The sequence below is a fragment of the Clostridium sp. OM05-5BH genome (assembly GCF_003481505.1).
GTDB classification, from domain to species: domain Bacteria; phylum Bacillota; class Clostridia; order Lachnospirales; family Lachnospiraceae; genus Otoolea; species Otoolea fessa.
This window is the reverse complement of sequence record NZ_QULJ01000003.1, coordinates 170,290-227,029: the sequence shown is the minus strand read 5'-3', so window position 1 is coordinate 227,029 and position 56,740 is coordinate 170,290. Positions and strand designations below refer to the sequence as shown.

At 46.0% G+C, this 56,740-nt stretch carries 60 protein-coding genes and 1 pseudogene (2 of these 61 running past the window's edge); 40 read left to right on the top strand and 21 right to left on the bottom strand.

The window, feature by feature from the left end; genetic code table 11:
• The 25 genes from DXB70_RS05805 to rsfS all read left to right on the top strand — a co-directional run.
• On the top strand, positions 1-1,757 hold the 3' portion of the coding sequence (locus DXB70_RS05805; protein WP_118672860.1) for a YgiQ family radical SAM protein. 286 nt of this gene lie to the left of the window's left edge; the window shows 1,757 of its 2,043 coding nt (coding positions 287-2,043); its start codon lies off the left edge, out of view; it ends in the stop codon at positions 1,755-1,757.
• Positions 1,758-1,824: 67 nt separating this feature from the next.
• Entirely contained in the window at positions 1,825-2,589 is a 765-nt protein-coding gene (locus DXB70_RS05800) for an SDR family NAD(P)-dependent oxidoreductase (protein WP_106999908.1), read from the top strand.
• 57 nt (positions 2,590-2,646) lie between these two features.
• Positions 2,647-3,216, top strand: coding sequence for an O-linked GlcNAc transferase-like protein (locus DXB70_RS05795; RefSeq protein ID WP_118672859.1), 570 nt, complete (start codon positions 2,647-2,649; stop codon positions 3,214-3,216).
• Positions 3,217-3,234: 18 nt separating this feature from the next.
• Entirely contained in the window at positions 3,235-4,233 is a 999-nt protein-coding gene (locus DXB70_RS05790) for an RluA family pseudouridine synthase (RefSeq protein ID WP_118523354.1), read from the top strand.
• 48 nt (positions 4,234-4,281) lie between these two features.
• Complete coding sequence (locus DXB70_RS05785; protein ID WP_022358599.1) at positions 4,282-4,827, top strand: Holliday junction resolvase RecU; 546 nt, start codon at positions 4,282-4,284, stop codon at positions 4,825-4,827.
• The gene (gene pepT / locus DXB70_RS05780) at positions 4,824-6,143 is read left to right on the top strand and encodes a peptidase T (protein ID WP_118672858.1); all 1,320 of its coding nucleotides are present in this window, start codon (positions 4,824-4,826) and stop codon (positions 6,141-6,143) included. The genes DXB70_RS05785 and pepT overlap by 4 nt, the downstream gene beginning before the upstream one ends.
• Before the next feature lie 379 nt (positions 6,144-6,522).
• Positions 6,523-9,228 carry a VWA domain-containing protein gene (locus DXB70_RS05775; protein WP_182448420.1) on the top strand — a complete coding sequence of 902 codons (2,706 nt, stop codon included), beginning with the start codon at positions 6,523-6,525 and terminating at the stop codon, positions 9,226-9,228.
• Positions 9,229-9,254: 26 nt separating this feature from the next.
• Complete coding sequence (locus tag DXB70_RS05770) at positions 9,255-11,267, top strand: hypothetical protein (protein ID WP_118672856.1); 2,013 nt, start codon at positions 9,255-9,257, stop codon at positions 11,265-11,267.
• A gap of 23 nt (positions 11,268-11,290) precedes the next feature.
• On the top strand, positions 11,291-13,318 hold the full coding sequence (locus DXB70_RS05765) for a zinc ribbon domain-containing protein (RefSeq protein WP_118672855.1): 2,028 nt from the start codon (positions 11,291-11,293) through the stop codon (positions 13,316-13,318).
• Between the two features lie 18 nt (positions 13,319-13,336).
• On the top strand, positions 13,337-13,768 hold the full coding sequence (locus DXB70_RS05760; protein ID WP_118672854.1) for a zinc ribbon domain-containing protein: 432 nt from the start codon (positions 13,337-13,339) through the stop codon (positions 13,766-13,768).
• Between the two features lie 17 nt (positions 13,769-13,785).
• Entirely contained in the window at positions 13,786-14,778 is a 993-nt protein-coding gene (locus DXB70_RS05755; RefSeq protein ID WP_118672853.1) for a zinc-ribbon domain-containing protein, read from the top strand.
• The gene (locus DXB70_RS05750) at positions 14,771-15,736 is read left to right on the top strand and encodes a M15 family metallopeptidase (RefSeq protein ID WP_118672852.1); all 966 of its coding nucleotides are present in this window, start codon (positions 14,771-14,773) and stop codon (positions 15,734-15,736) included. The genes DXB70_RS05755 and DXB70_RS05750 overlap by 8 nt, the downstream gene beginning before the upstream one ends.
• A gap of 19 nt (positions 15,737-15,755) precedes the next feature.
• Entirely contained in the window at positions 15,756-17,936 is a 2,181-nt protein-coding gene (locus DXB70_RS05745) for a carboxypeptidase regulatory-like domain-containing protein (protein ID WP_118672851.1), read from the top strand.
• A 126-nt stretch (positions 17,937-18,062) separates the two neighbouring features.
• Positions 18,063-18,986 (top strand): hypothetical protein, encoded by a 924-nt coding sequence (locus DXB70_RS05740; RefSeq protein WP_147354043.1) that lies wholly within the window; start codon positions 18,063-18,065, stop codon positions 18,984-18,986.
• A 42-nt stretch (positions 18,987-19,028) separates the two neighbouring features.
• The gene (locus DXB70_RS05735) at positions 19,029-19,874 is read left to right on the top strand and encodes an SH3 domain-containing protein (protein WP_118672849.1); all 846 of its coding nucleotides are present in this window, start codon (positions 19,029-19,031) and stop codon (positions 19,872-19,874) included.
• Between the two features lie 4 nt (positions 19,875-19,878).
• Entirely contained in the window at positions 19,879-20,931 is a 1,053-nt protein-coding gene (locus tag DXB70_RS05730; RefSeq protein WP_147354042.1) for a M14 family zinc carboxypeptidase, read from the top strand.
• A 433-nt stretch (positions 20,932-21,364) separates the two neighbouring features.
• Positions 21,365-22,243: a transposase gene (locus tag DXB70_RS05725; protein WP_118672847.1), complete on the top strand. Its 879-nt coding sequence runs from the start codon at positions 21,365-21,367 to the stop codon at positions 22,241-22,243.
• A gap of 139 nt (positions 22,244-22,382) precedes the next feature.
• Entirely contained in the window at positions 22,383-22,691 is a 309-nt protein-coding gene (rplU, locus tag DXB70_RS05720) for a 50S ribosomal protein L21 (RefSeq protein ID WP_106999905.1), read from the top strand.
• 5 nt (positions 22,692-22,696) lie between these two features.
• The gene (locus tag DXB70_RS05715) at positions 22,697-23,026 is read left to right on the top strand and encodes a ribosomal-processing cysteine protease Prp (RefSeq protein ID WP_022359434.1); all 330 of its coding nucleotides are present in this window, start codon (positions 22,697-22,699) and stop codon (positions 23,024-23,026) included.
• Between the two features lie 3 nt (positions 23,027-23,029).
• A complete protein-coding gene (gene rpmA / locus DXB70_RS05710; protein WP_022359433.1) occupies positions 23,030-23,320 on the top strand; it encodes a 50S ribosomal protein L27 in 291 nt (96 codons plus the stop codon).
• A 59-nt stretch (positions 23,321-23,379) separates the two neighbouring features.
• Entirely contained in the window at positions 23,380-24,672 is a 1,293-nt protein-coding gene (gene obgE, locus DXB70_RS05705) for a GTPase ObgE (protein ID WP_118672846.1), read from the top strand.
• Positions 24,673-24,887: 215 nt separating this feature from the next.
• Positions 24,888-25,184 carry a ribosome assembly RNA-binding protein YhbY gene (gene yhbY / locus DXB70_RS05700; protein WP_022359431.1) on the top strand — a complete coding sequence of 99 codons (297 nt, stop codon included), beginning with the start codon at positions 24,888-24,890 and terminating at the stop codon, positions 25,182-25,184.
• 44 nt (positions 25,185-25,228) lie between these two features.
• The gene (nadD, locus tag DXB70_RS05695) at positions 25,229-25,861 is read left to right on the top strand and encodes a nicotinate-nucleotide adenylyltransferase (protein WP_333549079.1); all 633 of its coding nucleotides are present in this window, start codon (positions 25,229-25,231) and stop codon (positions 25,859-25,861) included.
• The gene (gene yqeK, locus DXB70_RS05690; protein ID WP_022359429.1) at positions 25,861-26,442 is read left to right on the top strand and encodes a bis(5'-nucleosyl)-tetraphosphatase (symmetrical) YqeK; all 582 of its coding nucleotides are present in this window, start codon (positions 25,861-25,863) and stop codon (positions 26,440-26,442) included. The genes nadD and yqeK overlap by 1 nt, the downstream gene beginning before the upstream one ends.
• Positions 26,443-26,564: 122 nt before the next feature.
• The gene (gene rsfS, locus DXB70_RS05685; protein WP_118672845.1) at positions 26,565-26,918 is read left to right on the top strand and encodes a ribosome silencing factor; all 354 of its coding nucleotides are present in this window, start codon (positions 26,565-26,567) and stop codon (positions 26,916-26,918) included.
• A 174-nt stretch (positions 26,919-27,092) separates the two neighbouring features.
• Here the strand turns inward: rsfS and DXB70_RS05680 are convergent, their stop codons facing one another.
• Both DXB70_RS05680 and DXB70_RS05675 read right to left on the bottom strand, forming a co-directional pair.
• Entirely contained in the window at positions 27,093-27,407 is a 315-nt protein-coding gene (locus DXB70_RS05680) for a HigA family addiction module antitoxin (protein WP_182448418.1), read from the bottom strand.
• 14 nt (positions 27,408-27,421) lie between these two features.
• On the bottom strand, positions 27,422-27,700 hold the full coding sequence (locus tag DXB70_RS05675) for a type II toxin-antitoxin system RelE/ParE family toxin (RefSeq protein ID WP_118672844.1): 279 nt from the start codon (positions 27,698-27,700) through the stop codon (positions 27,422-27,424).
• A gap of 164 nt (positions 27,701-27,864) precedes the next feature.
• Between DXB70_RS05675 and DXB70_RS05670 the strand changes: the two genes are divergently transcribed.
• Entirely contained in the window at positions 27,865-28,509 is a 645-nt protein-coding gene (locus DXB70_RS05670; RefSeq protein ID WP_118672843.1) for a hypothetical protein, read from the top strand.
• On the opposite strand, the gene DXB70_RS05665 is transcribed toward DXB70_RS05670, so the two are convergent.
• The 5 genes from DXB70_RS05665 to DXB70_RS05645 form a co-directional block, all read right to left on the bottom strand.
• The gene (locus DXB70_RS05665; protein WP_118672842.1) at positions 28,475-28,726 is read right to left on the bottom strand and encodes a hypothetical protein; all 252 of its coding nucleotides are present in this window, start codon (positions 28,724-28,726) and stop codon (positions 28,475-28,477) included. The two genes, DXB70_RS05670 and DXB70_RS05665, sit on opposite strands and share 35 nt — an antisense overlap.
• Positions 28,723-29,034 (bottom strand): hypothetical protein, encoded by a 312-nt coding sequence (locus DXB70_RS05660; protein WP_118672841.1) that lies wholly within the window; start codon positions 29,032-29,034, stop codon positions 28,723-28,725. Before DXB70_RS05660 ends, DXB70_RS05665 begins: the two co-directional genes overlap by 4 nt.
• 259 nt (positions 29,035-29,293) lie before the next feature.
• On the bottom strand, positions 29,294-29,806 hold the full coding sequence (locus DXB70_RS05655; RefSeq protein WP_182448417.1) for a hypothetical protein: 513 nt from the start codon (positions 29,804-29,806) through the stop codon (positions 29,294-29,296).
• Between the two features lie 23 nt (positions 29,807-29,829).
• A complete protein-coding gene (locus tag DXB70_RS05650; protein ID WP_118672840.1) occupies positions 29,830-30,147 on the bottom strand; it encodes a helix-turn-helix transcriptional regulator in 318 nt (105 codons plus the stop codon).
• A gap of 82 nt (positions 30,148-30,229) precedes the next feature.
• Positions 30,230-30,418, bottom strand: coding sequence for a hypothetical protein (locus tag DXB70_RS05645; RefSeq protein WP_118570723.1), 189 nt, complete (start codon positions 30,416-30,418; stop codon positions 30,230-30,232).
• Between the two features lie 672 nt (positions 30,419-31,090).
• Between DXB70_RS05645 and DXB70_RS05640 the strand changes: the two genes are divergently transcribed.
• On the top strand, positions 31,091-31,786 hold the full coding sequence (locus DXB70_RS05640; protein WP_118672839.1) for a TMEM165/GDT1 family protein: 696 nt from the start codon (positions 31,091-31,093) through the stop codon (positions 31,784-31,786).
• Positions 31,774-32,928, top strand: coding sequence for a flagellin lysine-N-methylase (gene fliB, locus DXB70_RS05635; protein ID WP_118672838.1), 1,155 nt, complete (start codon positions 31,774-31,776; stop codon positions 32,926-32,928). Before DXB70_RS05640 ends, fliB begins: the two co-directional genes overlap by 13 nt.
• A 186-nt stretch (positions 32,929-33,114) precedes the next feature.
• Here fliB and lexA read toward each other — a convergent pair whose 3' ends face one another.
• Positions 33,115-33,732, bottom strand: a complete 618-nt coding sequence (lexA, locus tag DXB70_RS05630) for a transcriptional repressor LexA (protein WP_022359416.1) — start codon at positions 33,730-33,732, stop codon at positions 33,115-33,117.
• A 182-nt stretch (positions 33,733-33,914) separates the two neighbouring features.
• On the bottom strand, positions 33,915-34,829 hold the full coding sequence (locus DXB70_RS05625) for a hypothetical protein (protein ID WP_118672837.1): 915 nt from the start codon (positions 34,827-34,829) through the stop codon (positions 33,915-33,917).
• Between the two features lie 978 nt (positions 34,830-35,807).
• On the opposite strand from DXB70_RS05625, the gene DXB70_RS05620 reads away from it, so the two are divergent.
• Positions 35,808-36,110 carry a LysM peptidoglycan-binding domain-containing protein gene (locus DXB70_RS05620; protein WP_022359414.1) on the top strand — a complete coding sequence of 101 codons (303 nt, stop codon included), beginning with the start codon at positions 35,808-35,810 and terminating at the stop codon, positions 36,108-36,110.
• Between the two features lie 183 nt (positions 36,111-36,293).
• Positions 36,294-38,543: an alpha-galactosidase gene (locus tag DXB70_RS05615; RefSeq protein WP_118672836.1), complete on the top strand. Its 2,250-nt coding sequence runs from the start codon at positions 36,294-36,296 to the stop codon at positions 38,541-38,543.
• 208 nt (positions 38,544-38,751) lie between these two features.
• Here the strand turns inward: DXB70_RS05615 and DXB70_RS05610 are convergent, their stop codons facing one another.
• From DXB70_RS05610 to cobI, 4 genes are read right to left on the bottom strand one after another with little or no spacing between them, the layout of a single operon-like run.
• Complete coding sequence (locus DXB70_RS05610) at positions 38,752-39,303, bottom strand: hypothetical protein (protein ID WP_118467691.1); 552 nt, start codon at positions 39,301-39,303, stop codon at positions 38,752-38,754.
• A gap of 25 nt (positions 39,304-39,328) precedes the next feature.
• Entirely contained in the window at positions 39,329-40,072 is a 744-nt protein-coding gene (locus DXB70_RS05605) for an ABC transporter permease (RefSeq protein WP_233430146.1), read from the bottom strand.
• On the bottom strand, positions 40,063-40,905 hold the full coding sequence (locus tag DXB70_RS05600; RefSeq protein ID WP_118491399.1) for an ABC transporter ATP-binding protein: 843 nt from the start codon (positions 40,903-40,905) through the stop codon (positions 40,063-40,065). The genes DXB70_RS05605 and DXB70_RS05600 overlap by 10 nt, the downstream gene beginning before the upstream one ends.
• A complete protein-coding gene (gene cobI / locus DXB70_RS05595; protein ID WP_347559593.1) occupies positions 40,898-41,593 on the bottom strand; it encodes a precorrin-2 C(20)-methyltransferase in 696 nt (231 codons plus the stop codon). Before cobI ends, DXB70_RS05600 begins: the two co-directional genes overlap by 8 nt.
• Positions 41,594-42,250: 657 nt before the next feature.
• On the opposite strand from cobI, the gene DXB70_RS05585 reads away from it, so the two are divergent.
• The 3 genes from DXB70_RS05585 to DXB70_RS05575 are packed head-to-tail and all read left to right on the top strand — an operon-like array spanning position 42,251 to position 44,372.
• Positions 42,251-43,051: a PfkB family carbohydrate kinase gene (locus DXB70_RS05585; RefSeq protein ID WP_118491397.1), complete on the top strand. Its 801-nt coding sequence runs from the start codon at positions 42,251-42,253 to the stop codon at positions 43,049-43,051.
• 33 nt (positions 43,052-43,084) lie between these two features.
• Positions 43,085-43,951 (top strand): amidohydrolase family protein, encoded by an 867-nt coding sequence (locus tag DXB70_RS05580; protein ID WP_022358627.1) that lies wholly within the window; start codon positions 43,085-43,087, stop codon positions 43,949-43,951.
• Positions 43,941-44,372, top strand: coding sequence for a secondary thiamine-phosphate synthase enzyme YjbQ (locus tag DXB70_RS05575; protein ID WP_106999876.1), 432 nt, complete (start codon positions 43,941-43,943; stop codon positions 44,370-44,372). Before DXB70_RS05580 ends, DXB70_RS05575 begins: the two co-directional genes overlap by 11 nt.
• A gap of 366 nt (positions 44,373-44,738) precedes the next feature.
• Here DXB70_RS05575 and DXB70_RS05570 read toward each other — a convergent pair whose 3' ends face one another.
• Complete coding sequence (locus tag DXB70_RS05570) at positions 44,739-44,975, bottom strand: AraC family transcriptional regulator (protein WP_181986194.1); 237 nt, start codon at positions 44,973-44,975, stop codon at positions 44,739-44,741.
• Positions 44,976-44,992: 17 nt separating this feature from the next.
• Between DXB70_RS05570 and DXB70_RS05565 the strand changes: the two are divergent.
• The 7 genes and pseudogenes from DXB70_RS05565 to DXB70_RS05525 all read left to right on the top strand — a co-directional run.
• Positions 44,993-45,211, top strand: a pseudogene (locus tag DXB70_RS05565) (helix-turn-helix transcriptional regulator); the annotation flags it as partial.
• Between the two features lie 132 nt (positions 45,212-45,343).
• Positions 45,344-45,481, top strand: coding sequence for a hypothetical protein (locus DXB70_RS14125; RefSeq protein WP_181357141.1), 138 nt, complete (start codon positions 45,344-45,346; stop codon positions 45,479-45,481).
• 270 nt (positions 45,482-45,751) lie between these two features.
• A complete protein-coding gene (locus DXB70_RS05555; protein WP_007888235.1) occupies positions 45,752-46,354 on the top strand; it encodes a Type 1 glutamine amidotransferase-like domain-containing protein in 603 nt (200 codons plus the stop codon).
• A 288-nt stretch (positions 46,355-46,642) separates the two neighbouring features.
• Positions 46,643-47,014, top strand: coding sequence for a DUF2500 domain-containing protein (locus tag DXB70_RS05545; protein ID WP_106999873.1), 372 nt, complete (start codon positions 46,643-46,645; stop codon positions 47,012-47,014).
• Positions 47,015-47,562: 548 nt separating this feature from the next.
• The gene (locus tag DXB70_RS05535) at positions 47,563-47,838 is read left to right on the top strand and encodes an Ada metal-binding domain-containing protein (RefSeq protein WP_233430145.1); all 276 of its coding nucleotides are present in this window, start codon (positions 47,563-47,565) and stop codon (positions 47,836-47,838) included.
• A gap of 172 nt (positions 47,839-48,010) precedes the next feature.
• Complete coding sequence (locus DXB70_RS05530) at positions 48,011-48,301, top strand: DUF4491 family protein (protein WP_015552777.1); 291 nt, start codon at positions 48,011-48,013, stop codon at positions 48,299-48,301.
• A gap of 277 nt (positions 48,302-48,578) precedes the next feature.
• Positions 48,579-48,920 carry a helix-turn-helix transcriptional regulator gene (locus DXB70_RS05525; protein ID WP_243099908.1) on the top strand — a complete coding sequence of 114 codons (342 nt, stop codon included), beginning with the start codon at positions 48,579-48,581 and terminating at the stop codon, positions 48,918-48,920.
• A gap of 283 nt (positions 48,921-49,203) precedes the next feature.
• Here the strand turns inward: DXB70_RS05525 and DXB70_RS05520 are convergent, their stop codons facing one another.
• From DXB70_RS05520 to aroB, 7 genes are all read right to left on the bottom strand, one after another.
• Positions 49,204-50,259 carry a tyrosine-type recombinase/integrase gene (locus tag DXB70_RS05520; protein ID WP_118467672.1) on the bottom strand — a complete coding sequence of 352 codons (1,056 nt, stop codon included), beginning with the start codon at positions 50,257-50,259 and terminating at the stop codon, positions 49,204-49,206.
• Between the two features lies 1 nt (position 50,260).
• A complete protein-coding gene (locus tag DXB70_RS05515) occupies positions 50,261-51,100 on the bottom strand; it encodes a tRNA 2-thiocytidine biosynthesis TtcA family protein (protein ID WP_118672835.1) in 840 nt (279 codons plus the stop codon).
• 333 nt (positions 51,101-51,433) lie between these two features.
• A complete protein-coding gene (locus DXB70_RS05510; protein ID WP_118672834.1) occupies positions 51,434-53,290 on the bottom strand; it encodes an NlpC/P60 family protein in 1,857 nt (618 codons plus the stop codon).
• A gap of 144 nt (positions 53,291-53,434) precedes the next feature.
• Entirely contained in the window at positions 53,435-54,082 is a 648-nt protein-coding gene (locus DXB70_RS05505) for a cytidylate kinase-like family protein (RefSeq protein ID WP_118672833.1), read from the bottom strand.
• 161 nt (positions 54,083-54,243) lie between these two features.
• Positions 54,244-55,167, bottom strand: a complete 924-nt coding sequence (locus DXB70_RS05500; RefSeq protein ID WP_022358646.1) for an RluA family pseudouridine synthase — start codon at positions 55,165-55,167, stop codon at positions 54,244-54,246.
• On the bottom strand, positions 55,164-55,688 hold the full coding sequence (gene lspA, locus DXB70_RS05495) for a signal peptidase II (protein ID WP_106999863.1): 525 nt from the start codon (positions 55,686-55,688) through the stop codon (positions 55,164-55,166). Before lspA ends, DXB70_RS05500 begins: the two co-directional genes overlap by 4 nt.
• 22 nt (positions 55,689-55,710) lie before the next feature.
• On the bottom strand, positions 55,711-56,740 hold the 3' portion of the coding sequence (gene aroB, locus DXB70_RS05490) for a 3-dehydroquinate synthase (RefSeq protein ID WP_118672832.1). Its footprint extends 80 nt past the window's final position; 1,030 of the gene's 1,110 nt are visible here — the last part of the coding sequence; its start codon lies off the right edge, out of view; the stop codon is at positions 55,711-55,713.

Below are 56,740 nucleotides of genomic sequence, written 5' to 3'. Positions count from 1 at the left end.
AGCGCCGCGCAAAGGATTCCTACACACCGGGCGGCGAGATGGGAAAACGTCCGGATTATGCGACGATCGTCTATTCCAACCTGATCCGCACCTGGTCGAAAAAGCCGATCATCCTCGGCGGTATCGAAGCCAGCCTGCGGCGTCTGGCACATTATGATTACTGGTCCGGAAAAATGAAACGGTCCATTCTGCTGGATTCCCAGGCAGATCTGATTTCCTACGGAATGGGCGAGCGCTCGATCGTGGAGATCGCAGATGCACTGGCCAGCGGCATCGAGGCAAAGGATATCACCTTCATCGAGGGAACTGTTTATAAGGCGGAAAACCTGGATTCTGTTTACGACGAAATCCGTCTGCCGTCTTACCGCGAGGTTTCCTCCGATAAAAAGACGTATGCGGAGAGCTTTTACACCCAGTACAGCAACACCGATCCATTTTCGGGAAAACGCCTCGTTGAGCCGTACAGCGACCGCCTCTATGTGGTCCAGAATCCGGCGGCGAAACCACTGACCCAGGAAGAGATGGACGATGTCTACGCACTTCCATACATGAGAACCTGGCATCCGTGTTACGATGCAGCGGGTGGTATTCCAGCGATCACGGAAGTAAAATTCAGCCTGATCAGCAACCGCGGATGCTTCGGCGGATGCAGCTTCTGTGCGCTGACCTTCCATCAGGGACGCATCGTGCAGACCCGCAGCCATGAATCAATTATTCAGGAAGCAGAACTTTTGACCCAGGACCCAGATTTCAAGGGGTACATCCACGATGTCGGCGGTCCGACCGCAAACTTCCGGCACCCGGCATGCGAAAAACAGATGACCTACGGTGCCTGTCCGCACAAACAGTGCCTGTTCCCGCAGCCGTGCAAAAACATGAATGCCGATCACAGCGACTATATTTCCCTGTTAAAGAAGCTGCGGGCGATTCCGAAGGTAAAAAAAGTTTTCATCCGTTCGGGTATCCGTTTCGATTATCTGCTGGCGGAGAAAAACCGGGCATTCTTGCGGGAGCTTTGTCAGTACCATGTCAGCGGACAGCTCAAGGTAGCGCCGGAACATATATCGGATAATGTATTAAAACGGATGGGAAAACCGGAGAATAAGGTTTACCGCCAGTTCATGAAGGAATATGCAGCGATGAATGACTCGCTGGGAATGAAGCAGTACCTCGTTCCGTACCTGATGTCCTCCCATCCGGGTTCCACGCTCAAGGAGGCAATCGAACTGGCAGAATATCTGCGCGACCTCGGCTACATGCCGGAGCAGGTGCAGGATTTCTATCCGACGCCATCCACACTGTCTACGTGTATGTATTACACGGGATATGATCCGCGCACGATGGAAAAAGTGTACGTGCCGACCAACCCGCATGAGAAAGCGATGCAGCGTGCGCTGATCCAGTACCGCAATCCGAAAAACTATGATCTGGTGCTGGAAGCACTCCGTCTGGCAGGCAGAACGGATCTGATCGGTTTTGATAAGAAATGCCTGATCCGTCCGCGGCAGATCAAAGGACGCGATTTCGCGGCTGGCGGATATAAAGGGGCGCATCATGGCAGCCAGACGGCAAAACCGGCTGCTGCCAATCGTGCAAAAGACGCCAAAAGACCGGCTGTGGGCGGTATGACCGGGCACAAACAGACCGGCGTAAATGAAAATGGACGAAATGCGGGGGGATTTGGCGGCGCTGTAGGTGGAAAGAGCAGCGGAAGCGGAAAGAAAAAAACCATCCGGAACGTGCACAAGAAGAAATAAAACGTATGTACGCTCGGAATGAAGGAACGACTCCGAGCGTACATACTTGAGACGGGAGGAATTTCTCATGAAAATTGCGATAATTACAGGTGCCTCTTCCGGCATGGGGCGCGAGGCAGCCAGACAGCTGGCGGATCGCTTTTCGGGACTTCAGGAAGTCTGGCTGATTGCCCGCCGGATGGACCGGATGCAGGAGCTGGAACGGACGCTGCCGATCCCGGCGCGGTGTTTCGCCATCGATCTGACGGATGCATCCCAGCGGGAGACGCTGGAAAACGAGCTGGCGGCGCGCAAGCCCAACGTAAAGCTTTTGGTAAATGCTTCCGGCTTTGGTAAAATCGGAACGGTTGGGAACCTGCCGCTTGACGATGAAACGGGAATGGTAGAGCTCAACTGCAAGGCGCTGTGCGCGGTCACGCATATGGTGCTTCCCTATATGAGCGAAAACAGCCGGATTCTACAGTTCGCGTCAGCAGCCTCCTTTCTGCCGCAGCCGGGATTTGCCATCTATGCGGCAACCAAGGCATTTGTCTTAAGCTACAGCCGCGCCCTGCGGGAAGAACTCCGCCCGCGCAGAATCGGTGTGACGGCGGTCTGCCCCGGACCGGTCAAAACCGAGTTTTTCGACATTGCCGAGACAACCGGGGAGATTCCTCTTTATAAGCGTCTGGTGATGGCAGATCCGCACAAAGTTGTAAAACTTGCCATCCGCGACTGTATGGCGGGAAAAAGCGTGTCAGTTTACGGCGTATGGATGAAGGCATTCTTTGTGCTCTGCAAGGTAGTGCCGCATGAATGGATTCTGCGCGCGATGCAGGCGTTAAACCATTAAATCAGACAAAAAGCTAGTATCATTCAATAAAAACATGATAGAAAGGATTTTTACACCGTGAAAAAGATAAAAAAAGGCGATTATGGCTACCGCAATCATTTCAAGCGGAAACAGCTTTTTATCATCGCACTTCTGGCGTTATTTATCATCGCACAGCTGGTTGGGCGGTCTTTTACAGACAATGATTCCGTCAAAAAAATTCTGACGGTCATGGCGATCGTCACGGTACTTCCGGCGGCGAATCTCGCTTCCCCGCTGATTGCCATTTTCAAATACCATACGCCGGAGCAGGCGTTTCATGCGGCTTATATGCCGTATGAGGAAAAATTTGAAGTTCTCTATGATCTGGTTCTGACGACACCGGAAGATGTGATTCCGTCCGATGTGACCGTCGTTCACCCGACCGGCATCTATGTGTACTGCATTAATCCAAAGCTGAATGTAAAGCGCGCGGAGGCAGGTTTAAATGAACTGTTAAAGGCTAACAAACTGGATCCGAACCTGAAAATCGTGACTTCCCGCAGCACCTTTGACAAGCGGATTCACAGCCTGAAACCGGCGTCAGAGTATGAGGACGATGGAACTGTAGAGTACGGTGTGCGCGTAATAAAAGGATTATCGATGTAAAAAAGGGAGGCGGCAGCCATGCGGATGCTGACAGTATCTAAAAATGAGGCGGGGCAGCGCCTGGACAAGCTGCTGGCAAAATATCTGAATCTGGCGGGAAAAAGCTTCATTTATAAAATGATGCGGAAGAAAAACATTACCCTGAATGGAAAAAAATGCGACGGTTCCGAACATCTGACCGAGGGCGATGAGATCAAGCTGTTTCTGGCAGAGGAGACGATCGAGAAATTTTCGGAAGTGAAGATTCAGAAGGTTCAAAAGAAAAAGCTCGATATCGTCTACGAGGACGAACATATTTTACTGATCAATAAGCCATCTGGAATGCTGTCCCAGAAAGCGAAAGAGACGGATGAATCGTTGGTTGAATACCTGATTGACTATCTGCTGGATTCCGGCAAATTAAAGAAAGAGGACCTGGCGTGCTTCCGTCCGTCCGTCTGCAACCGCCTCGACCGCAACACAAGCGGCATCGTGGCAGCTGGACGTTCCCTGCCGGGACTGCAGATCATGTCCGAGGTCATCAAGGACCGGAGTCTGGGAAAATATTATGTCTGCGTCGTGCGGGGAATCGTAAAAGGCGAAGCCCGCATCGAGGGATGGCTGACGAAAAATGAAAAGACGAATCAGGTGTCGATCCGAAAAGAGGAGACCCCTGGAAGTCTGCCGATCCGGACTGCATACAGACCGCTGGTATCTGGAAATGGATATACCCTTCTGGAGGTTCATCTGATCACCGGACGATCCCACCAGATCCGCGCCCACCTGGCTTCCATCGGACACCCGATCGCCGGGGATCCAAAGTACGGCGATCCCCGGGTCAATGAGGAAGTGAAGAAACGCTTCGGCGTCCGTTCGCAGATGCTTCATGCGTGGCGGCTGGTAATGCCGGAAACGATCTCCGAGCCGCTTTCATATCTGGCGGGCAAAGAATTTACCGCGCCTATGCCAGCGGAGATGAAACAGATGGAAGAGATGATGAAATCAGCTCCAAAACGCCCAGCCAATCATCGCCCGTAAATTTTAAATTGTGCGAAAAATCAAAAAAATAAGTGGAGGAGCAACAACATGGGGACTTGGAACAGCCGGGGACTTCGTGGTTCAACCCTGGAGGATATGATAAACCACACAAACGATCTTTACCGTGAGAAAAAGCTGGCATTGATCCAGAAAATCCCGACGCCGATCACACCCGTCTCGATCGATAAAACCAGCCGCCATATCACGCTGGCGTATTTCGACCAGAAGAGTACCGTCGATTACATCGGCGCGATTCAGGGCGTCCCGGTCTGCTTTGATGCGAAAGAATGCGCGGCAGATACATTTCCACTGCAGAACGTCCATCCGCATCAGGTTGCATTTATGCGGGAATTTGAAGAGCAGGGCGGGATTGCTTTCTTAATTATATATTTTTCACAGAGGGATGAACTTTACTACCTGCCATTTTTCCATCTGGACGCATACTGGGAGCGGATGCAGCAGGGCGGACGAAAGAGTTTTACATATGAGGAAATGGATAAAACGTGGCGCATCAAAAGCCACCGGGATATATTAGTCCATTATCTGGAACCGCTGAGCCGGGATTTAGGAGAAAGAGAGGATGATTTTTCATGACAACAGCCGTAGAACGTTTTTTGAAATATGTATCATATGATACGCAGTCAGACGAGGCATATGACACCTGCCCGAGCACGGAAAAACAGCTTCTGTTAGCCAATGAGCTGAAACGCGAGCTGGAAGAAATGGGTGCATCCGATGTGCGGATGAGCGAGTACGGATACTTATTTGCACGCATTCCGGATAATACAGGCAGTACCTCTGCACCGCAAGAAGCGGAAGCTTCTTTCAGCACTGCGTCTGCTCACGGTGCATCCGGCGTTGGACAGAAAACCACCATCCCGGCACTTGGCTTCATTTCCCACATGGACACCGCGCCGTCCTTAACCGGAACAAACGTAAAGCCGCGCATCGTCCAGGCATATGACGGCAAAGATATCGTATTAAATGCAGAAAAACAAATTGTCATGAAAGTTTCAGAATTTCCGTTTTTAGCCGACTTAAAAGGTCAGGATCTGATCGTAACCGACGGAACCACGCTTCTGGGCGCCGACGACAAAGCGGGAGTGGCAGAGATCATGACGATGGCCGAATATTTCCTGACCCATCCGGAGATTCCGCACGGTGAGATCTGCATCGGGTTTACGCCGGACGAGGAGATCGGACGCGGCGCGGATCGTTTCGATGTGAAAGACTTCGGCGCAGCGGTTGCTTACACGGTAGACGGCGGTCCGATCGGCGAGATCGAATATGAAAATTTCAACGCCGCTTCCGGCAAAGTCCGGATTCAGGGAGCCAGCATCCATCCGGGTGATGCGAAGCTCAAGATGAAAAATGCCATTCTCATCGGCATGGAATTTCAAAGCCTGCTGCCGGTCTTCGAAAATCCGATGTACACAGAAGGTTATGAGGGATTCTATCACCTGGATGAAATGAGCGGAAATGTAGAAGAGGCGCAGTTAAATTATATCATCCGCGATCACGACCATGAAAAATTTGAACAGAAAAAGAAATTTTTCGCCGAAGCCGCCGATTTCCTGAACCGCAAATACGGTAAGGGCACCGTGATCGCCGAAGTAACGGACAGCTACTACAACATGAAAGAAAAAATTGAGCCGTGCATGTACCTGATCGATACCGCCAAAGAGGCGATGACAGCCTGCGGCATCGAGCCGGAGGTCGTTCCGATCCGCGGCGGCACCGACGGCGCCCGCCTCTCCTACATGGGGCTCCCGTGCCCGAATCTCTGCACCGGCGGATATAACTATCATGGAAAATATGAATTTATTCCGGTGGATTCGCTTCAGAAGACGGCGGAGATATTAGTGGAGATTGGAAAGCGGTTTGCAGCCCTGGCTGATTGGAATAAATAGTAGTAGGAGACTCTAACCATTTTTTCTGTTAAATACTGAAAAATGTTGAAGAAACAATCAGTGTGTGATAAGATTATATATAGGAAAAATAAAAAGCATAGCACCTGTCAATGTGCTCCAACACACTGACAGGTGTGATAAGTGTTTTGGCGAACACAGATCACAAGGAAGCTACCCTACTACGCTCGTAGTCTATTATAATGCAAGCAAGGCATTTAGGCAAGACAAAAAACGGGCTGTGGTTTATTTGCTGTACATTTAGGCAAGGTGTGACGTGATGCGCGGGACACCTTGCTTTTTGTATATCCGACAGGGGAAGAGCTGGAAGTTGATCAGGACTCCCAGCTCTTTTTCTACTTGTTTTACGGAGGACAAAGGGATGGACGAGCAGCAGATTACGGGATTATTAAGGCGATTTTACGCGGGAGACCAGAAGGCTTTGGAAGAGCTTTACCGGTTGACCGGTAAATTCGCCTTTTTTCATGCCCGGACGATGGTCCGGCAGGACGAAGAAGCATGGAAATTTGTTGAGACATTTTATACGGATTTATATAAAGCACAGGCAATACCCACATCGGAAGAAAAGGTTGATGGATGGCTTGCCAGCTGGATTCTGAAAGAAGGACAAAAGCTTCTGGCAGCCAGACAGGGAACGGTATCTTCGGTTCATGCAGGCAATGCCCCGACCCTTCCGGAGGAAGATAAAAGCGCGATCCTCGATGACAGCCTGATCCCGGTATTGGCGGAAGCATTGAATCAGCTGCCGCCGCTCCAGAAGACGGCAGTCTGGGGCTTCTATATGGACGGATTGTCATTTGATGAACTGGCAGACTGTTTTGGATGCCAGAGCCAGACTGTCGAGACACGGCTTTATTATGCACAAAAGGGACTTCTGACGCGGCTTAGAAGCAGTGTTCCAGAACAGACATTTCCGGAAATCCTAAATACAGCGACGATTCAGCGGGGGCTTCTGGCACTCTATGAAAATACGGAATATCCGGAATACATCAGCACCCTTGCCCTGGCAGAGATAGAAAAGAAGCTCGGTTTTATTTCGGACGAGGAACAGATGGAACATCTCAGTCAAGATAGCGAAGATACAGACGGCGACTATGAGGACGAGGAAGACTATGACAGAGAATCAAGAAATCTTCCCCACAGACGGAGAAAATCCTCATCCTTTAAAAAGAAAATCTGGGCGGCAGCCGCAGCTGTCCTCGTCCTGGCGGGGGCGGGCGGCGGATTTGCCTGGTATCAGCATCATACAACCATTGTCCGCCAGCAGAAAGAACTGGCAAGTCTGGTGGAAGCCAGCGGCGGACTCTATGGATGGCTGTCCGAACAAAAAGCCGTCCTTCAGGAATGCCCGCTGACGGAGGAAGAAAAAGAAAAACTGAATGCATTTCTGGATCAGGGAAAACAGATGCAGGAATCCGACTATAAGGGACAGATCGCATTTATCCAGCAGATGGCAGATTTTGAGGCAGCCGTCAAGACCCGGCTGGACAGCGAAGAGACATCAAAACTGGAAGAGCTGACCGCACAGGATCCGGGCTATGCGACGGATGAACAGCTTTCCCAGATGTCGCAGTATTCAGAACAGGCGAAAGAATTGATTCAGAATGGAAAATACAAACAATTCGAAGCTCTTGCAGCTGAGTGGAAGGAATACGCCGCACAGGCAGCTGCAAAGAAAACGGGATTGGATGTATCTGTCGTTCAGTACGATTTTTCGGAATTTCCAAAGATCCGCCTGTATCTGGATGTCCGCGATTCAGGCAGCGGGGAAAGTGTTAAAAATCTGGCTCCGAATATGTTCTATGTATCGGAGCGCGATGCAGCCACCGGCGATTTCCTGCGCCGTTCCGTGGAGAAAGCCGTTCTGATGAACGAGAACGAAGGCTTAAACATGGATCTTCTCGCGGACACCAGCGGAAGTATGCAGAATGGAAATATGGAAGCAGCGAAGGATGTCATGCATCACTTCATCGACACCGTACAGTTTGGCGCAGGCGACCGCGTCAAACTGACGCCGTTTAACAGTGATATCGATAAAACAGGCTATTTCACCTCCGATGCCGGACAGTTAAATTCTGAGATCAGCAGCTACGTGGCAGACGGAGGAACGAAGCTCTATGATGCGATCATCTATGGCGTACAGGATGTTTCCGGTCAGGAAGGTGCGAAATGCGTCATTGCATTTACCGACGGAATAGATGAACACAGCTACAATACGGCACAGGATGTCGTAAACGTCGTATCGAGATACCGGATTCCGGTCTTCATCGTGCGAATCGGTGATACATCCACCTCCGGCGCAGACGCAGAACTCCGCCAGATTGCCGAGGCATCCGGCGGAAGCTTTAAAAACATGGCGCAGTTCAATGCAGATATGAACGCATTTTACAGCCAGATTTACCGTCAGATCAAAGAGTACTACGTCGTAGAGTACGAAGTGGACGACGCAAAAACGATTCTTGACACCCGGGATGTCTCCGTCTATGTACAGGACGGCAGCAAGGGCGGCGAAAGCGAGATGAACATTAAAGCAGGCGATGAATTTTTCGAGTCGCTGCTCGGAAGTTATCTGAGAAGCTATATCACAGATATGAACAATCATCACTATGAGCAGCTCGAACAATATGTAGACAATACAGTAGCAGCCGACAACACATGGTCAATCCAGTGGCAGATGAAGAAACAGGTAACCGGCGGATTTTCCAACGTAGCCGAAGAGACGCTGATGGACTATGAGGTAACCAGTGTGACAGTGGAAGATGAAAATACGATTCATTTAAAAGCAAACGAAAACTATGACGTAGTTTACGATGAGGTGCTGGGAGATCTTAGAAAGAGCCAGCGGACGATGGCAGCCGATATCATCAGCTACCTGAATGCACGTGGCTATTCCAATCTGGACGATTCCACCACCGTGCGAGCATGGGCGAAAGTCAACCAGAAGCCGGAGTATATCCTTCGAAAAGGAAGCGATGGGAAGTGGAAGTTTTCGGAGTATGCCGGAAGTCTGACGCTGGATGAAAAACGGCAGTTGTATAGTGCTGAGATAACGGGAAGTACGTGGTAGGAGGCAGAAAATAAAAGGAGAATGATATGAAAAATGAACAAAACGAAAACTTCTTATATGACCCGGAAACGGGTGAACCGATTTACCCACAACCAGAGGACGCACCGCGTTTTGACCCGGAGACAGGTCGTCCACTTGGGAACAATCAGCCAACCGATGCCGCACCAGATCTTTTCGATCCGGAGACGGGGCTTCCAGTCGGACAAGCTTCACCAAGCAACGCAATTCCCGATCGCTTTGATCCGGAGACGGGACTTCCGCTTGGACAGAGTCAGCCAACGGACGCTGCCCCGGATCGCTTCGATCCGGACACAGGGCTTCCCCTTGGACAGGGCGCAGCCAGCCCGGACCGTTTCGACCCGGACACCGGTCTCCCGATCGGTTCAGCAGCCCCGGATCGCTTTGATCCAAACACCGGACGCCCAATCGGCAGAGGCGCTGCACGCGCGGCAGGCGCAGCCGGAAAAGGTTTTCTGCACGGCAAGACACTGGCGGCCGCAGGCGCTGGAATTATTGTGCTGGCAGCGGGCGGCACTGCCATCGCTGGCGGCGGACATCTGATGAAAAACAAAAAAGATATTGTCTCTGATGCCCTGACCGGAATCGTGGAGACGATGGATGACGGATACCTGGAGCAGACGTTTGGACTGAAAGATTTGCAGGAGCTGGCAGCGGGCGGAGATTGTACGATGGGTGTTTCTCTCGATTTCGACGGACTTTCACGCCTTGGCCTTCCAGATTCCCTCGCCGTCGATGTGAATCTGTCGAAAAACACCAAAAAGGATGCCGCTCTTCTGAATGCAGCTGTGAAAGCGGGCGGTATGGATCTGGGGACATTTTCCCTGTATGCGGATAACCAGATGTTAGCCGCTGCTGCCCCGGAGCTTATCTCACCGGTTCTCACATTAGACTATCAAAACCGCCCAGACAAGCGCGTCGAATCTTCTTTTATGGGGGAACAGCTGAATATCGAGTCCGGAGATTTCAAATATGCAGCAGAAGTAACTGGAATCTTCCATGATGCAGTTATGGGGAAAAAACGGTATTTTGATTTCAGCGAATTGTATGACCGTTATAAAGAGACAACCAAAGCAGCTGACACACTGAAAAATGCGATGGAAGTTGAAAAATTAGATTCCAAACGTTTTACCGTAGACGGAAAATCACAGAAATGCCGGGGCTATCACGTGGTTGTTTCCCATAAGGATCTGGCTGATTTTGTTAAAACTGCCGGAAAATATCTGGTATCCGATGATGAACTTCAGAATAACGAGATGGCTCGGCTCAAGGATGTATTAACAATTATCCGTATGCTCGAAGGAAATCATTATGATTCAGCGGATTCCCAGGCTGAAGAGCAGATGGATAAATTAAAAGATGCAATCCGCTCCGGCAGCGATGGAATCGAAGCGTTCTTTGACGACAACGTAGATGATCTCGACATGATCCTGTATGTCGATAAAAAAGGAAATGCCGCGCATCTGGAAGTTACCACCAGTATCGATAAGGGTAATCTCTATAATGTTGAAGCTGCTTTTGATTTTGAAGGCGGTTCCATTCCAACCCGTGAGATGAATGGCACGATAACCGCTGATTCCGGATCCAGCCGGCTTGGTCTTAAATTAGACAAGACAGAAAAAAACACAAAGGATCTCTGGCAGTCAGACTGGGATATTATCTTATCGGAGGATTCGTCGGATACATGTATATCGCTAACACTGGAACATGATAAGAGAGACGATGAATTTCAGCTGGAAGCAAATATAGATGATGCGAAACTGGAGTTGGGAGGAGAATTCCTTGATTACAGCAAGGGCAAATCGATCGAAATCGCGGTCGATACAGCGCGGCTGGACACAGGCTGGACTGAAACATGGATGAATGATCGGGATACTTTCAGCATGTTCCTGAAACCACTCTCTGAGAAGGTGGAGATTCCAAAGGGCAAACAGATTGATATTCTGGATGCAGATGAGGATGATTGGACTGACATGGAACATGAACTGGATCGCAATTTTGATATGATTCGGTCTTACTAAAACAGATAAAGGGGAGAAGATATATGGCATTTTGTGAAAATTGCGGTTCTCCACTCCCGGATGATGCAGCGCATTGTCCGGAGTGTGGAATGGCGGTAAGGATGAAACAGGCAGCAGAATCAGCAGACAATACAGTGGAAGCAGTGTTCTGCCCGGAATGTGGTGCCAAAAACGCAGGGGATGACCAGTTTTGTCAGGAATGCGGCGCGCCTTTGAACGGACAGGCACCGGTTCATACAAACGCGCCAGGAAAAGCTCCCGTCTCTGACGGAAAGAATCCGCGAAAAAGCTCCGGCGGCACCGGAAAATGGATTGCAGCGGGGGCAGCCGTCGTGATAGTGTCAGGCGCAGCTTTTGCGGTCCCCAAAATATTGGGCGGCAGTACTTCCGGTGGCAGCCCACAAAAGGGTTTTACCTATGAAAAAGACAATGTACTGTACTATACCGACGGAAAGAAAACATTAGAACTGACCGATCGGATCCGAAGCGACAGTTCCAGCACTTATCCGACTTCCCAGACTGCATATTCATCGGATGGAAGATATGTTTTTTACACGGGTAAGTATGGTTCAGGAAGTGAGGGGACTCTTTATCGCAGAGACCTGAAAAAGGACAGCGAAAAGAATGATACCGAAGAGAAGATCGCCAGCGACGTTACTCATGTAGGGCTATATGGAGATAATATTATCTATACCAAGGGATATTCCGTTTCCAACGGGTACCAGTCGGATATATATCTATGTACAAAGGAAGACAGTGAAAAATTATGTTCCGGTGCTTCCAGCTACTATGTCAGCAAAGATGGAACTTCCCTTCTCTGGCTGGACGATGAACAGCGCCTTTACCGCAGCGCAATTGGCGGAAAAGGGGAAAAAGAAAAGCTGGATTCCGATGTGACGGACATTTTATCCACAACGGATGATTTAAACACGGTTTACTACAAAACGAGTGACACCGACCTGTACTGTGCGATAGGCATGGAGACAAAGCGCGTTGATTCCGATGTAGAAGAAATATTTCCATGCAGTCAGAACAAATGCGTTTACTACACGGTAAAAGGAAAAAGCTACGAGATAAGGGACTTTGTGATTGATGACAGCGTATCATACTACGATTACTGGGCAGAGCAGCAGAGAGAAGACTTGAATAACGCAAGCCCGCTGGAAACCTATGAGCTATACTTGTTTGATGGAAAAGAAAGCAAGCGGATCATGGACAATGTCGATTATGTTTACCGCGTCGATCCTTGTATTTATATCGATGAAGAAAGCAGCAGAACCCAGGAAAAAGCGTATATAGCTGTGTCTGCTATCTATGACCAGTTGCCGCGCATCTCATTTTCACAGGTTTCACGCGATTCATCGGTAACTGCCGAATTTTTCAAATTGCATAGCAATTTTTACAACGGAGAAGTTCCTGCACGCATCGTGGCACCGGGTGCTTCGTTGGATGTTATATATGGAAGTAAATATAACTATCATATTGACACTGTCAATCATGTTATTTACCGGGATGTGTTGGAAGAACGGACAAAGGATGGTTCCTCCTCCTACCAGGTTGAACGCCTTGAAAAAATTCCCTACACGCAAAATGGTCTTAAAGAGGCTGTTGTCATCGATGATGATTATGATGGTGCATTCAGTGATAGTAACGGTGATCTCTCATACGCATTTTATGTAGATGATTCCCACCTCTACTATATTACAGATTACAACTACGATCGTTATCGTGGAAGCCTTCGCTGCGATGGAACCGAACTTTTGGATGATGTAGGATATTTAGAGAAAAACAATAACCGTCTGTTTGCGCGGGGAGCTGGAGCTGAGATGGGAAAGGATACCGATCTCTGGGAAATCTCTGGTACAAAAGTGACTGAATACGGTTCAGACATTTATGAATATTTTCCATTAAGCGATGGACGGATGGTACTTCTTCAGGATTACAGCGACCGCCGGTATGAAGGCGACCTGTATCTATGGAAGAATGGAAAAACCGAAAAACTGGACGAGGATGTCCGGATTCTCGAAGATAATTATTACTATATTGATTGATAAAAAGGAGAATGAGATATGGCAGACATCAAGAATACATTTTCAAAGGGACTTACCATTTTAAACGTAAAAACTGCAAATTTTTTGGAAATCAATAAGATCAAAACGTATATTACCACGCTTCAGACGGAAATCGACACCCTGAAAATGGAGCTGGGCAGAGAATTATATCAGAACTGGGCGGCGGAGGAAACGCCTGTTTCCGAAGCAATGGAAGAAAAACTGAACCTGATTCGTGAAAAAGAGGTACAGATTGCCGAACAGCAGCGCGCCGAAGCAGCACTTCTGGAACAGGAAAAGCAGATTCTCGGCGAAACCGCACAGCCTGCGGCACCGGTGTACAACAATCCGTCAATGCCGGAAAATCCGGTGCTCATCTGCCCGAACTGTGGTCAGGTGTACGAACAGCCGTCGCGATTCTGCCGTAAGTGCGGAACACGGATGAATTAAAGAAAGGGGGGATATCTATGTTTTGTCCGAAGTGTGGAAATCAGATAAAAGATACTGCTAAATTCTGCCCTAAGTGTGGACAACCGGTGCGGGCGGCGGGGCAGGCACAACAGATGCCGAGCCAGACGGCGCCGCAGCCGTCCATGCAGCAGCAGGCAGCCCGTCAGACAGCGGCAGCGCAGAGTCCTCAGGCACAGCGCCCTCGTCCTGAAAATCCTGCGTCTGTACAGAGACAGCCTGTACAGGAACCAGAACCGACACAGAAAAAATCGCCGGTAATCCTGATTTTAGGCGGTGTGATTCTTCTGATCGCCATCGGCGGAGCCGCCTTTTTCATCGGAAGCCAAAAAGGCAGTGATAAAGCAGCTGCTGAAGAAACCAGTTCTAGCGAGGATATCTGGGATGACTGGGATCAAGATGATAGCAGCGAGGATGAGAACGAAAACCGTTCCGGAGAAACCACGGATGTAACAGAAGCAGCAGAAGAAACAAAAGCGCTGGCAGAGACAGCTGCTCCGACGATTAACCTGCTCTCCGGCAGCAGTCCCGACCTGACCGGGTTGACGAAACTGAACATTTTACAGAGCAATACGACCCAGAGTTCCAATGCAGAAATGGTCGATGCTAACCACATCTATTATGCATGGAGTGCATTTGACGGGCTGCCGGAGACAAGCTGGCAGGAAGGACGTTCCGATGATGGAATCGGTGAGTCGATCACCGCGGGATTCGGTGCTTCTTATCCGATCAAGGCTTTAACCCTGCGTCTGGGTAACCACCGCTCCCAGGACTGGTATATCAAGAATAACCGTCCGAAAAAGCTTCGCATCACTATGGGTGGACAGGTATTCGAGGCAAATTTCAGCGATGAAATGAAAGAACATGTCGTTGTATTTTCTTCTCCGGTATGGGCGGACAGCATGAACCTGATGGTCGAAGAAGTATATTCCGGCACCACTTACCGTGATACGGCGATCGCAGAGGTAGGAGTGTACACAGCCAATGAGTAAGAAAAGCCGAAAGAAACAAGCAGTTACAGGACGAAGGACGTTCCCTATCGGGGGCGTCCTGATCCTGGTTATTCTGGGAGTTGCGATTGCCGCCGCCTTCTTTCATATGGGTGAGAAACAGGGAGAAGCGACCGAGATGGCAGGCAGAGAAACGGACACTGCCTCCGATGAAGATGAAAACAAAATAGCAGCGGGAATCGAAGAAGCGGGAGAGGGAGAGACACAGACGGAAACACAGGAAACAGAGCCAGAAACGAAACCCGCCGAAACAGAACCTCCATACCTACAGAGTTTGAGCGGTCTTGCACCGGGAACAATTTTGGATGAGTCGCAGATCGATTTTTCCCATTTAAGCCAGTATTTCTCCAGCTGGGAGATCGAGGAGGGCGATAACCTCTACAACCGGATCAATGGAAAGTCCTACCGTGCCAATGATACCGTTTCACTCAGCTCCCTGCGCTATCTTAAAATGCCGCATTACAACTTTAACGGACAGATTCAGGTGGGTGAAATGATCGTCAGCAAGGACATTGAAGCGGATATCAAGGCGATCTTTCAGGAGCTTTTCGAAGCCAAGTATCAGATTCAGTCGATGTATCTTGTTGATAACTACTGGACCGGAGATCCGGACACGACGGATTCTGCTTCGATCGATGTCAATAATACCTCTGCATTCTGTTTCCGGGCAGTTACCGGCGGAAAGAAACTTTCCAATCATGCATATGGAAAAGCGATTGATTTAAACCCACAGCAGAACCCTTATGTATCATACTCAACTGGCTCACCGAAGTGGTCGCATTCCAATGCCAATGACTATATCGACCGGTCAACCGGTCTGCCGCACGTGATCACCCACAGTGACTTAGCCTATCAGATATTTACCAAATATGGCTTCCAGTGGGGCGGCGACTGGAGAAATCCAAAAGATTATCAGCATTTTGACAAGAACAATCGATAAATAAGTGAGGAGAACAAATATGTTTTGCCCGAAATGTGGAAAAGAATTGAAAGGTACTCCGAAGTTTTGTACCTACTGCGGCGCAGCGATCGCGGAATGGTCTTCTGGTGCATCGACTCAGGCACCGCCGGTTCAGAAGCAGCCAGCTTACCAAAATCAGCCAATGTACCAGAACCAGACACAGATGAATCGTCAGCCGTTATTGTCGGAGAAAGCCGAATACGAAAAAAGGCAGGAATCACTGGATGAACCAGAAATTCCTTACAGCGGGAATTCTCCGAGAGGAAACGGACCCAAAAAGATCCTTCTGGCAGTTGCCGGGGTTGCAGCAGCAGCCTGTGTGGCGGGCGGCAGTATGGCAGCCGGAAAATGGTATGCATCGAAAAAGAATGCTTCCAGTGAATCCGAAACTTCTCTTGCCAGTGATGAAACGCAGATATCGGAGACAAGCGCCGACGGTGAAACTGTATCCGCCGAGGAGGAATCAGCCATTGAGACAGCTGCACTGTCAGACAGCGATCTGGCAAAGAAGATTGCAAAATATAACACCGGTTCCACCGCCGGTCAGGAACTGATGATCGACGTATTTGCCGAAAATTATACGCCGGGCGCCCGCGATACCAATTATGCGTGGGATAAGACGCTGTTCTATACACTGGAGGATGTCGATCCGAACAGTGCCAATGATGGACGGATCAACGGCTATTCCATCAGCAAAAAAATGATGAAGAATGCGGCAACCGGAAATAAGATGGAGTACGAAATCTATACAAATCCGGAAAATAACAAGGTAAATAAGATTGTCAGCATTGAATATTTCAGCGATCATCTGGAGATTACCGATTATTATTACGATGATGCCGGAAAAGTGAGTTTTATTTTTGTGCGTAATGATATCAACTATGTGCCGTCCTACGCCGTTCCGACGAAAGACGGACAGCGCTACTATTTTTACAATGACTGCATGACTAAATGGCGCGTTGTCTCCGGCGGCGTCCAGACAAACTATGTGATCGGGCAGAAATCCGCCCAGCAGGGAACAAATCCGGCAGGAAGTGTCCATCTCTATTCGTCCCTGGATGCACAGCAGCAGGCGAACTACGACACGATGGAAAAGCGGATGATCAACGCTGCTTACAATACCTATAACATCGTTCTGGCAGCCGAGGGACTGAGCGAGATCACCGGATATGTCTATAACGAGGATGGAACCCCGCTTCCGGATGCGGATGTTCTCTTAACGGACGGCAATAATCAGGAAAACCTCTTCAAAGCGAAAACGGACAGCAACGGATTGTACCAGATCGCGGTTCCGTCCGATGAATACAGTTATACGATCCGCGTTTCCTATGACTCCTGCGTATCGGTCAATATTTTCGGAATCGTTGTCAGCGGTCAGACCTTGTCTGATTATCAGAATCCGGTTTACATGGTTAAGAGCAGTGAGAGCGCCTTTTCCGTCAATCTGCGGCTGTTCGATGCACTCAACTATGCCGCCAACGGACAAGGCATGGAACGCCTGCGCAATGCGACGGTTTATATCCGGAAAGGTATTAACAATAAAAACGGAAGCGCCGATGCACAGGGAACGGCCGATGGCGAAGGTATCTTTTCGGTCAATCTGGATCCGGGTATGTACACGGCAGAAGTGGCAAAATCGGGGTATGACAACACGTACTATAACTTCGCGGTCCGTCCCGGCATGAACGACGTTCAGATCAACGCCTCCCCGAAGCTGGCCTCCGGCGAAGTGCGTATCGTCCTGACCTGGGGCGAGACGCCATATGATCTCGATTCGCACCTGTTTACCCCATATGACAGCGCGTTTGGGGACGACACGTATCATATCTGGTATGGAAATAAACAGGATGCCGTTGGGAATAACCTTGACGTCGATGATACCGACAGCTACGGACCGGAGACGATGACGATCCCGGTGCTGAAAAATGGTCTGTACAAATATTATGTTGCTGACTTTACCGATTGTTCCGGTAATAACCCTACTTCCTATGATATGTCCAATTCAGGGGCGGTCGTAAACGTCTATACCTCCAATGGTTTAAGCGCGACTTTCACCGTTCCGACCAACCGCCCTGGTGTTATTTGGGAGGTATTTGAGATCCGAAACGGAGTTATCGTGCCGAACCAGCGGTATTACAGCAATATTGAAGATAAAGCATGGTGGCATAGCGATAAATAATGATTATATTCATAAATCATTCGCCTACCGCTCAGGTATGAAAAAGGAGCGAAACAGATGATTTGTCCAAAATGTGGAAGAGAGCAGATAAAACCTTCCAAATTCTGCACCTATTGCGGTGCACAGATGGATATAGCAGCCTCTACGGCTGTCAAAGCCGGAGCGGTCGGACTGACTACCAAGATTGCCATCGGCGCCGCCGGGGTATGTCTGGCAGCAGGCGTTGGAGCTGTGGGACTGCATATGGGGCATAACTGGGGAGCTGGGAAAGCGGTTGTGGCGGAGAAGGAGAGCGGCGAAAACAATGATGAAACCTCTGAGGAGAAGTTAGCTGAAAATGCAGACGAAACATCAGCAGAGACCGTAGATGCATCTGCGGAAAGTGATGAAACAGAAAATGTGGATGAGATAAACCGGGAGGCGGTTGCGGCTTATCGGAAATATGTGTTAGAAAAAAGAGAATTACCGATTGAAAACGGAGGAATAAGCACATTTTCTGTTATAGATCTCAATAACGATGGAATTTTTGAAATGATAGTTGATAATTCTAATATGGAAGGAAGCTGCACTGCATATAACAGAGATACTTTTATCTGGTATGCTGATGGAAAAATTCATGAATTATCATTATACCCAGGTGTCTTTTTTATTAATTCCAATGTATTTGCAGTTGACGGAGAAAGAGTATCTCTTGCAAAATGCCTTGAAAAAATCCGCTGTATTGAAACGGATCGTTTATACGAACAGACTTACAAGCCATTTACAGATGAGCGTCCGAATTTAGATGCGGCATTCCGTAAAGCGGGGTATCAAAATGCTACCATCGCATATTTTTATGATCCATCGGCGGCACCTAATAGCTATTCAGATCCGATTTATATTTATCTGATCGCAGATGGAAAACACTATCAGTATTACATCCAGAACGGAAAAGTCATTCGCCGAGTTGCGCCAGAGGCAATTACCAGCAATGTAGAAATTAATTTCTTCTTAAAAGCATTGATCGAGGATGGCGCTGCCTGGCATGAAGAAGGAGGGCTTTCGGGCTGAACCGGATGCCCAGTATAAAAATATAAAAGGAGAATCAAAGAAATGTTTTGTCCAAAATGTGGAAATCAAATCAGTGAGCAAACAAAATTCTGCCCGAAATGTGGGGCTTCCATGCTTTCAGCGGGACAGCCGGAACAAGCATCGGCTCTCTCTAAAATGCAAAAGCCTGCAACAGCACCTACGCCGAAACCTCCTAAAAAGGGATTTCCGATTATCGCTGTACTCGCAGGAGTTATCTTGCTGTTAGCCGCTTGCGGTGCAGCGTTTATCCTGGGAAGCAAGAAAGCAGAGCAGGTGCCGGAAGAGACACAGGAGAGTGGCGATCTCTGGGATAACTGGGAAGGCGAGACGGAAGAAGAACGTCCGGTAGAAGCAACCGAGGCAGCAGAGGAAACAGAAGCATTCGTCACACAGGCGTATGAAACAACCGCTGCCGCTGCAGCACCTACACCGGAGGCGCTTTCTTCTCAGACATATGAAACAATGTATGTGGTGAACTGTAATGAAAGCATTTCGCTCCGTACCAGCCCGTCCACAAGTGCTGCCGCTGTCCGTCAGATCCCGTACGGTGAGGCAGTCAGCTATATCGGAACCTCCGAGAATGGGTTTTATAAAGTTTCTTACCATGGTGATACGGGTTATGCATTGGCTTCATATTTGTCTTACCAGCCAGCTCCGCCGAAAACGAACACCTATACGACGATGTGGGTTGTGAACTGCAACGACAGCATTACGCTTCGCACCAGCCCATCGACAAAAGCGACAGAAATCTGCCAGATTCCGCTGGGTGCAACTGTTTCCTATATTGAATCTGCATCAAATGGGTTTTATAAGATTACATATCTCGGAAAAACGGGTTACGCTCTGGCATCTTATCTGAGTGATTAATGCGATGATAAAACGAACTTTATGCTGGAAAATCAAATGGCTGTGTTTGTTTTCTCTGCTTTTAACCTTATCCGCCGGACACAGGCTCCATACCTGTGCGGCGGACACAGCCTCTTTATCATGTGAGCAAAGCGCGCTTTATTCATATGAATCAATGGAGCACGATATTCATACCTTGATTATAAAATATCCTTCTCTTTTACATGGCGACAGTCTCGGGAAGACGCCCGACGGGCGTTATCTGTACCATTTGGTAATCGGAAATGAAAATGCAGAGAAACAGATTCTTCTGTTTGCTTCCATTCATGCGCGGGAATATATCACAACGCCGTTGCTTATGAGACAGACGGCAGCATTGCTGCAGAACCTGTCGGATCAGACAGCATCCTATCGCGGATGTTCCTATCAGGATTTAATGAAGAATATCGCAATTCACATTGTTCCAATGATAAATCCGGATGGTGTCTCCATCAGCCAGTTTGGCATGGATGGAATCCGAAGCGCCACGGTCCGACAGGAAATTTACAAAATTTACGAATTGGATCAAGCGGTTGAAATAGGAAGCTATCTGAGAACCTGGAAATCAAATGCACAAGGTGTGGATCTGAATCGAAATTTTGATGCAATGTGGGATTCTTACAACGATCATCTGGAACATCCTTCCTCCGATCACTATAAGGGGACATCTCCGGCGTCTACGGAAGAAGCAAAGGCGCTGATAAAACTGACTGAGCAGTACCCTTTCAAACGAACGGTAAGCTATCATACACAGGGCGAAGTAATCTATTGGTATTTCGCACAGACCGGCGATTTGTTGAACGAAAGCAAGGCGTTTGCGGAGTCGGCATCCGCCGTCACAGGATATCCATTAGATGCGGACTACACCAAACTCGATCCCGCCGGATATAAAGACTGGGCGCTCCAGAAGAAAAACATTCCCAGCCTGACAATAGAGGTAGGCAGAGGTACAAATCCTCTGGAAATGAGTCAGCTTCCTGCGATCTATGAGCAGAATAAGAATGTGATTGGAGAAATTTTGTATGGGTTGAGAGAGTAGTTGGATATAAAGAGATTGAATCCAAACATGTTATAAATTTTTATAATGAGGGCAGAGCGATATGGTTTTATGTGTTGTAAAATATAAAAATATATCCCTCTGCTCTTTTTGTACTATGTGGTTCTATATTTTTGCACAAATATATAGAATCGCTTTTAGCCATATTGTATGTATCATTTCACATACAGGAAATACACCCGTTATATGTTTGGGCGTATTTACAGAATAAATAGTTGCAAAATTCTTACTTGCATATCCGAACCAGATATGTTACATTTAACTCATCAAGCATATATATTTCTTTATCTGCAATTCAAGCAATCTTATATTCTAATTATTAATCTGAGAAATCTTATGCTTATCCAAATTGGCAATACGAAAGAGCAGGAGATTCTCAGAAAAGCCAGATTCTCCTGTCAGAAAGGGGAGAATTATGGGAAATTTAATGAGGGTGCGGAGAAATCACAAGGACACGCTGTTCCGGATGCTGTTCAGCACAAGGGAGAATCTGCTGAGTCTGTACAATGCAGTGAATCATTCGCATTATACAGATCCGAAAGAATTGGAGATTGTGACGCTGAAAAATGCTGTATATATGAATATGAAAAACGATCAGGCATTTTTGCTGGATATGCAGTTAAACTTATATGAACATCAATCGACATGGAATCCGAATATGCCACTGCGTTTTCTGTTCTATGTGGCAAAAGAGTACCAGATGCTGGTCCGGAACCAGACCTTGTACGCATCGGCATTGGTGGAACTGCCGACACCGCATTTTGTAGTATTCTACAATGGAGAAAAAGAGCGGGAGGCGGAGGGTCTGCTTAAATTGTCACATTCGTTCATGCAGAAGACAGAACATCCTGAGCTGGAATTGCTTGTGAAGGTTTTAAATATCAATTTGGATAAAAATCTGGAGATCCTGGAAACCTGCCGATTGTTGAAAGAGTATATGCTGTTGGTTCATAAAATACGACAGTATGCGATTGAATACAAAGATATCAATCAAGCGGTTGAAAAGGCTGTGACGGAATGTATCGATGAAAATATATTGGCAGAGTTTCTGAGGAAGAATCGAGCGGAGGCGATAGAGGTGTGTATTTTTGAGTATGATGAAAAACGGGAAACGGAGCTGATACGGAAGGCGGAGTTTGCAGAAGGGGAGAAGGTTGGTAAGGCAAAGGGTGAGGCTAAAATACTTTTAAATCTGATTGAAAAAGGCATACTAACAAAGAAACAAGCCCTTGAACAATTTGGTGGTACTTATGAGGACTTGGAAAAAGCAGCTTTATCCGTAACACTGGTTTGAAATTTTCTCCCAAATTCAAGAAAAAACCATTGACAGATCCATATTCCGATGCTAGAATATCTAAGTGTGCCGCACAGCGAGGCTAAAAGTGCGCAAGCCGCCATAGCTGGCGAGTAATGATAATAGGAGGTGCCATCAGATGTACGCGATTATTGCAACAGGTGGTAAGCAGTATAAGGTTGCCGAGGGCGATGTAATCAAGGTTGAGAGACTCGGTGCTGCTGCAGGTGAAGCTGTTACTTTCGATCAGGTTCTGGCTGTTAACAACGGTGAGATGAAGATCGGATGCCCGACTGTAGAGGGTGCTACTGTATCCGCAACAGTTGTTAAAGAAGGCAAAGGCAAAAAAGTTATCGTTTACAAGTATAAGAGAAAAACTGGCTACCATAAGAAAAATGGTCACAGACAGCTCTTTACAGAAGTTAAGATCGAAAAGATCAACGCTTAATTGAAATGATTCAAGTAGACGTATACTCCGATTCCAAAGGATGTACCACGGGAGTGGAAGTAAAAGGACATGCTGGATATGATGAGTACGGCAAAGATATTGTCTGTGCAGCTGTATCCGTTCTGACTGTCAATATGGCTAATTCGGTGGAGAAATTTACCGATGACGGTTTTAAGGGCAGTGTGGATGAAAAGACAGGTCAGTTTATTTTTCATTTTACCGGTACTGTAAGTGCGGAATCAAAACTCCTGATGGATTCGCTGATACTTGGACTTACCGATATCGCGGAGAGTTATGGAGATAAATACATTAAAATTCGATTCAGGGAGGTGTAACGCATGTTTAAAATGAACCTTCAGTTATTCGCTCATAAAAAAGGTGTTGGTTCCACAAAGAACGGTCGTGATTCTGAGTCCAAGAGACTTGGTGCGAAGAGAGCAGACGGACAGTTCGTATTAGCTGGCAACATTCTTTACAGACAGCGCGGAACCAAGATTCATCCAGGTGTGAACGTAGGACGCGGTGGAGATGATACATTATTCGCTATGGTTGACGGCGTCGTAAAGTTTGAAAGAAAGGGCAGAGACAAAAAGCAGGTTTCTGTTTACCCGAGAACAATTAACGAATAATTATAAAGAAGCTCCATACGGATTGTATGGAGCTTCTTTCAGATCAGAAGGAGGTATTTATGTTTGCCGACAGTGCAAAAATTTATATCAGATCCGGAAAAGGCGGCGACGGTCATGTCAGCTTCCGCCGGGAACTTTTCGTAGCTGCTGGCGGTCCGGACGGCGGCGATGGCGGTCGCGGCGGCGATGTCATTTTTGAAGTGGACGACGGACTGAATACCCTGACCGATTTCCGTCATGTCCGCAAATATGTGGCTGGCGACGGAGAGCAGGGCGGAAAGCGCCGCTGTCACGGAGCAGACGGTGAGGATCTGATTGTCAAGGTTCCGGAAGGAACCGTTATCAAGGATTTTGAATCCGGCAAGGTAATCGCAGATATGTCCGGCGAGAATCGCCGAGAAGTGATTTTAAAAGGTGGCAAGGGCGGTCTTGGAAATATGCACTTTGCGACCTCAACGATGCAGGTTCCGAAGTATGCACAGCCGGGACAGCCGGCACAGGAACTCTGGGTACAGCTGGAATTAAAGGTAATCGCCGATGTTGGTCTGGTTGGTTTCCCGAATGTCGGTAAATCGACCTTGCTTTCACGTGTTTCCAATGCGCGTCCGAAGATCGCCAATTACCATTTCACGACGCTGAACCCGCATCTTGGTGTGGTTGATCTGCAGGATGGACAAGGCTTTGTCATGGCAGATATTCCGGGACTCATCGAGGGTGCATCCCAGGGAATCGGTCTGGGACATGATTTCCTGCGCCATATCGAGAGAACCAAGGTTCTCGTGCATGTTGTGGATGCGGCATCCGTCGAGGGACGTGATCCGGTTGAGGATATCCGTACCATCAATGCGGAGTTAAAAGCATATAATCCGTCGCTTTTAGAGCGTCCGCAGGTGATTGCCGCCAACAAGGTAGATTCGATTTACAATATCGGCGAAGAGGACTGGGAAGACCCGGTAGAGCGCTTAAAACGCGAATTTGAGCCGGAAGGCATCCAGGTATTTGCCATTTCTGCAGTTACCGGACAGGGTGTAAAAGAGCTCCTTTACCATGTAAATGATCTGCTGAAAACGGTTGACCGCAAGCCAGTTATTTTCGAAAAAGAATTTGAATACCAGTATCAGGGCGAGAATCTTCCGTATACCGTGGAACGCAATGAAGATGGTATTTATGTGGTAGAAGGACCGAAGATCGAGAAGATGCTTGGTTACACAAACCTTGATTCTGAGAAGGGCTTCCAGTTCTTCCAGAAATTCTTAAAGGACAGCGGTATTCTGGCTGAGCTGGAAGAGGCTGGCATCGAAGAGGGCGATACAGTTCGTATGTATGGTCTTGAATTTGATTACTATAAATAATTGACATTTACGTAACTGTTCAGTACCTTCACAGTCACGCGCAAAAATCCATTAAAAATTGCCTACGGCAATGGGATTTTTGCCTGCTGGTCCATGTTTTCGTACGGTCAGCGCAGTAAATGCGCAGACCTACTGAATAGTTACACATTTACAATATTTCAAACTCAGAAATCCACACTGGATCTGAGTTTGAATTTTAACAGGAGATAGATTTTATGACAAGCAAACAGAGAGCTTATTTAAAAGGTCTCGCGATGACCATGGATCCGATCTTCCAGATCGGCAAATCCAGCTTGACACCAGAACTGACCGCTGCTGTGGCAGAGGCGCTGGAGGCCCGCGAGTTAATTAAACTGAATATTCTGAAGAACTGCGTCGATGACGGCAATGAGCTGGCAGCCGTTCTGGCTGAGCGTACCCACGCACAGGTAGTACAGGTAATCGGCAAGAAAATTGTTCTTTATAAAGAGGCAAAGGACGAGAAGAAACGTAAGATCGTTCTGCCAAAATAAAGGGGCTGCATTCTGCGAATGAATCTCTGACAGAAAGGATACGGATGACGATGAAAAAGATCGGTATTATGGGGGGAACATTTGACCCGATCCATAATGGACATATCATGTTGGGAAGACAGGCGTATGAAGAATATGATCTTGACTGCATCTGGTATATGCCCTCCAGGATCCCGCCGCATAAAAAGGATCATACGATCACAGCGGCAAAGGACCGTTTGGCAATGACTGCAGCTGCGATCGCGCCGTATCCTTATTTTAAGCTGTCTGATTTTGAACTTCGCAGAATCGGCGGAAATACCTACACAGCAGACACGCTTCGCTTATTGAAAGAAGAATATCCGGATGTTGAATTTTTCTTTATCGCGGGCGCAGACTCAATTATGGACATTGAAAAATGGTATCATCCCGAATATGTTCTTCCAGCCGTCACATTTTTGGCGGCAGCAAGAGAGCATGAGGAGGCGGATCGTTCGCTGGATGAGCAGATTTCCTATTTAAACCAGAAATATCAGGCGCATATTCTGCGTCTTCACTGCCGTGAAATGGATGTCGCTTCGGCGGAGATCCGCGCGGCTTTCCGGGCAGGACACGCAGCAGACGTTCGTTCCCTGGTGCCGAAGGAAGTCTGTCAATATATCGAACAGCACGGCTTGTATCAGGAGGTAAATGTGTAATGGACGAAAGAATTACAGAGATACGGAAGCATTTGAAAAAGAAATTGAACCCGATGCGCTATGAACATACGCTGGGTGTTTCATACACATGCATGGCTCTGGCTATGCGTTACAGTGCCAATCTGGATCAGGCGGAGATGGCTGGCCTTCTCCATGACTGTGCAAAGCGCTATGATGATGCGACTATCATCTGCAAATGCCAGGAGCATGGCATTGAACTGACTGAAGGTGAACTGCGGGCTCCGGCTGTGATTCATGCAAAATTAGGCGCGTGGATGGCAGAACACAAGTATGGTATTACCGATCCAGAGGTCTTATCTGCAATCGCCTGCCATACGACCGGAAAACCGGCGATGTCCCTGTTAGACAAGATCCTGTACGTAGCCGATTACATCGAACCGCGCCGTGATAAGGCGCCAAATCTGCCGAAGCTCCGCCGTCTTGCATTTGAAGATCTGGACGAAGCGCTGTATCAGATTCTGGACAGCACCCGCAATTATTTAAAGGAAACGGGCACGGCAGAGGATGATACAACCGAACAGACCTGGGAATACTATCATGAACGTCATGTTCATCAATAGACACATTAAGATGTGAATGTGATGTTGTGAACTCTATCCAACAGGTTATAAAAAGGGCAGGCAGAAGAGCTGCTTTCTTTTGAAACCGGATTCAAATAAAATAATGAGGAGGATAATCCCCCATGGAAGCAAAAGAGCTGACCAAACTTGCCGTAAAGGCACTGGAAGATAAAAAAGGTGAAGATATTCGCGTCATTGATATTCATGGAGTATCTGTACTGGCTGATTACTTTGTCATCGCAGACGGAAGCAACGCCAGCCAGGTAAAGGCAATGGCAGATAATGTAGAGGAAGAACTCGGCAAAGCCGGTCATGAGTGCCGTCAGATCGAGGGGTACCAGACTGCCGGATGGATCCTGATGGATTACGGCGATCTGATCGTACACATTTTCTCCCGCGATGACAGACTGTTTTATGATCTGGAGCGCATCTGGAGAGATGGAAAAGTAGTTGAGAATGTGGAGGAGTTGTACTAGATTTTTGTTTAATTCCTTTTATTTCGCGAATATTCCTTCAATCGCGAACAAAAAGTAAAAATCAAAAAACCAGTTTTCCTTTTATATCCCAAACAAGAGGGTATAAGGGTGAAAACTGGTTTTCCTTTTATTTCCGAAACTAAATGGGGCTCCATCAATATGGTGGAGTCATTTTTACATCTGTAGCGCAGCAGCCTCTTCAGACCGTACGGATGGAAATGGGATAACATTCTTTGGAAGATGCTGTTCTGCTTCCCAGAGTGTCAGTTTCTGCTGCATATTCATCCAGCTTTCCGGCGATGTGTTCGTCGCTTTTGCAATACGAATTGCCATATCAGGGCTTAACATCGCTTTTTCATTTATAAATTCTGATAATGCTTTCCGGCTTACACCAAGCATTCTGGCTGCATCGGTGATGGTAAGCCCCAGTGGTTTTATAACATCTTCCAAGAGGACAACTCCCGGATGAGTTGGTTTTCTGCTTATCATACATGTTCCTCCTTCTAATGATAGTCCTGGTAATCCACGAGATGCGCATCCTGTCCTTCGAAATAAAATGTTAATCGCCAATTGCCATTAACAGTAACAGACCACATGTCCTGTTTGTCTCCTTTCAGCGGATGCAGCCGGTATCCCGGTAAATCCATATCCTGCGGACTGATACTTGCATCAAGACGATCAAGCATTCTGCCTAATTTGGGCGCATGCTCTGGCTGGATTCCTTTCTTGGAACCGTTCTCAAAAAATTCCTTTAATCCCTTGTGTGCAAATGATTTTATCATATTTATATTATACCGTGTAACGTGGCAGGTGTCAATTATGGATACACTTCTAAGACCGTTATGAAAATTTCAAAAGTATATTAAACTGCAGGTTCAATGCAGTCTTTCCTCTTCCGTGATATAACTGTCGTATCAGGAACATTACGGGAAAGGAGAAACTATCCGTGGATACTGCAAAGAGAATTACAAAGCGAATGAGTCCGAAGGAAAACAGAACGAGACGGAAGGAAGCATGTTCCGTTTTCCTGTCACACCGGAAGAGAGAATCGTTATGGGAAAGGATTTCCATATGGAAGGAAGACATCATCTGCATTTACCAGAGACTGCGGTACGGATACTGTTACCGTGACACATGGTCGATTGACTACTGGTTCCTTACGGTTGTTCCGAACATGATCCATGATCTTCGCGTCAACAGCCATGGTTATCCCGGTTCCTTCGAAGGGTCGGAAGAAGAAAACATCCGAAAATGGGACCGTATTCTGAAAAGAATGGAATTTCTGTTCTGGGAGGCAAATGAGGACACATGCAGAAAGAAGAATCCGTATGAGAAAGAACACGATCTGGCACGGGAAGAATTCACGGCAAAATACGGAATGTTCGGTGAGAAGCTAAAAACGGAAGAGGAGATTGCAAGGGAAAAGCGGGAACATACGCATCGGTTGTATATGATGAGCGATGTGCCGGAATATGCACAGATCTCGGAAAAGTGGTTGGCGGCCGAGGGAGAACTGCGTGAGTACCGGGACCGGTGCCTGAAGCAGGGAATGGAGCTTATGACGAAATATTTCCGGAACCTGTGGGATTGATATGCAGGGACGGGAAAAAAGGAAGCGGCGGGGAGTCGAAGGAGGATTCCCTGCCGCTTCTGTCGTTCGCTTTCTGCTTCTTCCGATTGTATGCCTTGCCGCTTGGCATGGTCCGCGTTGCCGGGTTCAGGATGCCCCAGGTGGAACGCTGGCCGGAATGGTATGCTTTTTGTGTTTTTTTACTCTGTTTGCTGATCGGGACAAATGATTTCTTCATGCGACACCTCGATTCTGTTCCAGTGTTTCCATGATGTTATTGCAGAATTCCATGTAATCGTTATGACCGAAAAGAAGCATCTTGTTGCACAGCAATTCCATGGATTTTTCAAATTCCGCCGTGTCTTTCTTTCTGACTTTGCAGAGAATGATGCGGTACGGGGAATCGTCCCGTGAAAATTCGTTTCCGAACCGAACGGAAACATGGTTCTGTGCGAGCAGGGAATCCGCAAGGTAGTCTTTATGATCAATATACATATATTGGACGGACAGGATGGACAGACCGTCGAGTCTCTGGAAGTTTTTCATGGAATCCTCCTTTGTGATAGCTGTCTGTAAGGAAAAGGCTGCGAAATTTGCATTCCGCAGCCGTGGTGCCTGAAACCGTACCCGGCACCGGCGTGATCGCTCACGGGTTTTCTACAGGGGGATCATTTACCATTGATATTTGCTGAATTAGCGTACCATGAACCGAAAGATACAACGGATAAAAAATAACAAAACAATCCATGTCACTGAACGTTAACAATCCCATCTGCATTTTTAAAGACCCTGTACGGAAAATTCTTTAAATGTCCGCTTCAAACAGGAACGTCTGATTGTACCGGTCAAGGGCAATCTGCATTTCCATGATCTCGCCGGAAATGCGTTCATAATCCTGTTTTACCAGTTCCGGATCATAATTGGTGTAGCGATATTCCGGAACGGCATTTCTGGAGCTGAATGCGTGAGAAGATTCCCTCATTTTCGGAAGACATTTCCGCATGGCATCCAGGGTCGCTTTGCGGGAGTTGAGCTGTGCCATTCTTACCAGGATGCTGTCAACGCTCATTTCCGTGTCTCCGACCGGGATCTTTGCGGTGGCGTTGGTCAGATTCAGAGCGTGTTTGATGATGACGGTTTTACGGTCGATCTCTTTCAATGTCGCAGAAACAGTGGAGTAGTCATAATCCGGGATAACCGGTTCCTCACCAACGGCGGCAACGTAAGTGCGGGATGCAGCTTCCTTGGCTTCCCAGTAGGATTTCTCGTCCGCCAGATTTTTGAGCAGTTTATTGGCATAAGCCGAAGTCATTTTCATGATGTGTGTTCGCCTCCTTCGTATCAATTCCTTATGACACGATTATAAGGCGGGAGAAGGAGGATGTCATTGAACCGCTGGTTTAAACCGCCCCATAAACGAGGAATATCCCCGTCAATGACGAGGATATTTTCAATGCTGGTATGTAACAGTCTGCTGAGAATGATAAAGTTGTCCAGGCTCGGCAGGGATTTTCCGGCAATCCATTTGTAGATTGCCTGTGGGTTCTCAAAGCCGAAGGCGCCTTGGATCTCGCGGATCGTATAGTTCTGCTCTGAAAGAAGCTGCTTGATCCGCTTCCCGGTTTCCACGGGCCGGATTGACAAATACATCGGTTCCATTTGCATCCCTCCATGATTCTGTACCATCCCGAAACACTTGTTTCCATTCTATCACGGCTGTGGTAGATTGAACAGCGAAATTTTATTTCTGCAGGCGAAATCTGGATACTTCTTTGCGATCCAGTTTATCGAGTTTCTTATTTTGTGACCGTGCGTATTTGAACAGAGCAAGCAGCTCGATTCCGGTGGACGGAGTATTCTGATATGGATTTGGAATCTCATAGTATGATGACGATAAAGCTGTATTCTCAAGAAATTTAGGTGTTTTCATTTGCAACCTCTCCTTGTTTTTGGGATTAATCTATTTGCATTATACCGCAGAATACGTACGGTAAAAAGTCGATTTATACTCCGTATAGGTAACGGAAGACAAAACTATGAGCACAGACGGAAAAGTCTGTGCTCATGATTAATTCGCCAGGAAGTGGATTATGTTTAATGATAACTTATATCAAGTTTTAGGGATAAATGTGCTATACTTATCCCCGGCACCAGCACGTTTGGTGAAGGTTGGGTGAGATGGGCAGTTCTGAAACATCTGATAAAACCGCTATTAGTACCACTACCTGTTTTTACCTTGGCAACATCGAATTTTGCGAGCCGGTAAGAAAAAATAAGTTAATTGACACTGCAGAAGCATTAAATTTCGTTGACAAGTCATTCTTTATTTGATAATATTTATCAAGTAATTTAATATCCCATGAGGGAGTAGTTAGCGCGAAAGTGTGATTTGTCAACATTCTGATTATAGTACCTGTATAATCTGGCAAATCTTAAATAATGAGACTCATGTATATCGATGGACGACAGTTTTTGTATCATGCATAGCTGTCAGTTGATATACATGAGTTTTTCTTTTGTGCATTGATGCAAAAAAGGGAGGACATCATAATCGACAGTGAGCGGTGAGGGAACATGCATTACATCTAGGAGGAAATGAAAAATGATGCTGTTTTTTAAAGTATTTTTTACAGAATTTATCGCAGAGATGGGCGATAAAACCCAGCTTATGCTGATTGCTCTGACTTCCAAATACAAGCTGAGAGATATTATACTAGGAACTGCGGCGGCGATCCTTGTTCTGAATGGTCTTGCCGTTCTGGCGGGCGGACTTGTCAGTGAATTTATTCCTGACTGGCTTATTAAGATGATTGCAGCACTTGCATTTCTGTATTTCGCCGCATCGACGCTTGCCGGTGATGATGACGAAGAAGAGGAGGAGGGCGGTAAATCAAAGATTCAATTCGCACCCTTAGCTGTTTTTTGCACATTTTTTGTGGCAGAACTGGGAGATAAGACTCAGCTTACAGCCATCACGTTCGGAGCCAATGAAGGCATGAAATCAGCCTTTGTTGTATGGATTGGATGCTCTCTGGGACTTTTTGCAGCGGATATTCTCGGAATGCTGGTTGGATATCTTTTAAAGAGCAAAACTCCCGATGGGCTGCTGAATACACTGGCATTTGTTATTTTTTCCATATTTGGTGCTTTCACACTTCATCAGGGACTGAACATGATGAACGCAAGAGTCTGTCCGATTCCGGTATGGCCGGTATGGCTTGCTGCGGCTGTTATTTTTACTGCCTTATGTGCCTGGATCTATATAAAAAGAAAGAAGGAAAATAAATGCGATATTTAAAACCACATTTTTATGATAAATTTGTCTGTACAGCAGGAGATTGTCCGGATAGCTGCTGTGCCGGATGGCAGATCATGATTGATGAAACCTCTCTGGAGCGATATGGAAATGAAAAGAGCGAGTTCGGAACGCGATTACGCAATTCTATTGACTGGGATGAAGAATGTTTTTACCAGAACAATCGGCGCTGTGCATTTTTAAATGAAGAAAATCTCTGCGATCTTTATAAAGCACTGGGACCAGATTCTCTTTGTGATACCTGCAGGATGTACCCGAGACATACGGAAGAATACGAGGGACTTCGGGAATTATCTCTTTCCCTGTCCTGTCCGGAGGCGGCTAGAATCATTCTTTCCTGTAAAGAACCGGTCCGTTTTCTGGAAGAAGAGGACGATTTGGAGGACGATTTTGAAGAATTCGATTTTATGATGTTTTCCCAGTTGGAAGATACAAGAGATGTTCTGTTTTCGATTTTACAGGATCGATCCCTTCCTCTGACACTCCGAATGTCGGCATCCGAACAGCTGACAGAACAATATCAGATCCGGGTGGAAGAGCAGAAGGAATATGAAATTGATGAACTTTTGCGAAACTGTGAAGCTCATCATCAGAGAAAAAAACTTCAGGAATTTGTATCAGAAAGTCTTGCTGAAAAAGGCATTGATGCAGCATCTCTCCATCGGTGGGCACGCCAGATAGAAGAATTGCAGGTACTACGCGGTCTGGAACGTCTGCGTCCGGAATGGGATGATGTGCTGGATGGTGCTGAAAAGTGGCTGTATCAGGGAAGTGAGGAAACCTATCATAAAATTTGCGAAGAATTTCATAAGGCATATGGAAGCTTAGGAAGTCACAAAGAAGAATGGGAAAATCTGGGCGAGCAGCTTTTAATGTTTTTTGTCTATACCTATTTTTGCGGGGCTGTCTACGACGATATGGTCTGTTCCAAGATGGAACTGGCATTGTTCTCTGTTCGCTGGATACAGGAATTTCTGATGGTCCGATGGCTGGAAAATGGAAAGAAACTTTCCATGGAGGATGTGGAAGAAATCTCCTGGAGATATGCCCGGGAAGTAGAACATTCCGATGATAACTTAAATGCACTGGAAGATTGGCTTTTTGAGCGGTATGCGCCGGTTTAATCACCGAAAGAAGCATATTGCAAAAATGAATCATACGAACAAAAAAGCTCTATTCTATAAAATTGAGCGTACCGTATCTCCGGACGTCAACGAATAGCATAGAGCTTTTGAGTTAAATTTTGCCACATAATGCTTCTGTCATTTTCATGATAATAAGCAAAAGGTAAGCGTCAGTAAACCAAGAGGTTACCGCATAAGGCGCAGTAGACCGATTACTTTGCCAAGAATCTGTACTTTATCCACAATAATCGGATCCATGGTTGCATTCTCTGGCTGGAGACGATAGTGACCGTTCTCCTTGAAGAAACGCTTAACAGTAGCTGAATCATCGATGAGTGCAACCACGATCTCGCCATTCTCTGCGACACTGGTCTGTTCCACGATAACACGATCTCCGTCATAGATGCCCACATCGATCATACTATTGCCGCGGACCTTCAGCATAAAAGTTTCGCTGTTCGGAAGCAGTTCTGCCGGAATCGGGAAATAGTTCTCCACATTCTCATCAGCCAGAATCGGCGCACCGGCTGCTACAGTACCGATAAGGGGTACATTCACCAGTTCACGGCGGGACAGGTTAAAGGTGTCATCAACGATCTCGATGGCTCTCGGTTTCGTCGGATCCCGGTGAATATATCCGTTCTTCTCAAGCTGTTCCAGATGAGAGTGGACAGAAGAGGTAGATTTAAGCTGTACCTTTTCACAAATTTCACGTACCGTCGGCGGATAACCTTTCTTTAAAATGCATGCTTTAATAAATTCCAATATCTCTTTCTGTTTATCTGTAATACGTCCCTGTGCCATATAGATTCCTCCTGTCGATGAAGTATATAAAATGTTTTTAATATCGGATATACAGTGATTCTGGCAGGATACAAGTCGAACGCCCACCTGATGGGACCAGCAGCTGAATCACTGAAAGGTTTGGCCTATAGTAAGCCCTTATTATATTATATATAGTAACATATGTTCGGGCAAAATGCAAACTATTGTTCGTCTTTATCAATGTTTTCTTTTTTAAGCTGTTCTCTTGCCTGCTCAAGCAGCACTTCCAGACGGGCATTTTCTTTGTCTGCCTGACGAAGGAGTTCCTGCATTTCCCGTTCTTTTTTGAATAGTGCACGCTCCATCGTAAGCTCCGCTTGGGCTTTGCATTGCTGAAGACCCATATCAGCATCCGCTTTTTGTTTTGATAATTCCTGGGTAAGTTCTGTGAGTTTCTGCTGTAATTCTTTATTTTCAGTTTCAAGTGCCAGAATCCGATCGGATGCATGCTGATAGGACTCTGACTTTACCTCCTGTTCTTTCTGAGAGTGAGAGAGAGCAAGTACAGTATCATGAAGCTCCTGTTTGCATTGCAAAAGCTCATTCTTAAGCATTTCTTCTGATTCTTTTGAATGTTCATTTTTCTTCAGCTGATTTTGTGCCTCTTCTAGTTTCTCCTTCAGCATCTGGTTGATCTGTTCCTGGTCAGCAGCACCTTTTCTGAGCGAATCTAGCTGTTCGGTGAGTGTCTGTTCCTGCTTGGTCAGCAAAGCGGACTCCGCATCCATTTTTTTCTTTTCTGCTTGAAGTTGTTCTACTTTTTTCTGTAACTCTGTGAGGCGCAGTTCTTTTCTCTGGAGTTCAGAAGAGAACTCCTCCCGTGCTCTGGCTTCTGCATTCTGGTTCAATTCCAAGCTATACAGATATGCGGAGGTGATGGACTTAACCATGGTTTCAAACTCCTCAATCTCGACACTTCTCCCCGGGATTGAGGATTTGGCTTGATTTAACTCAAACACCTGCATCACATGATCAAAGCCCTGGGCCTGGTTCATTCCTTTTTGTTCGCAAAATGCACGGAAAGCATCCGCTGTATCGGAATCGATTCGAAAGTTTGCCTGTTTAATTTCCCCCATATTCTATATTCTCCAATCTATTTTTTTGTAACTGTTTATGCAACTATTCAGTAGGTCTGCGCATTTACTGCGCTGACCGTACGAAAACATGGGTCAGCAGGCAAAAATCCCATTGCCGTAGGTAATTTTTAATGGATTTTTGCGTGTGACTGTGAAGGTACTGAACAGTTACCTGTTTGTTTAATACCCTGACATTCTTGCTGCGAGATGGTAACTGTTCATACTCATGTAGACAGTTACGCGAGATAATACTCTGCTTATCAAACTGATTTCAAAGAAGTGCTTTGCAAAGATCATGCGCCAAGTCTTATAACGTTCGATTTAAACTGAAATTTCAAATTGCGTCATACTTTATTTTATGTATATAGATTATCATGAAACCACAATGGCGTCAATCTGATTCTGTGGTATGTTATATATATGTTATACATGATTATTGTTATACATAGATTATGATTTTGATAGTAAAAATAGGAATGAAACTATCAACTATTCGTGAAAGGATGCTTTCGCGAATAGTTTCATCGACTTTTGTGGTTATATTTGCCAGAAATAGCAGCGCAGTTTTGTGCAATATGTATGATTCCCTATAAAAATCTATATACCTAAAGTATTTAGATTTTTATAGGGAGCAGGTGTCTGCTGCTTACGAGCAGAGCCGCGTTTTCTTACGGCACTTTTGAAACCGAAAATACCGTAAGAAAAGGTGGTGGCAACAGAAATTTGCCGTATTTAAATGCGAAGACACGGAAAATTTCGTTACTGGGCACGTATGCGTGAACAGTAGCAAGCTGCGAACAAATGTTTGCTTTTTTCTTTCGAAACCATTGACAAACATTTGTTCGTATCGTATAATGTAGCTATACAGAACAGATGTTCCTGACATTTTTATAATATTCAAATCTCTTCTCATTCTTTAAGAACAGATTTGAATACAAAAAGACGATTCCAACAAAACACGAGAGGAGAAGATTGCAAATGTATACGTTGAAAAAAGGTGTTATGGTTTTAGCTGTTGTTTTCATCATGCTGCTTTCGGGCTTTTTTGGACGGAGTCTGATGTATGTGATGGCTGAGGAAGAAGCAGATACTAGACCGGAAAAGTACTATACCAGTATTCATCTGAAAGATGGAGATACGCTCTGGAGCATTGCTCAGACATATTGTGCAGATTCGGAGGAGTCAGTTGAAGAGTATGTACGGGAGCTGCGCCAGATGAACAGTCTTTCGGATGACCATATTGACGCAGGGCATTACCTGACCATTCGTTATTATAAATAAATCGTTACCGTTCACATACACGTACACACAACCGATAACAGAGACAGAATCAAATTTATAGAATTTTCCATATTCCTGTCCGTAGTCTGTTCATTTAATCTATTTTCTGGTAGAATAAAGTTTAGCAAGCAGTCTATATCTGATTAAATGACAAGCGACAGAAGAACAGGAGGAAATAAGGATATGAGTATTGTATATCACGAATCATCGAAGATATTTCATTTATATAACCAGACCATCAGCTATATCATGATGGTTCTTCCAAACGGACATATGGGACAGCTGTATTATGGGAAAAAGATTCGTGACAAGGAAGATTTCTCATACCTTCTTGAATTAGCTCCCAGAGACATGGCATCTTATCTCTATGAAAACGATCGCACCTTTTCACTTGGACATATTAAGCTGGAGTACGGTACTTACGGAAGCGGTGATTACCGTCATCCGGCAGTAGAGATTCTCCAGAATGATGGAAGTACCTATTCAGATTTTCAATTTACTGGATATCAGGTTACATCCGGAAAGCCAAAACTGCCAGGACTTCCTGCTACTTATACTGAACAGGACGGGGAAGCTGAAACTCTTATTATTACGTTAAAAGATACCCATACTAATCTGGAGCTGCATCTTTTATATACAATATTTGTCGAGGGCGGTGTCATTGCCCGAAGTGCTTCTATTTCCAATCAGGGAGACATTTCTGTACAGGTTCAGACCGCGATGAGTCTTTGCCTGGATCTTCCTGACCACGATTATGAGTGGATGCAGTTTTCTGGGGCATGGGCGAGAGAGCGCGCACTCCACACACGCAGGCTTGAGTATGGCATTCAGGCGATTGACAGCACCCGGGGACATTCTTCCCATGAGCAGAATCCGTTCATTATTTTAAAACGCCCTTCGGCTGACGAATTTCAGGGAGAAGCCATTGGCTGCAGCTTGATTTACAGCGGTAATTTTCTGGCTCAGGCAGAAGTGGAGTCACATGGAACCACCCGTCTTATGATAGGAATTAATCCGTTTGGCTTTAGCTGGGAGCTGAACCCTGGTGAAACCTTCCAGACTCCGGAGGCAGTGCTTGTTTACTCCTCTCAGGGACTTAACGACATGAGCCAGACTTTTCACCGGCTGTATCGGCGCCGACTGGCAAGGGGGTACTGGCGTGATCGCGAGCGCCCAATCCTGATCAATAACTGGGAGGCAACTTACTTCAATTTTACCGAAGAAAAACTTCTACAGCTGGCTTCCAGAGCGCAGAAATGCGGCATAGAGCTGTTTGTTTTAGATGACGGCTGGTTTGGTGCCAGAAGCAGCTCAAAAGCCGGACTGGGCGACTGGGAGGCAAACCGTGACCGTTTGCCAAACGGTCTTTCCGGACTGGCACAGAAGATAGAAGCGCTCGGTATGAAGTTTGGTCTCTGGATCGAACCGGAGATGGTAAATGCCGATTCCGATTTATTCCGCACGCATCCTGATTGGATCCTCCAGGTTCCAGGGCGAACGCCTTGTCACGGACGTTACCAGTATGTATTGGATTTTTCCAGGCAGGAGATCCTTGATTACATCTATGAAAAGATTGTATCGATTCTGGAAGGCGCCTCCATTTCCTATATTAAGTGGGATATGAACCGAAGTCTCAGTGATGTATGGAGCAGAGGAGTTTCCGCCAGACAGCAGGGAGAAGTATTTCACCGCTACATTCTGGGTGTTTATCAGATGTATGAGCGGCTGACAACACGCTTTCCGGACATTCTGTTCGAATCGTGCGCCAGCGGCGGAGCGCGTTTTGATGCAGGTATGCTGTATTATGCACCGCAGGGATGGATCAGTGATGATACAGATGCGATTGAACGCCTGCGGATTCAATACGGTACTTCCTATGGTTACCCGATCAGCTCGATGGGATCCCATGTATCTGCTTCTCCGAACCATCAGCTTCATCGTCAGACACCGCTTTGGACACGTGCCAATACCGCGTTCTTCGGAACTTTCGGCTATGAACTGGATCTGGCACAGCTCGGAGAAGATGAGCTATCTGAATTAAAAATTCAGACCGCCTTTATGAAACAGCACCGGTCCCTGATTCAGTATGGTACTTTTTACAGACTTTCCAGTCCGTTTGAAAACAATATCACTGCCTGGATGGTAGTCAGTGAAGACCGCACAGAAGCCCTGGTCGGCTGGTACCGGACACTGAATGTAGCCAATGGTCCGTTTACGCGGCTGTATTTACAGGGACTGGAAGAATCCGATCTTTACAATGTCACGGAATATACAGAAGGACATGAAAGTGCCGTAAGCACCCACTATGGTGACGAACTGATGAATTTAGGACTGATTACCAGTGACGCCTCTTCCGGACAGTATATGGATGGTAGAAGAGAGAGCTGCGACTTTGATTCTCGCCTGTTTTATGTACAAAAGCAGGCTGAATAATAAATAAGATAAAAGCATTAAAAAGGGATTCTCCCGAAGCTGGTTTTCAAAGAAGAATCCCTGTAACTGTTCAGTAGGTCTGCGCATTTACTGCGCTGACCGTACGAAAACATGGGTCAGCAGGCAAAAATCCCATTGCCGTAGGCAATTTTTAATGGATTTTTGCGCGTGACTGTGAAGGTACTGAACAGTTACGAATCCCTTTAATTTAAATCCGGCGTTTCCCCGTATAATCCCGCTTCCGGCGTTCATTTACGATATGATTCAGAATCCCGCCACCGATAATAATAACGGCTGCCATCATCAGCACACGTTTCGCCCCTTCCTGCGGAAGTGTGCTCTTAGACGCAATCGACGTAGTATTGAATTGAAGGGTATATTCGATTTCATGAGGCGTTCCCATCGCCAGTGTATCCGCCCTGACTGTAAGTTCTTTTGTCAGATCCAAAACAGGGATCGTAAAATGAGAATTTGCGTCCTTGGCACTTTCATTCTCGTATTTTCTATTATCTACCACCATGTAATCATAATTGGAACTGCTCCATGTGATGGATATGTATGCCGTTCCATCTGTCACCGTCAGAAGAGCAGGACTCTGGATCGAAGCCTTTCCGCTTCCTCCGGTCATTGTTACCTCGATGGCATATTCACCATCCTTCAGGGAAAGCAGCGTTCCAGCACCTGCCTGCGCTGTCAACGTCCACCGGCTGCTAAATAAGATACAAATGATTCCCAAAAGAATGAAACCTATTTTTTTCATAGACAGAAAACTCCTTACCCTGTGTTTATAAATTCTTTTTCTTATACAGAAACCAGGACGCAGCAATCGAAAAACACGCCAGATACAGAAGCAGGATCCCAATCGTTGTATAAGAAAATGCCTCATGATTGGCGATGCTGCGAAGCGCCGCACTGGTCTGCGATAACGGCAGATATTCAATCACCTGGCGCAGACCATCCGGCATACTCCGGGCTGAAAAGAATGTATTGCACAGATATGCCATCGGCATAATCACGTAATTCGAAAAGCGCGGCACATCGGCATGGTTTTTGGCATAAAAAGATACCACAACTCCAATTGTGGAAAACACAGATCCGTTTAAAAACATTAGAAGAAACGACCAGCCGTTAAAACAGAGCCCCGTTCCGATCGGCAAAATCAGAAGAATAATCACGGCTCCCGCATATAATCCCCGGAGACTTCCACCGATGATCTGTCCCGCGATGAACTGCCACAGCGGGGTAGGAGAGATGATGACCTGGTCAAATGCTTTTTCGTACAATCTCTGGACGTTTAAATTCTGGGCGATAGCATTGAAACTGCCGTTCATGGTCGTCAGGGCAACCACTCCCGGAATCAGAAAGTTCAGATACGATTGTCCGTGCGACATGGTCTGGATTCCAAGACCAAACACCAGAATATATAAAAGAGGGGCAATCATGGCAGCCAGCGTGATTTTATAAAAATCCCGCCGGAATTCTACCCATTTTTCCCATAACACAGTAAGAATACCCATTTTTACCGGCATTCCAGCTGCTGCCCGATTGTCTCCAGAAATACATCTTCCAATGTCGTACTGCGAAGCGCTGTTTCCTGTTCTGACGCGGACAAATACTGAATTGCCTCCTCCTTTCCATGAAAATAGTGTGATTTCAGCCCATCTGGTGAAGTCTCATCAACCGCATACCGCCCCAGCGTCTCTATCATATGCCCCGGAGCATCTGTTTCCTCCAGACGTCCACCGCACATAAAGCCGACACGGTCACAAAGCGTTTCTGCTTCCTCCATATAATGCGTTGTCAGAAGAATGGTAAGCTTTTGCTGATTCAGCTTTTTCAGAAGATTCCACATCTGACGGCGGGCAAATGCATCCATCCCTGCAGTCGGTTCATCCAGAAGAAGGATTTCCGGTTCTGTTAAAAGTGCCCGGCAGACCATCAGCTTCCGCTTCATGCCTCCGGAAAGCTTTCGGACGGTTCTCTTCCGATAATCGATCAACCCGCAGAATTCCAGCAATTCCTCTGACCGCTCCCGAATCTTTTTGATCGGCATATAATAAAGACGTCCCTGATATTCCATAATCTCGTTCATCGTCATATCCTGACGCATCGAGTATTCCTGCGTAACGACACTGAGTTTTTGTTTCAGCTGATTTTTCTGACGGGTCAGCAGCTCTCCGTTGATCCAGATTTCACCCGAAGTCGGAAGCAGGAGAGTGGAGAGCATTCCGATGGTGGTCGTTTTTCCGGCACCATTCGGTCCCAAAAGCCCAAAGAACTCGCCTGTCTCAATTTTCAGGTTCAGATCCTCGACCGCCAGAAAATGATCGTATTTTTTTGTCAGATGCTTTAATTCAATCATGGTTCCCTTCCTTCACGACAATAATCGAATAATAACTTGCCCGTTCTGGAATTTCATCGATTTTATGATAAATATGCTCCTCTGGCATACCACAATTTTCGATCATGGTACCTGTCATATGCTTTTCTTTCAGGGTCGCCTTGACAAGCGGCATCTTGGAAGCTGCTTTCATCAGAACCTTGGTACCTGGAAGTTCCAGCGCCGCCTCAATATCATAAGTGGACGGAATAATATGAAGCTGTTCTGAGCGGTCGACAAGACTGTCCTGAAGCTTGGCGCTGACCGCGCAGAAGGACGGAATGCCATTGATGATTTCAGTTGCATAACCATGTGCTTTTACAATCCGATGGATATAAATATAGGTACTGTAAATCGTCGGATCTCCGAGCGTGAGGCAGGCAACATCCTTCCCCTGTTCCAGCTGCTCTATAATCTGATCCGAGGCAGCCTGGTATGCTGCATTTAAAACAGCTTTATCTTTTGTCATCGGAGTAGTGAGGTTTAAGCATTCCTTTTCATCCAGATTTTCCACGATCCCGCTGGCAATTTTATAGGAAACTGCATTTTCCTTTCCATCCGCCGGTACCGCAATCACCGGGCACTTCTGAATCGTGTCAACTGCCAGATACGTCATGAGCCGCGGATCGCCCGGACCTACTCCTACGCCATATAAGGTTCCTTTTATCATAAACATTTCCTTTCTGTGAAAACTGTGAGAAATTCAAGTGTTCAACTTTTAAAATTTTTGTACGATGCCTTTTTTGCTTTTTTAATAAAGTACGAAATTAGCCTTTTTCATCGAAAAATTTAAAAGTAAAAAATTTTGTACTTTATAGTTAGTGGTTAATAAATGGCTTAGATACAAGGATTATAGCATAAAGTAAAAAAATTTCAAAATGTACTTTATTTCGAAACAGAATAAAGTACATTTTCAAATCGCTTCATTTGAAAAAGGAATGATGCAGACATGTTGAGCGCAGGCTCAATGTGGCTGCATTTTTTTCTTGTTTTTTTATAAAATCCTATTGACAAAATGATTCAGAAGCACTAATATGATAATATAACATTATATAATGATATATAATCAATCGATTGAAGAGGAATTCGACTAAAGGAGCTAAGGAAATGAAGGTAATAGGGATTGGGGACAATGTATGTGATAAGTACATCCATTTAAAAACCATGTTTCCTGGGGGGGGGGCAGGCGCTGAATTTTGCAGCGTATGCCGGAATGCTTGGAGCAGATGCCGCATATTATTTTAATCCGTTTGAATATGATAAGAAAAATGTACGGAATTTAAAAATGTATATGCAGTGACGAAGATAAACAGAGGGAGGAGCAGTTATGCGGTTTGCAGCGGTAGGATTCACCTGTATTGATGTATACAAAAACTTAAATATCAGTTACCCGACAGGCAATGGAATCGATCTGATGTTTAATCTGATGGATTTGGTTCCCGAGCTTGTGCCGTCCGTGGTGACGGCGATTGGAGATGATGCCTATGGACAGTCTATGCTGGAAGCGTGTCAGAAAAGGAAGGTAGATACCGGACATGTTACCATTGTTCCCGGGGGACAGACGGCAGTGATAGAGATGCTGTTAAATGGCAGAGACCGGGTGCATCACAGGGCGGAAAAAGGAGTCATGATTCCATATCAGCCAACGGGAGAGGATATGGATTTTATCCGGACACAGGATTACATTCATACCGATCTTTCGTGGAATGTGACAGGATTGCTGAAGGACATGAGAAGCAAGGGAACGAAGATCTATTTTGATTTTTCTAAGCGGTATCGGCATGAGGATGTTCCGACCATTCTAAAAAATATCAATTATGGTATTTTTTCATTTGAAGAGGAGACCGAGGAGGTAAGAGAGCTTTTGCGGATGGGCTGTTCCATGGGAGCCGAGGTGCTGCTTGCCACATTTGGGGAAGGAGGCTCTCTGGCTTTTGACGGAACAGAGTTTTATCGACAGCCGTGCATACCGGCACCGAAGCTGGTAAATACCGTAGGCGCGGGAGATTCCTATGGCGCCGGCTTTATGAGCGGAGTTCTTCGGGGCAGGAGCATACCGGAATGTATGCTTTCCGGCGCGAAAAAGGCTGCTGAGATTGTTAGTATATTTGAACCTTATCATGTGTAAAGGAAGCTTTGGAGAGAAAGGAGTTGTCGTTTCGTGATTATTGATGTACATGTACACCCGGTGTTATTTGGTCCGATCTGTACAGATTCGGACAGGGTGAATTTCAGAAAGAAGGCGTTTGGCCTGTACAAATCATCTCCTGTGCCCATGGAGCAGGTCATGGCTGTGATGGATCATGCCGGAGTGGATCGGGCGGTAATTCTTGCGGAAGATTATTCTGCATCGATGGGACAGCCGATTGTGTCAAACGAAGAAGTAAAGAGGATCGTAGAATTGTTTCCGGAACGCTTTATCGGCTTTGCCAGTGTCGATCCGCGAGAGGAATGTGCGGCAGAAAAACTGAAGGACGCGTTTGAAAAGCTGAATTTGATGGGTCTGAAGCTGAATTTATCCCATTTAAATATGTATCCGGATGACAGACGGTTAAAACCGTTATTAGATCTGTGCACAAAGTATGACAAGCCGGTGCTGTTTCACAGCGGCTTCAGCTGGGAACCGGATTCCCCGTCAAAATATACACGTCCGATTTTGTTTGAAGATATCGCCGTGGAATATCCGACGCTTCGGTTCTGCCTGTCGCATCTGGGATGGCCCTGGGTGGATGAGCTGTGCATGCTGTTGTTAAAGTATCCTAATGTTTATACAGATACGGCGACGGTATTTATGGACAGCCCCAAAAACTATTATGAACAGATTTTCTTGAAAAATATGGCTCCGGGATGGCTGCAGAATAATCTGATGGATAAGGTGATGTATGGATCCAACCTCCCCAGATTTCGCCAGGTCAGAACAAAGGACGGTCTGGAAAAACTGAATCTTCGTCCGGATGTGCTGAAAAAAATCCTGGGAGAGAATGCGGAAGTGTTTCTGGGAATGAAAGGAAGAGGCTATGATTATTAAATCTTATACGCATGAAATTGCCAGCAGACAGGAATTTGAAATGGTAAAAATCACAGATCAGGTGCAAAAGGACGTGGCTGCCAGCGGAATCACAGCAGGAGTTGTTTTTGTCATATCCATGCACACGACTACGGCGATTATGATAAATGAAAGCCTTCCCTGTGTGGAAAAGGACATTGAACTGACGCTGGAACGGTTGATACCAACAGACGGAGATTACGTGCATACCCATATGCTCCCAAGCTATGGAACCTGCAGCGGAAATGCCCCGGGACATTTGAAGTCAATGCTTTGCGGAAATCATTGTGTGCTTCCGGTAATAGATGGAAAAACAGCGGGCGGAAGTGCCCAGGATATTTATTTTGTGGAGTTCGATGGACTGAAGATAAGAAAATATACGGTTCAGATCATGGGAGAATAACCTGATTTTTCCTGTAACAGAGAATAGCGCCTTGCTTTGCCAAAGTGAGGCGCTATTCTTCTGTATCGAATTCGATGCCAGTGTGTGCACACGATTATAAGTGCTCACCAAAGCAACGGATTCTTTATCAAAAACGAAACATGGATGCTTGTACTTTCTGTAAAGGTTTGCGAAGAAAGGAACGGCATTATATTTGACTAAGAGAAGGTCACTTTACATCCCTCAAAATGGGTAAAGTGACCTTTTTATATTATCTTTTATTTAAGGGGAATCATGTATTAGAAGCAACTTGTGATAAGAAAACTAGGAATGTAACATTTTTAATCCTCTTTTTAAATAAATTGGATTCTTATAATATTATGGTTTTCAGAACTTATTTCTTATCTTTTGGTATTCTCTAGGTGAATATCCTTTTAGCTTGTGGAAGAGTCGGCTGAAATAAAGCTGGTTATCATACCCGACAATCTTAGAAATCTCATTGATGGAATAAGTTGTTGTTTCAAGTAAAATCTGAGCATTGGTGATTCGGATTCCTACAATAAATTGCATTGGTGTGGAACCAGTGAATTTTTTGAAATTTCGGATAAACCAGCTGACACTCATCCCTCGTGAGGCAGCATAATCGTCAATATTAATATAGAAATTTCAATCAATATCTTAATGATGCAAGGTTAAACTACGCATGTTATCGTCTGGAAAATACGAGGGATTCTATTACAAATATTTGTCTGGATAGTGGATTTGAAAGTCAAAGAACGTTTAACCGAACATTTAAAGAAAGATACAAAATATCGCCGAGTGACTATCGGAGTAAATGCGTGAAAGATATGTTGTTATAAACGGTTCTATTAATGGAAAAGAGCTTTCTGTATCCACAAAGAAAAATCCGGAACGGAAGTTTCAGACGGAAACCCATACCGTTATAGGAAAAGCAGCCGGAGACTTCCAGAACCAACAGAAGATCCAGAAAAATGATCGTGAACAGAGGCTGGCAGGAATCTACTACAACCGAGGAAGAAATGCAGGCTGTAAACCGGAACATCAATGAGCAGAAAACGCAGACCATCGAGACGCTGCGGCAAACCATTAAGGAATGGGACATTTCATGAAGAATTGGAGAAACTGTTTCCAGAATTAAAATAGACACATATAATTGAACCGACCTTTCATACATTGAGAGGGTATTCTTAATCAAAACATAAGGGAAATCCGTATAGAAATCAATGAAGATACAAAGGATACAATGCAGGAGAAGATTAAACGGATGCCGGTTACAGAAGCAAGCCGAATGGCAGTGTACTAAAATTTGGTGGATGTAACTGAAGAAAAAATATGATATAATGTAAGTAACAAGTCGGGATTTATAAAGGAGAATATTGATGAAACTATTTTTATGTTCGCACTTTTCAAGTGTAGGAAGTCTGATAAAGGAAGAAATTGAAAATAAGAAAGTCGCATTTATTCCAACAGCTTCACTGCGTGAAGGCTACACCGGTTATGTCGGCTCGGCTCGAAAATTATTCAAAAAGTTGGGAGCAATCGTAACTGAAATTGATATTTCAACGGAGGCTTATTCAACGATACAGTCTGTTTTTGAAGAAGCAGATGTGATATATTTTACCGGCGGAAATTCTTTCTTTCTTATGGACCAGCTCCGTAAAACGGGAACTGATGGACTGCTGAAAAAGGAATTGGCAAATGGAAAATTGATGATCGGCGAGTCGGCAGGCGCAATTATATGCGCTCCAAGCATCCAATATATCGAGCAAATGGATGAAAAGCCGGAGGACTACTCACAAGAAGATGATGCAGGGATTGATTTGATTGATTTCTATGTTCTTCCGCATTATCTTACAGCACCATTTAAGAAAGTTACCGAGAAAATAATGACTGAGTTTTCGGATTTGAATCTATGCCCAATTAACAACCGTCAGGGAATTGTAATTGATGGTGAAGATTCAAAGGTTATTTGCAAAGACTAATTTGAAAATTCCAGTTTGCCGATGCTAAAAGGTTAAAACAGAATATCGCGGAGACGATGGACTATACGATTTATTAAAATATATTATCTATGCGAGTTTCTACATAATTGTGATTAAAACGGGTATGGATTTCTATGGGTATAAGCGCTTTCCGAAACTATACGAATCGTATTCTGCACCGTGGTATACAGAAGCATTACTGTATATCGCTGCCTCGCTTTTCGTGATTGTCGTATGTTTTGTGCTCAGAGTAATCATTGGACGAAAGATGAAGAAGAGGTGAGCTATATGTTTATGCTGTTTGAGTTTATGTTTCCGATTATCTTTGTAATGGTTTTTGGCATGATCATCTTCCAGTTTGTGACAGGAATCGGAACATGGCATAAAAACAATCAGTCACCGCGTTTGTCGGTGAGTGCAACCATCGTCGCAAAGCGTGAAAATATCACACATCATAGCCATGCAAATGCGGGTGACCTGTCTGGAACTCATGGCTACCATTCGACTTCAAGTACCAGCTACTATGTCACGTTTCAGGTAGAGAGCGGTGACCGGATGGAACTGTCGGTTTCTGGCAGAGAATATGGAATGCTGGCGGAAGGCGACATTGGGAAACTTACGTTTCAGGGAACGAGATATCTGTCATTTGAGCGCGTGTGATTCTGGAGGTGATAGTGTGAAAGGAAGTAGACGAGGAGGTGATTTTAAGAAAAAGTTTATGTCAATTCAAGTTAACGAATCCAGAATTAATGTCGCGATGGTCTTCTAATAATGAAGAACCAATGTCACATTATTTAAATAATTCATGTTACCGAGCACTCTGGAAATGCCCTGATTGTGGTGGCGAATATATAAGTTCTATTCGAGATATGGCAACGGGAAACGTGGATTGTGTGTATTGTTCAATGAAAGAAGTTCTTCCGGGTGTTAATTCCTTTGCCGTATTGCATCCGGATTTAATGAATGAGTGGAACCATTTGGATAACTATTTGTTATGTGATCCTGATCAGATTTTGGATAATTGCATAACACCTGTTTGTTGGACATGCCCAGTGTGTGCACACGATTATAAGTGCTCACCAAAGCAACGGATTCTTTATCAAAAACGAAACATGGATGCTTGTACTTTCTGTAAAGGTTTGCGAAGAAAGGAACGGCATTATATTTGACTAAGAGAAGGTCACTTTACATCCCTCAAAATGGGTAAAGTGACCTTTAACATCAATTATGCGACGGGGGACAGCTCGGCTTCTGGAACAAACAAGACGGCAGAAACAGAGCAGGCCACACAGGCTGTTACGCAGGCAGCTTCTCAGCAGACCAGCACGGAATCCTATATCCTCAATACCAATACAAAGAAATTTCATCGGCCGTCCTGTTCATCGGTCAAACAGATGAAGGAGAGCAATAAAAAATCCTCATCAGAGAGTAGGGATGCGCTGATTGCTGCAGGTTATGATCCGTGTAAAAAATGCAATCCGTAAAAATGTGTCAGATATTTAAAAAATATGGAAGAGGAAGGTTGTAGTTCTATATTGCAATACTTCTTCTTTGCGCATATTGGATATGCTGTTGAGGGCGACTGTTGCACGCAGAAGGTAAGTTGCGCCGGTCTGCGATAATGTGCTGTTTGTATAAGGAAAAGGACAAGGAGTTATGATGAATTTTAGTGGGATATTGATTGGTGTGCTTACCTTTTTTCTGATTGGATTGTTCCATCCTATTGTTATATATGCGGAGTATTACTTTGGAAGCCGCTGTTGGCCGGTATTTTTGCTGGTGGGCATTTTGTGTATGATTCTATCCGTAAGAATGCAGGAAATACTTTGGTCGGTTTCCCTGGGTGTTTTGGGCGTCAGTTGCTTTTGGAGCATTAAGGAACTGAAAGAACAGGAAAAAAGAGTGGCAAAAGGATGGTTCCCGAAGCGGAAGGTGGATAAGCACTAAAGAAGAAAGCGGGGAGATGAGAAGATGGCGGTATGGAGATTACAGGTGAATACTGGAGGAGCGAACGTTGCGGATTATTGCTTGCAAAACCATGTTGCAGCACTTTGGGCTGGCAAGGTACTTGCTATGGAACGTTTACGAAATGAGAGATAGAGCGTATGGAAATAATCTATACGTTGTCAACGCACCATAGCGTTTACTATACGTTCTATTTTTTTTCTTTTTAAGAAAAGTGATTAAAAAACTATTGACAATTTGTTACTGGGAGAGATAGAGTGTGCGTTTTGATGAACTTTTTGAAATGAGAAAACTGACAGGAATAAAATTAAAGGACTACATCAGTGGCAATGGATTCTCTAAGGTATCATTCTGCAAAAAGACAGAAATTTCTCGACCTACTTTAGATAAAATTTTAAATGGCGAGATAGATAGTAAAAGCTCATTCGATAAGCATTTGAATAAAATTTTTACCAGTTTGGGCATTGGCCCGGATACTTTGATGGAATTTTCAACGAAAACGCAAAGCGTAGATGCGATGTACTCGCAAAAGGCTCTGATAAATTATCAAATGAATGATAAGGCAAAGATGGAGTATATGATCTGTTGCAGGATATTTTAAACCTTTGCAGTGTTTATTATTAGAGGCAGAAGGCTATGAGTGAACAAACTACAGCAGCCAACTTAGACGAAGTTATTGAGACACAGATGAAGCAGAGTGAGAGTGCTTGAACTAGGAAAACCGATGGCATAGACTATAAGCAGTCGAGGTCATCGGTTTTCTTGGCAAATATGAATTTTGAACTTTATTTTTGCAAAATACTATTTTCACTTTACACGGAAATAAAGTACGAAATTAGCCTTTTTTACCTAAAAATTTTTTTACTTTTTGCCTTTTTTGCCCTTTACTCTTTTTCTCTCAGCTGCACCTTATTCCTTGCGCTTCGCCGCCGTTCATCCTCCAGCGCCGCATAATGCTTCTTCGTCGTATTGACATCACTGTGTCCCAAAACATCCGCGACGAGGTAAATATCGCCGGTTTCACGGTACAGATTCGTGCCGTAAGTGCTGCGGAGTTTATGTGGCGTGATCTTTTTTAGTGGTGTGACGAGCTGTGCGTATTTTTTGACCATTTTTTCCACGCTGCGTACGTTAATGCGCTTACGCTGCATGGAGAGGAAGAGTGCTTCTTCGCTGCCTTCCTCTGGGACAATATGTTCACGCTCGCTAAGATAGTCCTGAAGCGCATATTCTACCTCGGCACCAAAATATACGATGACTTCCTTTCCGCCTTTTCGATGAATCCTAAGACCACCGTTTCGGAAATCAACATCGTTGATATTCAGTCCGACACATTCTGATACACGAAGCCCCGTACCAAGCAGAAGCGTCATCATCGCTAAATCACGTAGTTTGGTCTTTGCATGGTAGGCTTTCTGTTTTTCGGTCAGACATTCGCCATCCTCAACCTCATCCAGGAAACGCGCCACCTCGTCAACATCGAGGCGTATAATTTCTTTCTCATGAATCTTAGGGAGCTGCAGAAGAGAAGCGGGGTTATTCTGAATCCGCTCGGTCCGGTAAAAGTAGTTGTAAAAGCTCTTAACCGTCGAGACTTTCCGCATGATACCCCGCTCTGTATTCATCAGATCCTCACGTTTTTCGGTCGAATAACATTTCAGATACTCCATATATTCTTCCAGATCCATCAACTTGATTTCATCCAGAATAGAAAGCGGAAAATCACGCAGCTCCTTTGTTTTAAGCTCTGGATTTGCTTGTTTCAGGAAATCAAAAAATGTCTTTAAATCATAGGCATACGCAAGCCGGGTGCGCGCCGATGTACGTGGTTCAATGCCGCGGAAGAAATCGGTACAGAACGGTGGCAGCTCTTTCAAAATGCCTCGGATTCGTTTTGTATTTTCGATGTCTTCCTGTTCGTGGTAGGAGAGTGCAGCCATATCACAATTCCTCCTTTGGTGATGATGAAAGGTCCGAATGTATCAAATTTTTCAGGTGTCGATCGGTCCGTTCCGGCCATCCGGGATTGTTTCCATCAATAATCGCATGGAAAAAGCGATCTTTTACCCCCGGTGAATCATGGTTGAGTTTCTTTGTTAATTGCTTCACATACTCGCGTTTTGTTTTTCCATCTACCGGACATGGATTTTTACAGACTGGAAGATGGTATTTGTTTTTAAATCCGATCACATCGGCTTCCTGGACATACATCAGCGGGCGGATCAGAGTCAATCCCGTTTTGTCCAGATGGGTTTTCGGCGAGAAGGAATAGAAACGCCCCTCATAAATCAAGGATAAAAGCATGGTTTCGATCAGATCGTCACGGTGATGTGCATAGGCGATTTTATTACAGCCAAGTTTCAGAGCCGCTTCATTTAAAGCGCCTTTTCGCATCTTGGCACAGAGCGCACATGGATTGGATTCCTGACGGGTTTCAAAGAGAATCTTGCCGATTTCCGTTGGAACGACCGTGTAGGGCACGTTTAATTCATCACAAAGCTCCTGAACCGGTTTTAAATCAAATGCAGCCGCATCCGATGAAAGCGTCGGCGACAACCGGTTCGAAACCTCCGGAGAAAGTGCCTGAAAGCCCAGATCAACTGTAATAGCACAAAGTTCAAATGGTTCCGGGTAAAACCGGCGAAGCCCCTGTAAAGCATATAAAAGTGTCAGGCTGTCTTTACCGCCAGAAATACCGATAGCTATTTTATCGCCGGATTGAATCAAACGATAGTCATCAACCGCCTGGCGGGTTAAACTTAGAAGACGTTGAAGTTTCATGAGAACATCCTTTCAAATATAACGAATGAATAATTTAGCAAATAGATTAAGTGCATACACATATTTACATTTCAAACTATTCGATAAAGTAGGCTTTCACGAATAGTTTTGTCTATCTCCCTATCATACCATGTTTCCCTTTATTTGTAAATAAATCATTTTACGAATTATTCAATATCGTATTTCAGCATAAAAACAAACTTAAACACAAAATGGATGGATGCCGCCTTTACCATTTACCAGCAAACACTCCAGCAAAAAACAAAGGCAACATCCATCCAGCTCAAAATCCCTTATGACTAATTCATATTCATTTTATTCTTTATTCACTTCTTAATCCAAAAACGCCCGGTAATACGGCCAGACCGCATGAACCTTTCCGACCGTTACATTGCTTGCACTGCCGGATTCATGTACGCCCAGTATGGTTCCGTCTGCGTTCCAGCCTAAAAACATTACAACGTGCGAATCACCGCCAAGCTGGACAAGCAAGTCGCCCGGCTGAAGCTCTGCGCTGTTGATCGCCCGTCCTGTCCGCACAATCTCGTAGGTGCTGGCGGCACCCATTCTATTGCCAAGCGCGGTCCAGTATACCCAGTTGACCCATCCAGAACAGTCAAGCCCTGACAAAATCCGTCCCTTGTAATCCGGGCTTGTCACGCTGGCAAAATGATTGCCGGAAAGTCCTGCTGTACTCGGTTTTCCTCCATAATAATATGGAATCTTGCCAACGGAATTGAGCGCGCATGTGATAACGGCACGCCGCTCCGGTGATAAATCCTCTGGAAGTAAATCCAGGTAAGACGCAATTTCTGCCGGTGTCAGCGGATTCCCGAGTGCAAACTCTGAACTGGCAAGCCCGTACATTCCCTGCCAATCCTGAGCAGCGAGTGTCTGGGCGGCTGTCTGTTTTTCTTCCGTCCAACCCTGCCAGTTCCCGACAGCCTGATTTCCCGTTCCATCGAGTGCAAACAGATTATGCTTCTCTTTCAGACCGGTTGTCTTAACGGTAATGGTCAGATCAACATGTCCCGGGCAATATTTTCCGTTTTCATTTAATGTAACTGCCGCAGCGCTCTCCGCACTGAACGTCGCCTCTGACGGGGACGCAGCCGCTTTTGATTCGGCTGCCTGCTCCTGTGTGGAAGCCCCCGGTCCCTGTGCCGGTTTGACATAATTATTTGCTGTGGATGCCGCCTCGCTCTCCGTTAACGGCTCCTCTACCGCTGTCTGACTGTCTCCTGCGCCCTGGGCATCTAAAGCCTCCGAGGATGCCTCTCCTGCTGCACTGCCGCTCTCCACATCGTCATCTGCTGTTCCCTCTGTCGCCGGCTCGTCCGGCAGTTCTGTACAGCCCTCACAGTAATACACATTGCTAATCCTCACGTGGTACTGGTGGGAACTGGTCCAGAGCTGATTGATATAGGTATTGAACAGGTCTGTATTTTTCCAGTCACGGCTGTATGTATATACATTTGCCATGGACAAAATATCGGTCGCATTAGATGCGAGGGACGTCGGCTTTCCGTCTCCGTCGCATATCTGGAAACGGATATTTTTCCAAGTTGGAACTACCCAGCTCGCCGGGTCCTGCGCGTTATGCTCTGGATTGGAGGGATCATAGCTACCGAGTACCTGCGCAGCTGGCAGTCCCATTTTCTGGGAAGCTGTAAGCGGTGTCGTCTGGATCCACCCGTAGATCTCCGATATCCACTGTGCATCCCTCGCTCCAAGCGCTTCGTACATCTTCGCGCCCCAGGTATCTTCTGTCCCCATACTCCGGAATCGTTTTGCAAGTTTATACCATGGAAGAGACTCAAATGCCGCCAATGGATCAGACAAATCAACAGCGCTCTCTTCCGTCCGGAGCGCCATCAGGTTATACTCCGTTTCCGACGGAACATATTCTTCCGAGTCTGCCCCCAGACCATTTAAAAACCGGGATGCCATGTGAATCGGGTGTACCATTTTCTTCATCAGACGGTCGCAGAAGGATTCGTCTGTATCATTTTGTGTCTCCTGGTCTAAAATCCCATCTGTAATCACAACTTTATCAGCAGGCACACCGACTGATAAATCCACCTCCGGGCGCACTGCTTCGGCAATCCCGCACAATAAAATACCCGATGCCGCCATGAGCGCCGTTCGGATTATATAAGAATGTTTTTCTTTCATCATCATTTTCTTCATGTATCTACATTCAAAATCTTAAGTAGCTATTTTGTTTTTATACCCCAACGCAATCTCATCTTCAAAGCATCCAGGCGCAAAAAACCGGTGCGTCCTTTCTGATTCTTCACCAGAAATTCAAACACACCGGTTTTAATTATACTTTTATGCGTTCTCGTTTACCTTAAGAAATTCTTGTTTCTTTTTGGCGAATTCCTTAATAATTTCTACGGCACCGTCGATGCCTACGACACTGCTGTTGATGCAGAGGTTATAGCTCTTGGAGCTGCCCCAGCGTTTGCTGGAATAATAGTTATAATAACCAGAACGCTGCTTATCGGTCTTGATCATCACATCTTTTGCCTTATCGCGGGTAATATTGTGACGTTTCATCAATTCCTGAATCTTCACTTCCTCATCTGCACAGATGAAAACAGACACTACGTTCGGATAATCTGCCAGCGCATAGTCCGCACACCGTCCTACAATGACACAGGATTCTTCATCTGCCAGTTTCTTGATCGTGTCAAACTGTGCCAGGAAAATCTTGTGGTTGATCGGCATATCCATATAAGCCGATGTATTATAACCCATCGAATAGGTGTCCATTACCAGTGAATATAAGAAGCTGTTGGTTGGTTTCTCATCATGCGTCTTAAAAAGCTCTTCACAGAGACCGCTGTTCTTCGCTGCCAGTGCAAGAAGCTCTTTATCATAGCACTTGATTCCCAATGATTCCGCCAGTTTTCGTCCAATCGCTCTTCCGGAGCTGCCGCATTCGCGACCGATTGTAATTACTAAATTTTTTTTCATGTCTCCCTCAACTCCTTTCAAGTTCTGCCTTTATTATAACACAAGCTATCTGAAAAGTCATCATTTTTTCGGAATAAAAGGTATTTCTTAGCGACACAGAAATAAACTATCTGAAAAGAATGTGTATACGAATCAGAACGATCTTACTATTCACGTCACTTTTACTTTCCAGCTTTTTTCCGCAGCTTCTCCAGCAGTTCTTCAAAATACGCTGGCAGCGGCGCAGAAAACTCCACATACTCCCCGGTCCGCGGATGGATAAAGCCTAAGACTCCCGCATGCAGGGTCTGCCCTTCCAGTGAAAATGGCTGCCGCGCCGGACCGTACACCTCATCGCCCAGAAGCGGATGACCGATGCTTGCCATATGGACGCGGATCTGGTGTGTGCGTCCCGTCTCCAGGCGGCATTCGATAAATGTATACGCCCCGAAGCGTTCCAGTACGCGGTAATGCGTGATCGCATCGCGCCCCTGTTTGGAGTGGATGCTCATTTTCTTGCGATCCGTCGGATGACGCCCGATCGGTGCATGGACAGTACCCTCATCCTCGCGCAGATTGCCAAATACGATGGCATAATACACGCGGGTGATCGAATGCACCTTGAGCTGTTCTGCGAGAGAATTGTGGGCGAAATCATTCTTGCACACCACCAGCACGCCGGTCGTGTTCATATCGATCCGATGGACGATCCCAGGGCGCATGACTCCGTTGATGCCGGAGAGCTGATCCTTGCAATGGTACATCAGCGCATTGACCAGAGTCCCCGTATAATGCCCTGCCGCCGGATGGACAACCATCCCCTTCGGCTTATTGACTAAAATCACATCCGAATCTTCATACAAAATGTCCAACGGGATATTTTCCGCCTCGATCGCCGCCTCCTGCGGTTTTGGAACTTCAAAGGCGATAGTTTCCCCGCCATTTACCTTGAAACTGCTTTTAACCGCTTTTCCGTCTGCTGTCACGCTGCTCTCTTTCAGAAGTTTCTGCAAAAAGGAACGGGACAGATCCGGGCAGGCGTCCGCCAGAAATTTATCGATGCGGGTTCCAGCCGCCTCTTCTGGAACCAGATATTCCTGCATCATCGCCCCGACTCCTTTTTCGCACCTTTAAAAGAAAGAAATTCCAGTTCCTCATCCGAATAGAAGAAGAAAAACAGAAGGATCAGCGAGAAAGTCGCGATCACCACATAGCAGTCTGCCACATTAAAAATCGGGAAATCAATCAGCTTAAAATACAGGAAATCCACCACATATTTCTGTGTCAGACGGTCGATCATATTGCCAACTGCGCCTGATACGAGCAGAAACAAGCTGCACATCAGCGGCAGATACCGTTTCCCTGCCGGCATCCGGTAAACCGCCCACAACACCGCCAGAATGACTGCCGCTGCAATCAGGAAGAAGAATCCCTGCCGTCCCTGCAGCATTCCAAAAGCAGCGCCACGGTTTTCAGAATAATAAAATTCAAACACACCTTTAATGAGCACAAATGGCTTCTGCCCTTTCAGATGGACAACTGCCAGATGTTTTGTAAACTGATCCAGTCCGATGCTGACTCCCAGCCCGATAAAAAAGATAAAGAACTGTCGTAATTTCGTGTTCATGCACCTGATTCCTTTCCTGCTATTATACCAGCACCTGATCGAGTGCCTGTTTCATCTCGTCCTCGGTTACCGTGCGATCCACGTAGGCGTCGCCGATGGAATGAATAAGAATAAATTTGATGATGCCGGAATCCATCTTCTTGTCGTTCTTGGACGCTGCCACAATCGCATCTTTTTCAAGCCCGGATACCTGCGTACCGATATGGAATTCTCCCAGTGCTTCTTTGAAGCGGTTTGTTTCCTCCGGTTTGATCATGCCGCGGTTTTCCGACAGCTTCATCGCTGCCAGCGCGCCGAGTGCCACGCATTCACCGTGCAGAAGTTCAAAGTTTTTCAGCTTCTCGATCGCGTGTCCCAGCGTATGACCAAAGTTTAAAAGCATACGGTCGCCTTTTTCGGTCGGATCCTTCTCTACCACAGCACGCTTGATCTCATTGCTCCAGGTCACTGTCTTGCGGAGTGCCTCCGGCTTTCTCGCCCAGATATCTGCCGCATTTTCAAGCAGCCACTCATAATATGCCGCATCCTTGATCAGACCATGTTTGATAACCTCGCCCATACCGGCGGAAAACTGGTTGTCCGGAAGCGTCTGAAGCGTATTGATATTGGTAAATACCAGCTTCGGCATATGAAACGCGCCAACCATATTTTTGTACGCGTCAAAATCAACGCCCGTCTTGCCGCCAATGCTGCTGTCCACCTGGGAAAGAAGCGTCGTCGGAATCTGCATGAAGGCAACGCCGCGCAGATAGGTCGCCGCCGCGAATCCGCAGAGATCGCCCACAACTCCGCCGCCGAGTGCTGCCAGCATGTCGTTGCGGTCAAAATGGTTCAAAATCAGGGTCTCATATAAATCTCGGACGGTGTTGAGGTTTTTGTGCTCCTCGCCCGCCGGAAATACGAACGAAATTACCGTCTTGCAGCACGGCGCCAGAAGTTCTTTTACCTCATTCAGATATAATTTTTCTACATTCGAATCCGTCACGATGCAGAGACGGCGGTTTGAAATGGAGAGTTTTTCGATTTCACCCGGAAGTGCCGAAAAATCTTCG

What these genes read in the sequence shown, in the direction of transcription:
- rplU (WP_106999905.1), top strand. Translation starts at nt 22,383, where the DNA reads ATGTACGCGATTATTGCAACAGGTGGTAAGCAGTATAAGGTTGCCGAG.
- obgE (WP_118672846.1), top strand. Translation starts at nt 23,380, where the DNA reads ATGTTTGCCGACAGTGCAAAAATTTATATCAGATCCGGAAAAGGCGGC.
- DXB70_RS05770 (WP_118672856.1), top strand. Translation starts at nt 9,255, where the DNA reads ATGAAAAATGAACAAAACGAAAACTTCTTATATGACCCGGAAACGGGT.
- DXB70_RS05665 (WP_118672842.1), bottom strand. Translation starts at nt 28,726, where the DNA reads ATGAAGAAATCATTTGTCCCGATCAGCAAACAGAGTAAAAAAACACAA.
- DXB70_RS05545 (WP_106999873.1), top strand. Translation starts at nt 46,643, where the DNA reads ATGTTTATGCTGTTTGAGTTTATGTTTCCGATTATCTTTGTAATGGTT.
- DXB70_RS05570 (WP_181986194.1), bottom strand. Translation starts at nt 44,975, where the DNA reads ATGAGTGTCAGCTGGTTTATCCGAAATTTCAAAAAATTCACTGGTTCC.
- DXB70_RS05620 (WP_022359414.1), top strand. Translation starts at nt 35,808, where the DNA reads ATGTATACGTTGAAAAAAGGTGTTATGGTTTTAGCTGTTGTTTTCATC.
- DXB70_RS05510 (WP_118672834.1), bottom strand. Translation starts at nt 53,290, where the DNA reads ATGAAGAAAATGATGATGAAAGAAAAACATTCTTATATAATCCGAACG.
- DXB70_RS05785 (WP_022358599.1), top strand. Translation starts at nt 4,282, where the DNA reads ATGGGGACTTGGAACAGCCGGGGACTTCGTGGTTCAACCCTGGAGGAT.
- DXB70_RS05650 (WP_118672840.1), bottom strand. Translation starts at nt 30,147, where the DNA reads ATGGAACCGATGTATTTGTCAATCCGGCCCGTGGAAACCGGGAAGCGG.
- DXB70_RS05765 (WP_118672855.1), top strand. Translation starts at nt 11,291, where the DNA reads ATGGCATTTTGTGAAAATTGCGGTTCTCCACTCCCGGATGATGCAGCG.
- yhbY (WP_022359431.1), top strand. Translation starts at nt 24,888, where the DNA reads ATGACAAGCAAACAGAGAGCTTATTTAAAAGGTCTCGCGATGACCATG.
- rsfS (WP_118672845.1), top strand. Translation starts at nt 26,565, where the DNA reads ATGGAAGCAAAAGAGCTGACCAAACTTGCCGTAAAGGCACTGGAAGAT.
- DXB70_RS05575 (WP_106999876.1), top strand. Translation starts at nt 43,941, where the DNA reads ATGATTATTAAATCTTATACGCATGAAATTGCCAGCAGACAGGAATTT.
- DXB70_RS05675 (WP_118672844.1), bottom strand. Translation starts at nt 27,700, where the DNA reads ATGATAAAATCATTTGCACACAAGGGATTAAAGGAATTTTTTGAGAAC.
- DXB70_RS05680 (WP_182448418.1), bottom strand. Translation starts at nt 27,407, where the DNA reads ATGATAAGCAGAAAACCAACTCATCCGGGAGTTGTCCTCTTGGAAGAT.
- DXB70_RS05500 (WP_022358646.1), bottom strand. Translation starts at nt 55,167, where the DNA reads ATGATGCAGGAATATCTGGTTCCAGAAGAGGCGGCTGGAACCCGCATC.
- DXB70_RS05745 (WP_118672851.1), top strand. Translation starts at nt 15,756, where the DNA reads ATGTTTTGCCCGAAATGTGGAAAAGAATTGAAAGGTACTCCGAAGTTT.
- DXB70_RS05725 (WP_118672847.1), top strand. Translation starts at nt 21,365, where the DNA reads ATGGGAAATTTAATGAGGGTGCGGAGAAATCACAAGGACACGCTGTTC.
- DXB70_RS05645 (WP_118570723.1), bottom strand. Translation starts at nt 30,418, where the DNA reads ATGAAAACACCTAAATTTCTTGAGAATACAGCTTTATCGTCATCATAC.
- DXB70_RS05760 (WP_118672854.1), top strand. Translation starts at nt 13,337, where the DNA reads ATGGCAGACATCAAGAATACATTTTCAAAGGGACTTACCATTTTAAAC.
- DXB70_RS05600 (WP_118491399.1), bottom strand. Translation starts at nt 40,905, where the DNA reads ATGATTGAATTAAAGCATCTGACAAAAAAATACGATCATTTTCTGGCG.
- DXB70_RS05730 (WP_147354042.1), top strand. Translation starts at nt 19,879, where the DNA reads ATGATAAAACGAACTTTATGCTGGAAAATCAAATGGCTGTGTTTGTTT.
- DXB70_RS05750 (WP_118672852.1), top strand. Translation starts at nt 14,771, where the DNA reads ATGAGTAAGAAAAGCCGAAAGAAACAAGCAGTTACAGGACGAAGGACG.
- pepT (WP_118672858.1), top strand. Translation starts at nt 4,824, where the DNA reads ATGACAACAGCCGTAGAACGTTTTTTGAAATATGTATCATATGATACG.
- DXB70_RS05800 (WP_106999908.1), top strand. Translation starts at nt 1,825, where the DNA reads ATGAAAATTGCGATAATTACAGGTGCCTCTTCCGGCATGGGGCGCGAG.
- nadD (WP_333549079.1), top strand. Translation starts at nt 25,229, where the DNA reads ATGACGATGAAAAAGATCGGTATTATGGGGGGAACATTTGACCCGATC.
- DXB70_RS05655 (WP_182448417.1), bottom strand. Translation starts at nt 29,806, where the DNA reads ATGAAAATGACTTCGGCTTATGCCAATAAACTGCTCAAAAATCTGGCG.
- DXB70_RS05505 (WP_118672833.1), bottom strand. Translation starts at nt 54,082, where the DNA reads ATGAAAAAAAATTTAGTAATTACAATCGGTCGCGAATGCGGCAGCTCC.
- yqeK (WP_022359429.1), top strand. Translation starts at nt 25,861, where the DNA reads ATGGACGAAAGAATTACAGAGATACGGAAGCATTTGAAAAAGAAATTG.
- cobI (WP_347559593.1), bottom strand. Translation starts at nt 41,593, where the DNA reads ATGATAAAAGGAACCTTATATGGCGTAGGAGTAGGTCCGGGCGATCCG.
- DXB70_RS05515 (WP_118672835.1), bottom strand. Translation starts at nt 51,100, where the DNA reads ATGAAACTTCAACGTCTTCTAAGTTTAACCCGCCAGGCGGTTGATGAC.
- fliB (WP_118672838.1), top strand. Translation starts at nt 31,774, where the DNA reads ATGCGATATTTAAAACCACATTTTTATGATAAATTTGTCTGTACAGCA.
- DXB70_RS05520 (WP_118467672.1), bottom strand. Translation starts at nt 50,259, where the DNA reads ATGGCTGCACTCTCCTACCACGAACAGGAAGACATCGAAAATACAAAA.
- DXB70_RS05640 (WP_118672839.1), top strand. Translation starts at nt 31,091, where the DNA reads ATGATGCTGTTTTTTAAAGTATTTTTTACAGAATTTATCGCAGAGATG.
- DXB70_RS05555 (WP_007888235.1), top strand. Translation starts at nt 45,752, where the DNA reads ATGAAACTATTTTTATGTTCGCACTTTTCAAGTGTAGGAAGTCTGATA.
- DXB70_RS05755 (WP_118672853.1), top strand. Translation starts at nt 13,786, where the DNA reads ATGTTTTGTCCGAAGTGTGGAAATCAGATAAAAGATACTGCTAAATTC.
- DXB70_RS05605 (WP_233430146.1), bottom strand. Translation starts at nt 40,072, where the DNA reads ATGCCGGTAAAAATGGGTATTCTTACTGTGTTATGGGAAAAATGGGTA.
- DXB70_RS05615 (WP_118672836.1), top strand. Translation starts at nt 36,294, where the DNA reads ATGAGTATTGTATATCACGAATCATCGAAGATATTTCATTTATATAAC.
- DXB70_RS05775 (WP_182448420.1), top strand. Translation starts at nt 6,523, where the DNA reads ATGGACGAGCAGCAGATTACGGGATTATTAAGGCGATTTTACGCGGGA.
- DXB70_RS05790 (WP_118523354.1), top strand. Translation starts at nt 3,235, where the DNA reads ATGCGGATGCTGACAGTATCTAAAAATGAGGCGGGGCAGCGCCTGGAC.
- DXB70_RS05735 (WP_118672849.1), top strand. Translation starts at nt 19,029, where the DNA reads ATGTTTTGTCCAAAATGTGGAAATCAAATCAGTGAGCAAACAAAATTC.
- DXB70_RS05660 (WP_118672841.1), bottom strand. Translation starts at nt 29,034, where the DNA reads ATGAAAAACTTCCAGAGACTCGACGGTCTGTCCATCCTGTCCGTCCAA.
- DXB70_RS05530 (WP_015552777.1), top strand. Translation starts at nt 48,011, where the DNA reads ATGATGAATTTTAGTGGGATATTGATTGGTGTGCTTACCTTTTTTCTG.
- rpmA (WP_022359433.1), top strand. Translation starts at nt 23,030, where the DNA reads ATGTTTAAAATGAACCTTCAGTTATTCGCTCATAAAAAAGGTGTTGGT.
- DXB70_RS05740 (WP_147354043.1), top strand. Translation starts at nt 18,063, where the DNA reads ATGGATATAGCAGCCTCTACGGCTGTCAAAGCCGGAGCGGTCGGACTG.
- DXB70_RS05715 (WP_022359434.1), top strand. Translation starts at nt 22,697, where the DNA reads ATGATTCAAGTAGACGTATACTCCGATTCCAAAGGATGTACCACGGGA.
- lexA (WP_022359416.1), bottom strand. Translation starts at nt 33,732, where the DNA reads ATGGCACAGGGACGTATTACAGATAAACAGAAAGAGATATTGGAATTT.
- lspA (WP_106999863.1), bottom strand. Translation starts at nt 55,688, where the DNA reads ATGAACACGAAATTACGACAGTTCTTTATCTTTTTTATCGGGCTGGGA.
- DXB70_RS05625 (WP_118672837.1), bottom strand. Translation starts at nt 34,829, where the DNA reads ATGGGGGAAATTAAACAGGCAAACTTTCGAATCGATTCCGATACAGCG.
- DXB70_RS14125 (WP_181357141.1), top strand. Translation starts at nt 45,344, where the DNA reads ATGATCGTGAACAGAGGCTGGCAGGAATCTACTACAACCGAGGAAGAA.
- DXB70_RS05610 (WP_118467691.1), bottom strand. Translation starts at nt 39,303, where the DNA reads ATGAAAAAAATAGGTTTCATTCTTTTGGGAATCATTTGTATCTTATTT.
- DXB70_RS05585 (WP_118491397.1), top strand. Translation starts at nt 42,251, where the DNA reads ATGCGGTTTGCAGCGGTAGGATTCACCTGTATTGATGTATACAAAAAC.